The organism is Chitinivibrionales bacterium, from assembly GCA_014728215.1.
Lineage (GTDB): Bacteria > Fibrobacterota > Chitinivibrionia > Chitinivibrionales > WJKA01 > WJKA01.
Window position 1 is genome coordinate 57,672 of the sequence record WJLZ01000141.1, and the last position, 42,948, is coordinate 100,619.

The window sequence follows — 42,948 nt, forward strand, 5'->3', positions numbered from 1 at the left end:
AAACTCCGGGGCTTCTTTGATTGCGGTTCCCAGGATCTTTACCGACTTATGCATCAGTTTCAGACTTTTGGGATGGAGTTCAAGGGGTTCCTTGCCCACATCGGTCCAGCCCTTTGTTTTGAGATCATCGGGCGGGATTGCAACATTGTCCCAGTTATGGAAGAGTCTCCCCCACCTGCTTTTAAGGATCTGGTTGATCCGTTTGAGATGGGTCGGGAACCAGTAGAAATCGTGGTAGACCACACTGGCGATATATGACCAAGGGGCAAGGACTGTTTTGAGTGTCCATTCAAGGGGTTTTTTAAGCGGGCCCCAGTAGATTTTATGCTGCATTTTGCTTGCAAAGGTCATTTTTTTATAGGGCCCCACAAAATTCCACGGGTTATCCATCACTTTGCTGTCCCCGGCTATTTCGATCTCTTTGATATCGCCGCATCCCAGACCATGCTCGTGGGCCAAACGAATGAATTGAACATCCCTGAGGGGATCGAATCCCATGAGATGAGCGGCAACGGCGTCGATAGCGACCTGATCTTTTGACGCTAAAAGGATATTTTTAATAGAGGGCATCATGCACCGCGGCCCGGGGCCGTCACCGGCAAAAGTGCCATCCATGACCGCAAAGAGCCCTTTATGGATTTTCTGCTGGACCATGAGAAGATCAACCAGGGTTTCGTGGATCACCGGATGGGTCCAGTGGCGTTTTTCGTTCAGCAGACCGCCAAAGGCATTTTTCATCGCACCGGTCATGGTGGTGAATATATGGGTTTTGATCGTGGGAAGGTGGATTATATTTTCACCAATAAACCGTTTGGGAATCATAAACCCCTTGGGATAAACCTCGTTGAGGCAGAGGAACGTATCGGCAAGATCGCCAACCGCATCCCGGATATTGATCCATTCTTCGTTTTCGTACAGATGAATATTCCGGAGGCCATGGGCCTTCACAACGTTGATCTGCTTGTTTTCCCGCTCTCCAAGATGGGCATCGATAACAACAGTACGATTATGACATCCGTGAATCAGCGATGGATCGTAGCCGTCGCGTTTCATTGTCCGTATAACACCGTCAAGCTGCCAGGGTGTCGTGGAGCTTCCGGGGAAAAAGAAATGCCAGCTGATATTAATTTTCAGTGCAGTATCGACACTTTTATCAATATGTTTCCGGTACCCCGCAAGGTTCATTACCCGATGATAATCATCAAGAACCGTCTCCGGAGAGGTCCGGACTATCGCAACTTTCGATTTGCTCATGGCGTAGCCTTTTGAAGAGATGAGGTGATGGAGTAATGGAGTAGTGGGATGCAGGAGATTCGGCCTTTTCAGGAGCCCCTTACTCCAATTCTCCAATTCTGTGTCCTCATGGAATATTCAGAGTGTATTTTATATTCATCTGTTATAATTGTATATAATATATAATAATTACGAAAAGCTTTATAATATCTTTTCTCTGTTATTAAATTGTTAATCCTCGGTTGCGATGCAAATAAATAAGAAATGTTCTTCAGGCCTGATTCGATTCATCAAATTCGGCATCGTTGGTGGAAGCGGAGTGATTGTTAATGCAGGAATACTGCGCATTCTTACCAAATGGGCAGAAATCGATTACAAGATTTCCGCTATTATTGCCATTGAAACAGCAATTATCAGCAATTTTCTTCTCAATTATTTCTGGACCTGGCAAGACCGTCGGCACAGCTCTCAGATAAGCTTTTTAAGTTCTTTCTGGAAATTCAATCTCTCCTGCGGCATGGTGGCTTTGGCAGTTAACTGGGGTATCCTTGTATTTTTTACCGAGTTTATAAATCTTTATTATGAAATTTCAAACCTTATCGGCATCGGATGCGGGACTGTGGCAAATTATTTATTGAGTCATTACTGGGCATTCGCACCACAGCCGGTGAAAAAAGAATAGTATGGCAAAAAAGAAACGTATTGAACCCCGGACTCCCAAAGCAGACCAACCGAAAAGTATTGTAAGGCAAAACGATTATCTGAAATACCTTCCCTTGCTGCTGATACCGCTGTTCATAATTTTTTATCACAAGCTATTGTTCGGCATGGCTTTTTTATGGGAAGACATTCTTTATCAGGGATATCCGAATGTTAATTTCGCCGTCTCCTCATTGAAGGAATTCCGGTTTCCTTTCTGGACCCCCTATATATTCGGCGGCATGCCCTTTGCCTCCGACCCGCAGACCATAATTCTCTACCCGCCGTCATGGCTGCTTTTCCTGGTTTCCATGATTTCGGAGCCGGGCGGGATTACCTACACCTGGTTTATTCTGCTGCATATTCTTCTTCTGGGCATCGGGACCTATCTGTTGTCGATTCACCTGGGTTTCCACCGTATGGCTTCGCTCTTTGTTGCGATCGCCTTTATGTTCTCGGGCTATGTTTCACTTCATATCATGCATACCTTTGTATACGTGATGGCCTGGTTTCCCTTTGTCTTTCTGTTTCTCGATAAAGCATTCAATTCGGGAAGCATTATCCATGTGCTTTTAGCCGGGCTTTTCTACGGAATATCCACCCTTGGCGGGTATCCGCAGTATTCCATGTGGTGTGCCTACTTTCTTTTGTTCTGGTCGCTGTTCAGGGCTTTTGAAAAGAGTCCCCGCAAATGGCAGGCCTATGCACAGCATCTGGTAATGTTTGGAATAACCGCAGGCCTTGGCCTGGCCATGGCCGCGATCCAGTACCTTCCGGCATTCGAACACATGGCAGCAAGCGTCCGTGAGACCATGACATTTGAACAATCGGTACAGGGATCTACCCCCTTTTCCTATTTACTGACACTTCTTTCACCGAAATTTTTCGGTCATGTTACCGGCGACCGTTCGGCGGGATCTCCATTCTGGGCCTTTGAGGGCCAGTCCCATTTTTTCTGGGAGACTTCGCTGTTCTGCGGCTTGGGCACCCTCTTTCTGGCCCTGCGTGCAGTAATTGACATTAAGATCAACAAACGGGTTCTCTTTCTGTCCATACTGGGATTTATCCTGATGCTCCTTGCCCTGGGCGAGCATACGCCGCTGTACCGGGTTGTGTTTACGATCGTTCCCGGATTCAATAAATTCAGAATACCCGGACGTTTTGCTTTTTTCTTTTCCTTCTGCCTGATCCTTCTTGCAGGAATCGGCATGAGCAAGCTTATCAAAAGGAATGAAAAAAAGGACCGGCAGTACCTGATCGCCGTATCGGTACTGGCAGGGGTTATCGCACTCTTCTCCTTTCTTTTCTTAGCCGGTGCATTCGACACAAGTTCACGGTATTTCGCGCACGAACAGGTGCTGTCGCAATCGAAAAATTCGGTGGCACTCACTCTCGGCATGACAGTGGTTGTGATGATTTTACTGGTCGGCATGATCAGAACCTCGCAACGGGGGCTTCTCGGATTCTTTCTTGCCATGCTGGTCTTTATCGAGCTTTACAACTACGGAAGCTCATTCGGTGGGGGCACAATGAATCCCAAGGCGTTCTATCGGCGGTTCAATCTGCGGCCGTTCAAGCAGGAGCTTACACAGGAGAAATTCCGTATCCAAAGCCGGCTGTACCGCGGCCCCGGTGAGGGCCAGATGATGCTTCCCCGCAATCTGGGCAATGTGGAAGAGATTCCGCTCACTGAAGGATACAACCAGCTCCGCCTGACCCGGTATAACGAGCTTCTATACAAGGTGGATATCGAACCCGGGCAGAAGCTTTTCAATATCAGATATCGGAAAATGCCCGACCAGTTCCAGTTCGAGCGCCTGAGCACTGCGCCACGATTCTATTTGTCGACATCCTACAAGGTCTGCTCTTCGATAGATGATGTTATCTCGTATATAAACTCGGATAATTTTGGGGTAGGCAAGGATATCGCCCTTGAGGAGGAGCCCGCCATTGCAATTACCCCCCGTGAAGATGCATCGGGGACCGTTCGCTTGATCGAGGAAAATCCCAACCGGATCGAACTGGAGGTAACGGCCGATCAGCCTATGCTTCTTTCGGCAAGCGAGGTATACTATCCTGCCTGGAAAGCCTCTATCGACGGAAAAAAAACAGAGCTCTATCCGGCCAACCTTCTGTTCCGAGCCATTGCCGTGCCCGAGGGAACACACCGGGTGGTTATGAAATATCAGTCTTCTGCTTTTACAAAAGGAATGCTGCTGTCACTTATATCTCTGCTTTTTATTTGTGTGGGTATTTTCGGGAAGAGATTTCTTCCGAAAAGGTTGTACGAGCCATGGATATTTTGATTTAATGTGATTCTATCAAATGCTTTCATATGTATCTTCCTGATTTCATAAGTGCATTTTCACGAAATCCATTTCACCAGCTTGATGATCCCTAATTTTACTTTTTTCCGGTGGGTGGTACCGACAGCGGTCTCAAGTTCTTTTTCGTGCTCGAGATACCAGTGGTAGGCGCGGGTCAGCATGTCGACATTGGAATCTTTGGCTTTCCATCCGAGCATATTCCGTGCCTTTGCGGTATCGAACCAGACATCGTGGCTGAGGATATAGTAGTGGTAATCGACAAAGGGGGAAATCCGGAGGAAATCGAGTACCTGGAGGACCGCGCGAGCGGGTTTTGTGGGCACGGAAACAATTTTTGTTTTCGTACCGGCATTTTTCACCAGGCCTTCAAGATCGCCCCGGAGGGTAGTGAATTCCTGGGCGCCAATATTGAAATCTTCACCCCGGCAGGATTTTTCGAGCGTCAAACAACAGGCTTCGGCCAAATCATAGGCGCTTACCAGTTGAAACCGGTTGTCACCTTTACCGAAAATATAAAAATTCTTTCCTTTTTTCACCCAGTCGAAAAGTATTTGCTGGATTCCGAGCCGGCCTTCATCGAGGATGGTCCGGGGGCGGATAATGGAAATATCCATGCGGTCTTTGAATGACTGACATATCCCTTCACCGGCAGCCTTGGATTTGCCGTAATTGCCGAAAGGATTGAGCGGCGCCGACTCATCGATAGGGATTTTGGTTGGAATGCCGTAGGCCGAACTCGATGAGATATAGACAAACTTTTTTGTTCCCCCTTTTTCGGCATGCTCGAGCATGTTTCTGGTGCCGTTGACATTAACGGACCAGAACCGTTTTCCCGACCGGGAAACAGGCACCAGCGCAGCATTATGAATCACCGCATCGGTACCCTCGACAGCCCGGGCAACAACAGCGGAATCGAGTATATCACCCTGAATGAACTCGACCTTTTTTTCCAGGTCGGAATCGTTAAGATCGGCAACATCAAGAATCCGGACATCATACCCGCGATCAAGCAGATGACGGGTTAAGTGAACCCCGAAAAATCCTGCGCCGCCGGTTACTAAAACTTTTTTCAAATATCCATCCCGTTTTTCCGGCACCACTCAATCGAGCGTTTCATGCCTTCACGAAGATCGATTTTGGGTTGATATCCCAGCTCCTTTTTGGCCTTTTCGATACTGCAGGCGATATTCTTGTTCATTTCGCCAACCACGTGAACCTCGGTCCAGTAGAGACCGGTGGCCTGGATAGCCAGATCGGAGATTTCGGCGATCAGGCAGGATATGCCGGGAACATGGCGAGGCTGGAAATTATCGACACCCAGCAGGTCGGCAACGGTGCGGTAGATTTCGATTGTCGGGTATGGACGCTCATCGGCGATCCAGTAGATCTGGCCGTTGGCTTTTTCGTTCTTTTCAGCAAGAACGATCCCCTGGACGATATTATCGACGTAGGACATGCTCCGAAGATTGGAGCCGTCACCGAAAACCAACGGATTGCCGGCCTTGATCATGTTGAAAAATCTGCTTTGGCGGGCCGGTTGATTGGGACCATAAAACCAGCATGGACGGATAATGACGGTCTCGATTTTGCCCTGCTGCTGAAAGCGGGTGACGATTTTTTCGGCATCGGCTTTGCTTCGGCCATAGGCCATATAGGGATTATAGGAAGTAGATTCGGTCATCTGGATTTTCTTGCCCCGGGTTGTTCCCGCAGGAGAGTTGCTGCTGATGAAAACAAACCGTTTGACTCCGGCATAGGATGCTGCGGTGATCATGTTTTCGGTACCACGGGTATTGATCTCGTGGAGTTCCCGGACAAACTTAGGATGAATCAAACCGGCGCAATGGATAACCGTATCGACTCCATTAGCCACATTCATGAGTGTCGTCGGATCGGTAAGATCGCCTTCCACAATCTCGGCACCGAGTTCTTTCAGATACGAGGTATCGGTACCTCTCAACACAAGACACCGGACATCCCGTGTCTCGACATCGAACTCATCACTGCCTTTAATTAAGGTTTCAACCAGGGTCGTTCCAAGCCATCCGGGGGCACCAGTTATAAGTGTTTTCATTATATATCTCTCCTTGTTAAATGTCGTATAATTCAGAAAATATATATTACAGCCACCATCGTAACCAACCAGCCGACTACCGCAATCTGAATCGGGAAATCGGTCAGGACCGCATCGGTGGGATCGGCCCCTTTCTCTTCGTTGTAAATAAGATGAAAATACCTGAATATACCGTACACCACAAAGGGCACTCCGGCGATCAGATATTCGGTGCCGAATTTCTCCTTTGCATAGCCTGAAAGAGCAAAAAGCGAATAGCACATGATCGCGCAGGTCGATACCACAATAATAACACTGTCAAGAAACTGCGGCTGATATTTCATGAGCGCTGTTTTGGGATTGTAGGTTTTTCTGTCGATATGCACCATTTCTCCCCGGCGTTTACCGAATACCAGAAAAAGCGCCAGAAAGAACGTCGACAAGGTTATCCAGGCGGTGGGGTCAACATTTGCAATAGCAGTACCGGCCCAGATCCTGAAAACGAATCCCAGCGCCACGCAGAGAGCGTCGATAATAATAAGTTTTTTGAAACCGAAGGAGTACGCAAAATTAAGGCCGAGATATATCAGGCTTATAACAAAGAACTGTTTATCAACCAGATACGCCAGGGGTATCGCAACCGCCAGCATGATCACTGCGGTAGCTACGGCAAAGGAGACACTCAGCTTTCCCGCTGCAATGGGGCGGTTCTTTTTCAGGGGATGGGCACGGTCTTTTTCCCTGTCGGCGATATCGTTGATCAAATAGACCGTGCTTGCAAAGATACTGAACACACCAAAGCCCGCCAGGAATTTCAGGCCCAGCCGTATGTTCATAAACTGATTTGTAAATATCAGTGGTGCCAGAACAAAGGAATTTTTGACCCATTGCCAGGGACGAAGGCTTATAATCAGATGCTTGAACATTGTCATTTATTTTGGACGATGACTTTTGTTGAAACCCACAACAATCAGCTAAAATGTTTTCGGAGAAGATCCCCGTCAAGTTCCGGATACACAGGATAGGATTTCAAAAGCGTTTCGACCCGGGATTGGGCTTCTTTTTTTGCTGAATCCTCGATAGTATACTTTGCCTTACTCAACTTTCCGGCATTTGGTCCGGAGTCAATCGTGGTGGCTTTTATATGAGAGAGGACAAGTTTGAGGATCGATGCGATTTCTTTCATCTGGTCTTCACCCATACCGAGAGTTGTCACTGCGGGGGTTCCGATACGAAGACCGCTTGTATACCAGGGCCCGTTTGGATCGTTAGGCAGTGAATTCCGGTTGAGTGTCATCCGACAATCTCTGACTGCACTTTCAGCCTGCCGTCCGGTAATATCAAAGGTAGTAACATCAACGAGGAAAAGATGGTTATCGGTACCGTCTGTAGCGATTTTCATACCTTCACTCCGGCATGCCTCGGCCATAATTGATGCATTTTCCACAATTTTGCGGGCATAATCTTTAAATTCAGGTCCGGCGGCTTCAACCAGCGCTACTGCTTTCGATGCCATGATATGCGGAAGCGGGCCACCGATCACCATGGGACATCCTTTATCGACATACTCGCCGAATTCTGCGGTGGAGAGGATAATTCCGCCCCGGGGGCCACGAAGAGTTTTGTGGGTTGTGGAAGTTACGATATGAGCATGATTGATCGGACTGAAATTGCCGGTAAACACGCCGCCCGCAACCAGGCCGGCGAAATGGGCCATATCGACCATAAAGACCGCGCCCACCGAATCGGCAATCTCACGCATTTTGGCAAAATCGATCTTCCGGGGATAGGCACTGTATCCCGCAAGAAGAATCAGCGGCTTAATCTCTTTTGCCATTCGGGCAATTTCATCATAATCGATCAAGCCGGTGTCTTTATTTACTCCATAAGTATAGGCATCGAACATCTGAGCAGAAACATTGTGGCGATAGCCATGGGTGAGATGGCCACCCGAATAGTAATCCATACCCAGAAGCCGTTGATTTCCCAATTCATGCCGGAGCTTTGTCCAGTCTTCCTGTGAAAGCTTGGCCACATTTTTTTCACCGATTTTCTCAAGTGCAGGGGTTTCCACCCGGGCACTCAGAATTGCCCAGTAGGCGATAAGATTGGCATCCGCACCGCTGTGAGGCTGCATATAGGCATGGTCGCATCCAAAAAGTTTACATGCCTGATCACAGGCAAAGGCTTCGATATCATCTACATTGCCGCAGCCTGAGTAAAACCGGTGCAGAGGAAAGCCTTCAGCATATTTATCGGTCAGAAGGTTTCCCATAGCGAGCTGGGTCGAAAGGGAACAGTAATTTTCACTGGCGATCAATTTCAGGTTATTTCGCTGATCGATTAGCTCCTGAACCGTCGACTGAGCCACCAGCGGGGCAACTTTGGCGACTTCGGTAAGATTGGCAAGATAGGCCAGAAAGCCGCTGTTAATCTTTTCTGTGGGAACCGACGACAAATACTCCTGAATAGCTTCATTAGACATGAACACAACTCCATCTTTTCTGGTACTAGGGAAACTAGCCCGAAATCGGGCAAAGTCGACTGGGTAATATAAATTATCCCATGTCCGGGGCGCGTATAAAGAGGGTGAATCAACCATTCATTTTCATGTCCACTTTTACCTTACTATACTATAATCATTTCAATATTTTTTACCGAACGACCGTATTTACCTTCTGGTGATCTATTATTTTTCATGCCTGATATTTTTTGAAATTAGGAACCACGGCAGGAGCAATGAAGCCGAAAAAGAGAATTTTACTGATAAACTGGCGGGATATCAATAATCCCGAAGCCGGCGGCGCCGAAATATATTATCACGAGATATTCAAGCGCCTGGCAACAGAACACGACTATTCGGTGACTGTCCTCAGCCATCTCTGGCTGGATGCATCGGCTACCGAAAAAATCGATGGGACCCGTGTTATCCGTATCGGATCAAGACTCCTTTTCAATTTTTCGGTAATTCCATGGGTACAAAAGCATCAGCAGGAATTCGATCTGATAATTGAAGATTTAAATAAGGCACCCTTTTTCACCCCTCTTTATACTAAAAAACCGCGCCTTCACCTGGTAATGCATTTTTTCGGCACAGCAATTTTTAAAGAGATCAATTTCCCGATGGCATCCTATATCTATCTCATGGAAAAGATGGTACCGGTATTCTATAAAAGAGAGCGATTTGTTGCGATCTCCAACAGCACGGGCCGGGAAGTTACGCAGTTTACCGGAAATCAGGACGCTGTCGATATTGTTGAGCCCGGAATCGACTGCGAAGCATTCTATCCGTCGCAAGAAAAGGCATCTACTCCCCTTTTAGTTTATGTGGGACGGATTAAAAAATACAAAAACATACAGTTTATCATTAATTGCCTTCCTGAAATCCGCAAAGACTTTCCATCAACCCACCTTATCGTTGCGGGTAGTGGTGATTATCAGGATGAATTAAAAAAGCTGACTCATGAATCGGGACTCGATGATGCTGTTGAGTTTGCCGGTTTTATCTCGGAAACCGAAAAACGGGATCTCCTGAGCAGGGCCACCCTGAAAATCAACCCCTCGGTCAAGGAGGGATGGGGTATTACCAATATTGAAGCAAACCTCTGCGGCACGATTTCGATATCGAGTAATGTACCGGGATTATGCGATTCGGTTAAAGACGGAACTACCGGGATTTTATTCCGGTATAATGACCGCAGGGATTTTGTCGGCAAGGTCAAAGAGATGCTCGAAGATTCGGATCGTCGCACACAAATGGAAAAAACAGCGGTATCCTATGCAAAAGAATTCAACTGGGATACTATTACACAACGAATGAACAGGGCCATAGAAAAGGTCATCTAGGTTCAAATGCGAAGAACACTTGTCATACTTTTCAAACTCACCGTTACTACCGGCATTATCGCCTTTGTCATCTCCAGACTTGGTTTCGAAAACATTGTAGAAACCATGACAATGGCCAAAGTTCGGTGGCTGCTTGCTGCTCTGGGTATTTTCGGTCTCAGCGGTTTACTTGGCGTATTACAGTGGAAAATGCTGCTTTCAACCAAGGGCATTCTCCTTAGCTATTGGCAGGCATGCAAACTCTATTTTATGGGCATGTTTTTTAACAATTTCATTTTCGGTTTTGCCGCAGGTGATGCAGTACGAATAGCTTATGTAAAGATGAGCAATCAGAGCGGTAAAGCGGGCGTCGCCGCAACCTTTTTAGACCGCTTTGCCGGACTTTTGGCCATGATGGGATTTGCCTTTGGCGGAAGCCTTTTTCTTCTTAATCGCGGACTTATTGAAGGCAAAGTGCTGACCACCGCTTTTCTGGCACTTTTTGCGACCTTTGCCGTCTTCTGTGGAATCCTGGGGTTTCTGATATCCCGTCGATTACAAAAACTGCTTTTTATTTTTATCGACAAATTTCCGGTTCCCAAAAAAGAGATTATCCGGAATCTTGTTTCGCAAACGATTATCGAATTCAAAGACAGAAAATCGATACTTCCTGTTGCAGGACTCTCACTGTTCATCCAGTTCATGCGTATCGGCGTTCATGTGCTGTGCGGCATATCACTGGGACTCGTGACTGCCACCAACTTTCATTATTTTTTCATTTTTGTTCCCATACTCGCAATTTTAATGATACTACCCCTGCCCTTCGGTATTAAAGAAAGTGTCGGCGGTGCACTTTTTGCCTTTGCCGGATTCAAAAGCGAGGCTGCCGTAGTGATGGAATTCCTGGCGTCACTGGTCGGCATTCTCGTCAGCTCGGTGGGCGGCGTGCTTTTTCTTACCCATAGCATTGTACCAAAAAGGAAACTTCAAAGCGATGAAATTATCAATAGTCGTTCCGCTCTACAATGAAGAAGACAGTCTTGTTCACTTGACTCAGGCTATCGAGCAGGCAATCAATCCGCTCGGCTATGAGTACGAAGTTATTTTTGTTGATGACGGCAGCACCGACCGTTCGCTCGAAATATGTAAAGAGCTTCACGATAAATACCCGGGTACTCTAAAGGTTCTCAGTTTCAACAGAAACTACGGAAAGTCGGCGGCACTCAGTGTCGGTATCGATAAGGCCGAGGGTGATGTTATCGTTACCATGGATGCCGACTTGCAGGATGATCCCTCGGCGATTCCGGAAATGCTTAATAAACTCGATGAAGGGTATGATGTTGTTTCGGGATGGAAAAAGAAACGCCATGATCCTCTGTCAAAGACATTGCCGTCGAAATTTTACAACTCCCTGACCGCACTTTTCTCCGGCGTCAAAATCCACGATTTCAATTGCGGATTCAAAGCTTACCGTGCTCCTGCGGCCAAGAGTCTGGAAATCTATGGCGACCGTCACCGCTACCTGCCGGTACTGGCACACTGGGACGGTTTCCGGGTGACCGAGATGGTCGTGACTCATCACCGGCGGAAATATGGAAAATCCAAATTCGGGCTTGGGCGGGCAACCGGGATGTTCGATCTGCTCACGCTTCTTTTCCTCCGGAAATATATGCGCAAGCCGCTCCATTTTTTCGGCCTTCTGGGCGTTCTTTTCGGCCTCGCCGGCGCCGCGGTCCTGAGCTATTTCGGTGTCCAGTGGATAATCACCGGAGCAATGCGGGTCAGACCGTTGGTAATTCTTTCACTAGGCGCAATAATCATGGGCATACAGTTCGTTTCCATAGGCCTGATTGGAGAAATGATCACCCATTCGGTACCCAAACACCGGTATTCGATCAGGGAGACGATTGAGTGAAGAAGGCCCGGGGGAAAAGAAGAAGATAAAAGCTAACGAGAAGGATTACGACATATGATTAAAAGTCTACAACCAGTATTTTGCTGAACCCTGAGCCTCGAATCCTGGACCATGAATTATGAAAATCTGCTATATCGGATCGGTATTTCCCCGTCACCACAAGGATTCTGAAGTTCCCTGGCTTCGGACAACGCTCAGGTTGCTTCGGGAACGGGGGTATGACATTACGGCCTATGTGCCTTCCTTCCGCGGGTTGCGCTCCCATACCATCGACGGTATTCCGGTGAAACGGTTCCGGTATTTTTTTGCTCCCTGGGAGACCTTGACTCATGATGAAGGTGCGCCGAATAAGATTCATAAATTCCATTATAAAATTATCACGATTTTTTATATTCTTTTTGGAACCCTCGGCCTGATCAGGCTTCACCTGAAAGAGCGTTTCGACATTCTCCACATTCACTGGCCCTTTCCCCATGGATTTTTCGGTGTGGGCGCACTCTTTTTCCGCCGGTCGAAAGTCATCCTTAATTTTCACGGAGCAAGCCTTCTTCTGATGCAGAAATACGGGTTTGTGAAATTCTTCCTTTCCTGGTTCATTAAAAAAGCCGATGCGGTAATTGTCAATTCATCTTTTACCAAGGGAAGAGTTACCTCACTGGTGGAACGGCAGGTGCATGTTGTTCCTTACGGAACGACTATAACACCCCATGCAACCGACCGGTCGGCAGTCGAGCCCCATCACATTCTCTCGGTAGGCCGTCTTATCGAACGCAAGGGCCTTCCTTACCTGATCCGGGCCATGCCTGAAATCGTTGCGAAGTGGCCCGATGCCCGGTGTACTATTGCCGGCGGCGGCCCTCTGCAGCAGGAACTTATTTCACTCGCCGAAACCGAAAAGGTCTCCTCTGCGGTGAACGTGCCGGGGAAAGTATCGCAGGAAGAGCTTGAGTCGCTTTTTGCCCGGTGCGGTGTTTTTGTTCTCCCCTCAATTGTGGACAGCCGGGGAGATACTGAAGGCCTTGGGGTCGTACTGATTGAAGCGCTCACCTATCGCAAACCGATCGTTGCCACCAATGTGGGCGGAATCCCTGATATTGTGAATAACGGTGTTACCGGGCTTTTAGTGCCCCAAAAGGCTCCTTCAACCCTGGCGCAGGCGATTTCATCGATTTTCGCCGATCCGGTAAAAGCCGCATTCATGGCCGATGCCGGGTTCGACTCTATTAATCGAAAGTTCTCCTGGACCGGAATAATCGATCAGCTTTCGGATATCTACTGCCGTGCCGCAGCATCAAAAGAATAGAATATTTGTAGACTTATGCCTGTTAATTCTGGTATATTATAATGCAGTAGTGTATAATCTATTGAAATATCAGTATCTTGGCACCATTATTTACAACCAAGCACGGGGAGGTTTGCATGGGTAAGAATCACCGGTTTTACTCGTTCATTTTCATGCTATTACTACTGGCGGTATCATCGCAGGGTTTTACCCTTATCAAGCAATCCGGACAGGTACTCCATTTCGCGAAGGGGGCCAGTGACTGGGTTGCTGCAGAAGATTCAAATGAATTTTCCTACGGTGATTCGATATTTATTGACAGTGCAGGCGAAGCGAAGCTTGTGCTGAGCAAATCGGCGACACTGCTTTTAAAGGGCACCACCAGAATATCCATTGAAGGCGCCGATCTTACTCCCATTATCGGCCTTGTTCAGGGGCAGGTTTTTCTTTCCCGGGAGCAGCCCTATGAACTTAATTCGGTTGTTGTGAATGCCCGGGGATGTACAATCCAGCCTATCGGTACAGCTGCTGCTGTCAAGTATACTCCTTCCGGCGAACCGACCGTGGCCTGTATCAAGGGGAGAATGCGCATGGAAGCCCCTTCCGGCGAAGCGATTCTGGTCGAACCGCGAAAATACGGGACTTTTGCCCCCAACGATGGTTCATTCAAACAGGGCGATCTCTCCGATAATGCGGTCGCATCCCTGGAAAGCTGGTCGGGTGTCACCGCCGAATCGGCCCCCATGCAGCAGGATGAACCATCAGCGAGTGATGCGAACGAACAGGAAGAAACCCTGGAATCCGAAACAATGCAAACCGCTCAGATGGCACAGGAGCCTGAAAAAGAAGAGCCCTCAGAAACAGGCGCAGAGGAACCTGAAGACGCACTCGAAGAAACCGGTTCCGACGATGCGGCAAGTGAGGAAAAACCGGCGCAAAAAGAAGCATCCGCTGCACCGGCCAGCGGATCAGCCCCGCCTCCCGGCAATGCAGCGGCAAACGCGCAGGCTGAGAAAAAGGAAGAGCCCGCCGGCGAAGAAAAAAAAGAGAGTGAAGAAGGAAAGGGCGCCGACAAAACCTCCTTCGGTTTTTCGGCAGGCCCCGTATCCGTGGGAGATGAAATGTGGACCCGGATCGCCTTCCTGGCAGATATTCCGATCTGGAAATTCGGCATCGGCCTGGATGTCGAACTCTTTATCAACTCGGAAGGTAAATTCGATCCCAAGGGATGGGAGTTCGATGAAGACACCTGGGCAAAATCGCTGTTGCGTAAAATCAGATATATCCGGTTCAACCACGAAAACGACCCGGTCTTTGCTAAATTCGGCGGGCTTGATAATGTCACGCTGGCCTATGGCTTTATCGTGGACCGGTTCAACAATACACTCCATTACCCCGACGACCGCCGGATCGGCCTCCAGTTCTATCTCAACGATCTCAGCCCGATCGGGATCAGTCTCCAGACCGTGGTTGCGGATTTCTATGATTTTAAAAACGACGGTGGTATCGTGGGCGGACGGTTTGCGGTCAAACCGCTGAAGCCTACCGAGATTCCCCTGCTCAAGGGCATCGATATCGGCGTGTTGTTTATGACCGACCGGAACCAGTATGCGCCTGCGAGAGAATGGGATTATAGCCTGAGTGGCCCCACATGGGACAGAGATCAGGATAATATTTTTGACAGCACATTCTGGCGTAATGAATTTGGGAATAAAAGTTATGTCATTTACGACAGCCTTCGTGCTGATAAGATGGAAGATAATAATTATGACACAATTATCGAGCATAAAGATAAATGGGCCAGCAGAGCCGAAGATGCCTACTCCATGTTCGGTTTTGATGCCACCATGCCGATTATCTCCACTAAGCTGGTCAATTTTGCCGTGTATGGTCAGTACGGCATGAGTATCGACGATCACGAAGAGAGCAATGTCGACAACACCGCAACTGAGGGATGGGGTATCGGCGCACCAGGTGCGGCGCTGAATGTCGGCCCTCTGTCGGCCCGCCTAGAGTACCGTCATACCGCAGGAGATTTTACTCCCGGCTATTTTGGTCCCTATTATTTTGATGAGCGGATCGAGCGGGAAATCATCAACGATTCGATCAGGCGGATCACGGTGAGGGAAGACGATGTTATCGAGCAGAACCTCAATGGTATATACGGATCGCTGGGATTCAATATCGCCAATGCATTCACCATTACCGGCACCTACCAGTATCTTATCGGTGAAGCTGAAACCGAGGGGGCCGAAGATCCGCTGGATCACCGCTTCGAACTCAACGGCGGAATCGGCGACCTTGTAATCAGTAAAATACCGAAGCTCTACAAGGCCGAGGCATACCTTTACAAGACAAATATCGGACGAAATGTCAATCCGGTAACCGGAGAAACCGACGGTTTCTTAGCTCCCACACCATCGATGTACTACGGCTACAGGATGGGTTTTGAGATCATGCCCGGCGCCGGTATCATCTGGGATGCCCGGTACGGGTTTGAATACGGCAGCAACGGCGACATAGTTCAGAAGCCCAGCAATGTGAGCATTCAGGCGAGCATGGTCTTTTAAGGTCTGCGGAATTATACAATTTATGCCGGATGACCTTTTGTATCATCCGGCTTTTTTTTTATTTTTATTATCAGATCTTTTTATTCGACACGTATGCACTATCACCCATATCTCACCATACAATTGCATGAATAAAACCTCACTCATGACGCGGCGTATCCGCAGTGGAAAATCACCGAACAGATCAAAATTTCCACGCAAAGGAAGAATACGGCTTATTCTCGGCATTATCGCGGCAGCCGTCCTCCTCCGTGTTTTCCTCGGCGCAAAGTCCGGAAAATCCGAAACCACGCATGGAAAAAAAACTACCGAAATAAAGCAGGCATCGGTCCATACACAGACAGATAAAAAAAAGGGGAAACCATCACTCCCGGTCAAAAAGCGACGAGGCATGGTCGAATTTGACGATGTCAAGGCAGTGCTGAAAAAATATCCGCCCACCCGATTTTCCATCAACGACACCCTTCATTTCAAAAAAGAATCGTGGATAGTCCATTATTCACTCGACACACTTATTCAGGAATATGGAAAGAAGCTGTTTAAACGATACCATCCTCAATACGGTGCTGCCGTACTCATGGAGCCTTCAACAGGAAGAATAAAAGCGCTTCTCTCCTATACCCACGACAGTGCATCCTCTATCGGAACCGATCTGTATTGCAAAAGCATTTACCCGGCAGCATCCATTTTTAAAACAATTACTGTAGCCGCAGCACTGGAAAACAATCTCCTGACACCATCGAGCTGCATCAAACTCACCGGCCGGCGGTATACACTGTATAATTTTCAACTGGAAGAAGAGTTGAGTAACTACAAAAATATTTCCCTGACTAAGGCCTACGCCTATTCGATCAATCCGGTGTTTGGACGGATCGGTATTTATATTACCGGCTTTCAGGAACTTCAGGAGTATGCACACCGGTTCGGTTTCGGATCCTCGGTCCCCTTCGAACTCCCGGTCGAGAAATCGAAAGTCCTCCATTGTGACTCAACATTCTGTATCGCCGAACTGGCATCGGGATTCAATCAGAAAACTACGTTAAGCCCACTTTTGGGAGCACTCATTGCATCGGCCATTACCAACGACGGAAGGATGCCCTTTCCACGTCTGGTCGACAGCATTTCCGATTGCAGTACCGGGGAAATCAGATACAAACCTGCAAACTCGACCTGGCGAGAACCGGTAAAACCGTCAACAGCACAAACGATTCGTACCATGATGTCAAAGGTTACGCGCAATGGGACCGCGAGAAGATCTTTTCGGTATATGCGGAATTCATATCGTTTTAAAAACGTTGTTTACGGTGGTAAAACCGGCTCGGTTGATAAAGATGGCCTCGGTAAAGCCGACTGGTTTATCGGTTTTGCCAGCCATAACGATGATCCGCGGCAACGGGTCGCCGTGGGAGTTGTCACGGTTCACCATGCAAACTGGACAGTTCACTCAAGCTATCTCGGAGCGGAATTGATGCGACGGTATATCCGAAATATTCAGCTTGCCGATGAACGGCGGGAAAAGCTTGCGAAATTAAAAGAGCAGGATGAGGTTGAAGGTTAAACGTTGAACGTAAAAAAAGAGACAAAAGCTAACGAAAGCGATTACGACAAATGAAAGAAAAACCATACCCGATAACACTGTATCCTCTCTTACCGCACCCTGAACCCTTAGATCTGAGACAACGAGTGCGACAACGATTTGAGAGAGAAACCATCCACCCTGAATTAATGCAATTAACGGAAATATCATGACAAACACTTACCATTCTGCATTCATCGCCTTGATCGGGCGGCCAAACAGCGGGAAATCGACCCTGTTGAACACTATTCTCGGTGAACAGGTGTCGATTGTGACCTCATTGCCCCAGACCACCCGGAAGAACCTCAAGGGGATCTATACCGACAGCGAGATGCAGCTTGTATTTATTGATACACCGGGTATTCATGGAGGAAAATACAAACTTAACACTGCCATGATCGATGAAGCTGAACGGGCGCTTAAGGAGGGTGATGTTGATATTGTCTGCTATGTTGTGGACCTCATGAGAGAGTTTGGTGAAGAGGAAGAGAAGATTGCCGGATTGGTGAGTAATTTTACCAGCAAGCGAATTATAATTTTCAATAAAAAGGATCGGATTCCCGACCCTGAAGCAAAAACAAGGGAGTTTCTGGAGAAATTCCCATCCTTGCAAGAGCTTCCCTCGCTCATTGTTTCAGCCACTGCTCCGGAGACGGGAGACCGGTTCTTAGAAGCAATCAAACCCCTCGTCCCCGAAGGGCCGCAGTATTTTCCGGAGGAAGACATTACCGATGAAAACCTTCGGTTCTTTGCGGCCGAATATATCAGGCGCTGTATTATTCAAAACACACGGCAGGAGATTCCCCATGCTTGTTTTGTGGAAATCGAATCGTACAAGGAAAAAGAGCAGGGGCATTTCATTGAAGCGACCATTCATGTGGAAACCAAGGGGCAACGCGGCATCCTTGTTGGTAAAGGCGGCGCCGTGATCTCAAAAATCCGCTCCTATGCCGAAGCGGACCTCAGCAAGCTTACCGGGGTTCCCGCCTATATAAAGTGCCATATCAAAGTAACGCCGCACTGGCGCAATGACAAACGTTTTTTGCGCGAGCATGGCTATCCGGTTTCCTGAACTCAGGAATCGAGCGCCATATTTTGGAGCTTGTAATAGCTTTTAAGCACCTTGTTGAAGTAGCGGATTGAAAGCGGTTTTTTTCCGGCAAGGGTTTCTTCGATTGTTCCCGGCCCCTGATTATAGGCCAGAATTCCCAGTTTCAAACTTTTAAAATGGGCGATGACCCGGGTGAGATAGGCGATCCCGAGCACAATATTGATCTCGGGTTTGAAAAGGTCTTTTTTCTCCAGTGCTCCCATTCCCAGATCCTCTGCAACCTCCCGGGCAGTTGCAAGCTTGAGCTGCATCAATCCGAAAGCTCCGCTGAGTCTGCCGCTTCGATAACGGCCTAGAGCCCGGGGATCGAATACGCTTTCCACATTGATAACGGCCAATACCAGCAACGGATCGTAGCCGAAGCTTTTACTGTTCACATACACGAGGTCGACCAGCTGGGCATAAATACGGGGAGACAACCGTCCTTTAGTAAAACGATAGAGAGGTGTATAAATCCGTTCTTTTTCGGCCAGTTCTTCCTTAAGATAATCAAGAGTGAGATTTTCGATCTTAAGCAGCGAAATCTGTTGCTGATGACGGTGTATTCTGTTCCCGTTTCGAATGATGACGCCGGTTAATAGGGTAAGAATAATCACAAAAACAAACACAAAGAGCATGCTCAAGGGCTCGGCAATCCATAATTTATTGCCGTGAGCCACGATACCCAGTTTGAAATTTCGGTGATAATCTGATTTACTCACGGTTTTTTGTTGAGGTGTCGGGTAGAAGACCGAGTTGTTCCATGGGTTTGATTCTCTCGCGGAGTGTTTCTATCTCTTTTTCCGACTTTTTTTTCCAATGGGTCAATTCCCGTATTTCGATTTCCTGCTGATGAATTCTTTCATTCTGAAGATGAATAATAAATCCCAGAGAAATAAACCATCCTGCAATGATTATAAGGAGAAAGAGTGCAACAGGAAGGGATATACGCACGCCGGTTTTTTTAAACAGCATTTCGCTTCTCCGCCGCATCGATCCCAGAAAACCACCGGCGGCCAATGCATGAGCATCGGGATAAATTGAAAAAATATTTTTATAGGGAGCGAATGCTTTGGTGACGGTCTCATTTTTAAAAATAAACTGTAAAGCGCCGTTTTTACCCTGGATCATGTTGAGCAGATCTAAAAAGGCCGGGACGACCTGAGACCCAACATCGGTTACCTGTTCCATATCAACGACAATTTCCCGATTGCCGTCCTGAACAAGGCCCCCGATTTTTTCCCGCATATTGGGCACCTGTTCATTATGGAATGGACCCGAGAGAATAAGCCAGACGGCTTTTCCCTTGCTTTCGATAATAATATCAAGAGCCTCAGAGCGCATCAACAGCCTTTCGCTTCATACGTATCTTCGTGCATTCCATCTTCCCGATAAGGGACCACAGCGTGTTTTCCTCAAGATTTACAAGTGATGAAATAACCATTAAAACTCCGCACCCTCCGGGTTTTATGGTATCCGGAACCGGAGACGAACAGCACCAGACATCAACCGGTTTCTGTGTTGTAAAATCCAACCGTATGCCGGATTCGGCATCTTCGATTTTCCATTTTGACACATCAGAATAAGCGATGCGATAGCTTTTCATATTAATCGGTTTTTCACCATCTTTACACATATAGGCTTCATCGGTTAGAACGCCCGAAATCATGAGATTCAGTTCGATAGCCAGTCGAAAAGAATGAGAAAGAAGTGAATGACTGGAAAGCTGATAGACAAAAGAAAGAGCAGCGACATCCTTCTCAAAACCAAACACTTTTTCGATACTCAAAGGGAAATTCTTTTTCTTTTCCAGAGAGATCGACCCAGTCCTGACAAGAACAGTCTTTACTCCAGTGGCACTCTTTTTCACTTTGTAGTCGTAATGACTTTTATAAAAATCTCCCTGCTCTTTGTATCTCCCGTCAATAAAATCATTCATCCCTACATTCGTATCGAAAATATGATCAACAAATGATGTTTTCGAACGGGAAGAAGTTATAATTCGGGGAATGACATTCTTTTCGGGATTGAAAGCGGCGCAAAGATTCCGTTTCCGGTGACGATAGTCCAGTTCAAATACATGGCCGCCGTTTTTGTGATCGATGTATGCTTTCAGAGGCCTGTTGGACATGACAATAGTCTTGGAGCCATCTTTGAGCAAATCGCTGATCTTAATCTGTCCGCCCTGTATTTTATCCTTTTTATGCAATTCACTCTCGATTTCCATCATGGCGCCATAACTCCAGATTCTGTCGGAAGGACACATGAATCCGTTGTTTTCTGATGGAACATACCGGTTTATATCCTGAGCAAAGAAGAGTTTCTTTTTTAAAGGTTTTATCCACTGAGGGTTAGGCCGGGAATAAACATTTTCACAAACCTCCATCATTTTGCGTTGTATGATGCCTATCTGATCGAAGGTGTGGAGATAATTGAGAAAATACCGGATAGAATCCGGATCGTCGCGTTTAAAAACCAGACTGGGGGGAATATATTGAAGTCCCAGTGGAGGGTTGACCGAAAGGTACTCGCTGAAAAGGGTCAATTGATATTCGGCAAGAATACTTTCGAGGGCATCTGAAACCGAAATCAGCCATTCCAGACTTCCTTCTTCTTCAGCCAGGAGCGGAATCAGATAATCGATACACAGAAGCGGAATCGACAATTCGTTTGATATATCATTCTCAAAGGCCTCCCGGATCCACGAAGCGATATCCCGGGGCACGGATGAGCTTCGGAAAATAGTAACCGGAAACATGGGCATCGGGATGCCGGCCTGTTCGGTAATCCAGTATCCCAGGCGATTCTGTGCTTCTTCGGGAAATATTGCCTTTGAGAGCACCATATACTGAATCCCGACATTTTTAAATATGTCAATAAATGAAGGCTCCCAGTTTGAAAAGGAGGGAATAAAGCCCGCCGGACGTTCTTCGAGAAGCTCCTGACAGGTATCCAGACCGTGCCGGATATTTTCCTGGGATAATTTTCGGGGAGAAAAGCTGAGAAAAGGCTCGGTATAGCCGCAGGTAAGCCACTCGATTCTACCCTCCCGCTTAAGCTCTCTGAGCTGAACCAGAAACAGAGGGTCGATAAATTCGAGCACATACCCGGGAACAGCGATATTAAACCTGAGATTGTGATGATCTGTACTCAGTCTGATCAATCGCTTGATAAAATCGTTTATCGTTCGTTTCAGCTCATCTTTGGGAAGAAGAGCATTTTTAAAGGGGCGAAGGAGGAAAGCTACGGCATTTCTTTTCATAGTAAAAAATTATATCATTGCAATAATAATCTGTCCAATGGCATAATATACCTTCTTCCATGCACATTACCCTTGATGGAACCGGGAGAAGGCATTTATTTTCAAAGCCTTATTCTTCACTGTCTTCTTTAAAATACTGAGTATCAATGAATACTATGATGGTCATAACAATTTAAATTATGGAGGAAATAATGCCAAAAAAGTATGTGTATTCTTTTGGTAAGACCAAAACCGACGGCAAAGCTGAAATGAAAAACCTTCTTGGAGGAAAGGGCGCCAACCTGGCTGAAATGAGCCGATTGGGGATTCCTGTTCCTGCCGGTTTTACGATTACGACAGACTGCTGTAATGACTATTTTGCTGCAGGTGCAAAGTTCCCCGAAGGCCTGAAAGATCAGGTGATGAAGTCTTTGAAGAAGGTCGAAAAAGATATGGGTATGGGCTATGGCGATACTCAAAATCCGCTATTGCTCTCCTGCCGTTCGGGAGCACGTCAGTCGATGCCGGGTATGATGGATACTGTCTTGAACATCGGCCTGTGCACCGATACAATCCCCGGCCTTATTAATAAAACAGGCAACGAACGGTTTGTTTATGATTCCTATCGCCGTCTTATTACCATGTATTCCGATGTGGTTATGGAGAAGGCTGAAGGCATCGAACCGGAAGAAGGCAGAGGCATTCGTGTTCAACTCGAAGAGATACTCGATGAACTCAAGGAAGAAAAAAAGTACGCCAATGATATCGAATTGACGATTGAGGATCTGAAATTTCTCTGTGATGCCTATAAGAAAAAAGTGAAAAAAGTGTTGAAAAAGCCATTCCCCGACGATGCGGAAAAGCAGCTCTGGGGTGGTATTGGCGCTGTTTTCAAAAGCTGGAACGGAAAGCGTGCTGTCTCATACCGTCGTATTGAAAGCATTCCCGACGAGTGGGGAACTGCAACTAATGTCCAGGCAATGGTATTTGGTAATATGGGCGAAAATTCTGCAACCGGTGTCGCATTCACCCGTAACCCTGCCACCGGTGAAAATGCCTTCTATGGTGAATGGCTCGTGAACGCTCAGGGTGAAGACGTTGTTGCCGGTACCCGGACGCCGAATCCGCTTAACGAAAAAACCAAGAATGAGCAGAACGAGCATCTTTCGTCACTGGAAGAAGCCTATCCGAAACTTTACAAGGAACTCGACGCAATCCAGAGAAAACTCGAAAAGCATTATAAAGATATGCAGGACCTCGAGTTCACCATTCAGGAAGGCACGCTGTATCTGCTTCAGACCCGTGTTGGAAAGCGGACCGGAACTGCGGCGCTCAACATGGCGATGGACATGCTTAACGAAAAACTTATCGATGAAAAGACGGCAGTAACCCGCCTGAAACCTGCGCAGCTCGATGAACTGTTGCATCCCATTGTTGATCCGGCATCGGAAAAGAAAGCAAAAGCTATTGCCAAGGGTCTTCCTGCAGGACCCGGCGGCGCCTGTGGGCAAATCGTTTTTACTGCCGAAGAAGCTGTTGCATGGCATAAAAAAGGAAAAGTCGTTATTCTGGTTCGTGAAGAGACCTCACCGGAAGACGTTGAGGGAATGCGCGCCGCGGCGGGTATCCTGACCTCCCGGGGCGGTATGACCAGCCACGCAGCGCTTGTTGCCCGTGGATGGGGTAAATGCTGTATTGTCGGCGCAGGCATGATCAAACCTAATGTAAAGAGCAGAATTATGATCATTGATGGTGTCACTTATAAGGAAGGTGATTACATCACTCTCAATGGCACCAGAGGACTTGTTTATGAGGGCCGGATCGAAATGATGGATGCCTCGGAAAATCCTCGTTTTAAGCATTTCATGAAAATAGTCGACAAATATCGTACCCTCGGTGTCAGAACCAACGCGGATACCCCCGAAGATGCTCAGGTTGCCCGTGATTTTGGTGCTGAAGGGATCGGTCTGTTCCGTACCGAGCACATGTTTTATGGCGGCGGCAGTGATGAACCGCTTTTCCTTCTCCGTAAAATGATCCTCAGTGACAGCGATAAAGACCGTCGCAGCGCTCTTAAAGACCTGTTTAAATATGTAAAGCGCGATATCAAGAACACGATGAAAGTTATGGACGGACTGCCCGTAACTATCCGTCTTCTTGATCCGCCGCTCCATGAGTTCGTGCCTCAGGGCGAAGCCAAAGTAAGTGAACTGGCCAAGAGCCTTGGTATTAGTGCCGCTGAGGTTAAAAAGCGCGGTGAAGCTCTTCATGAAACTAACCCGATGATGGGACACCGGGGTGTTCGTATCGGTATTACCTATCCGGAAGTGACCGAAATGCAGGTTCGCGCAATTCTTGAAGCAGCCGGTGAGCTGAAAAAGAATAATGCAAAAGCCATGCCAGAAATCATGATCCCGGTCACCTGTGATGTCAATGAACTGAATGCTCAAAAAGCGATTGTCGATCGGGTACATAAAGAAGTCTGTAAAAAGCTGAATATCCGGAAAATCAACCATCTGGTTGGAACGATGATTGAAATTCCACGGGCAGCGCTTCTTGCCGACAGGATGGCGGAAACAGCAGAATTCTTCTCTTTCGGTACCAACGATCTCACTCAGATGAGCTTTGGTTTCAGCCGTGACGATATCGGCGGATTTCTCCATGATTATCTCGATGAGAATATCCTCAAAGACGATCCGTTCCAGACTATCGATCAGGACGGCGTTGGTCAGCTTATCGAAATGGGTGTGAAAAAAGGACGGAGTACCCGTGAAAAACTCAAAGTCGGTATCTGCGGTGAGCAGGGCGGTGACCCGGCCTCGGTCAATTTCTGTTATAAGGTCGGTATGAACTACGTAAGCTGTTCACCCTATCGTGTTCCTATCGCACGACTGGCCGCAGCTCACGCTTCTATTGCTGCAGCTCCTGTTAAAAAGGCTGCAAAGAAAAAAGCAAAAAAGAGATAATCTCTTTTGTATAACTTTCAGAAAAAGCAAGGCAGTCATGCCTTGCTTTTTCTTATTAAATCAGAAATTTTAAATCATACCATCCAATCTCTTTCCGGTTCCCCTCCGTATATTTCGTGGGGGAAATTTTAAAGTATGCTCCAAATAGATTTTCATGTTCACAGCCATTTCAGTCTCTGCGGGGTTCATTCAGTTCTGGAAATGCTCGAGCAAGGGAAAAAGCGGGGGCTGACGGCCATGGCCATTACCGATCATGGTCCCGCACTCAACAGCAGGATCCCTCCCCCGTTTTATGACCGCCTGTTTGATCCTGTACCGGGGATCATAATGCTGAAAGGAACTGAATCAAATCTTATCAGCCTTTCAGGTGAAATCGATTTTCCCGAGGAAAAGTTGCAGTATGTCGACATTGTACTGTGCGGTATCCATCATAAGCTCATGGAGCAGAATGATTCACGGGCCTACACCGATGCCATGATTGCAGCAATCAAGCGTAATCCACAAATCGATATAATCACCCATCCCGAAACACCAAACTATCCTCTTGATATCGAACGGCTTGCCCGAACAGCTGTCGAACATGGCGTTGCTCTTGAAATCAATAATTCAAAAATCCTCTGTAACCGCTTTGAACGATCGTCGATGGAAAAAAGTCTTTCTGTTTACAAACGCATGGGATGCAGAATAGCGGTATGCAGTGATGCTCACGCGATAAACGAAGTTGGTCTTGATGATTCGGTGCAGCCGCTCGTTGAAGCTGCGGGCTATCCCGACGAACTCATTGTTACCAAAAACGCTCAGGCCGGTTTAGCGTTTATCGAAGAGCGGCGAAAAAACAAGAAAAAGTATTAGAATGAAGTAACGGGGACATGCTTACAATACAATTCCGATTCCCACTCCCCACGAATCCTTGCCGATAGAAATATCGGCCGAGAAGGGATGAAGTCGCAGTCCGCCACCGCCGGTGAATATGTTGGTATTCATATTTTTCTCGCCGTCAAGATCGCCGGTATATATGACCCGCGGAGCACGGGCAAAGCCGAACCGGAGGTAGTAATTCTCCAGAAAATTAGCTTCAACGCCAACGCGAAGAGTAAATCTGGTCTGCGTTTCTTTGTCGAAAAGCCCGATAAAACCGAGATCGGCGGGAATACTGAGCTGGACATTGTTCTGAGAAATTGAAGGGTGATAAGCGATACCGACGGTAAGCCTTTTGTATTTGCTGGGAATCCATTCTTCGCTCTTTTTATATTCGTGAACATAATAGAGCGAATCGGTATAGTGTGTTATTTGATATCCATTATTGATTGTATCGACCAGGGTAGAATCAAGTTCTTCTACTTTGTTGCCAATATGTGGTTTTTGCCGTATCCAGGAGTAGCCAAGCAGGTCGTGAAAGGTCAGCCCGAAATCGAGCCGGTCGGCAATCCCTTTTTGCACAAAGCCCAGATCGAAGATGAGACGCTGGGCCCGGGTTTTTCCCCACTCGGTTTCATCACTGGCAGCTCCTCTGGTTACGGTCCAGGGAGAATCGATGGATGTTTTACGGTAGGTATACCTATAGAGCGAATCATGATCAAAAGTCTGCCATTCCAGACGCTCGTAGCGCAGATTTATACCGAAATCGACTGCCCCCTGATCGATACTCTTATCGAACATCCGCCCGGAATAATTAAAAACACCCTCATGGATCCGGCGCTGGTCATCCTGTTTGAGGTATCGGAAGAGAATCCCGATTGTACCCGGTTCACCGAGGTAGCAGCTTATTCCCGCAGGCACATTGTGGCTGGTAAACAAGGAATCCCTTGAATAACCGGTATTGACCATACAATGCCTGATTTTCTGTTGTTTATTGAATGCATTGGGAAGAGCCGGATTGATATGCGCGGTAGTAATCCCTCCGAATAAAGCACATCCCGCACCGGCAAGCGCCTCACTCCGGACATCGGCGGTAACAAACCGGGTCAGCATAACAAGGTCGGGGTCCCTGATTATACCGGTATCTTCCTGCGCAAAAAGCGCAGTACTTGCACAAGAAAGAAAAAACAGAACCATTGTACGCATAATTATCCTTTGTTTACCTATACCACCATTAGAAATTACTTCTTGTAATATAATAATTCGAATGGGCATGAGAAATAGATATAAAAAAAAATGATTCTTTGCACTCCCTCCGTTCCGGATAGTATACTAGTACATTAGATTGAGAATGAGTCTCAAACTCAAGGTTTTCCATGAGCACCAAAGCGATTACCACGGCAAAAAAACAGTTTACCGCATATCTGAAAGAAAAGGGATGCCTGTGCACGTCCCAGCGGAAATCCATTCTGGAAGAGATATTTAAAAATCACTCACATTTCAGCATTGAAGAGCTGACCGCAAATCTCCGCAAGAAAAAGACGCCGGTAAGCAGAGCCACGATCTATCGAACAATCGGCCACCTTGAAAACGGAGGATTTGTTCGCCGTATAAATCTCGATCAATCATACTCCTACTACGAATTTATTCCCGGAACGACTCATCACGAACACATGGTATGCGAAGAGTGCGGCACGGTTCTGGAAATTACCGATAAGGCCATGGAAGAGCGTATTTGCACGCTTGCTCAAAAAAAACATTTTCTCATGACCCGTCACCAATTACAGATATATGGTCTTTGCCCTCACTGTCAGAAAAAACACAAGGAGAAAATTGCACCATGAATACGCGGGCACATCGGAGGATACTTGCCGAATGCACACGCCTTCTCAGCCTCCATTCCATTCCGGTTACCGATTCGGTACACAGGATCATGGAATACTTCTTCTCAGCCGACCACCATGTCTCCCTTGCCGATATCGAGTGTTTTGCAGAAGAGGAAGGGCTTACCATTACAAAGCCGGATATCAAAAAGACTATCGATTTACTGGTAGAGTTCGGTTTTGCAACCAAACGGATATTTGCCGACGGTGTCGAGCGATACGAGCACTACCATATTGGTGAGCATCACGACCATTTATACTGCTTGAAATGTGGAAAGATAATCGAGTTTTATTCTTCCACTCTCGAGGAAGAGCAGGTTGAGGCAGCCAGGGAACATGGTTTCCATGCCTTTTCCCATAAAATGCAAATCAACGGTCTCTGTTCACAGTGTTTTGGCGAAGAATCACAGATACTTCCTCTCACTAGGGTCCAGAGCGGTGGGACATTCAGAATCATCGAAGTTTCACCATCCCACGGCAAGGGAGGAGGACACGGAATTGTCCGCCGGCTTCATGAACTGGGGCTGGTTCCCGGAACAGAGGGGCAGGTTATGCACAATGGTCGGGGGATGATTGTTATCAATATCGGTCAGAGCAGAATAGCCCTCAGACGGGGTCAAAGTCATAAAATAAAAGTGACCTTAACCAACTGACGGAGACATCAGCAATGAATGGCAGAACCAGAAAGAAACTCAGTTTATGCAAAGAAGGCGATAGTGCTCGTATCGCCGGTATCACCGGTTCGGGAGCCTTTAAAAAACGCCTTCTCGAGATGGGCATTGTCAAAGGGGCAAAGCTTACAATTATCAGATACGCCCCCCTGCGGGATCCTATGGCGATTGAAATCAAAGGTTCCCATTTGAGTTTGAGAGTATGTGAGGCGGAAAACATTGAAGTTGAAGATGTTTCTGAACTAAATTCTAAAGAATGATTTCGCCGATTTAGAGAGAGCACGTTGTATACGGCATGCACCGATGCACATACCGGGTGAATAGCGGAGATCAATGAAACAGTAAGGGATGCATTCTTGAAAGGGCAGACATGGAAGCAGTAAAACAGGAAATCGAGGAACTGATCGAGCAACGGAACTGGAATGCAATCCGTCAACGCATTGTAGGATGGGAGATCCCCGAAATAGCCGACCTTCTCAAGCAAATGGACAAAAAAGAGAAGGTACTGATTTTTCGTTCTCTTACCCGGGCAGTATCGGCTGAGCTCTTTTCCTATATGGAGCCTGAAGATCAGGATGCGTTGCTCAGAGAATTGACCGATGCAGAAACCCGTCAGATTCTCGCGAATCTCGAGCCCGACGACCGTACTGCGCTTCTTGAAGAACTTCCCGCAACTATCACACAGAAACTTCTGGGGCTTTTAAGTTACGAAGATTTAAAGGAAGCCCGGTTTTTAATGGGATATCCCGATGAGAGTGTCGGGCGTCTGATGACTCCCGATTATGTGGCTTTGAACCCGGAGTGGACAGTAGGAAAAGCTCTGGAGCATATCCGCGCCAAAGGCAAAGACAACGCCAATATCAACCGGCTCTATATCACCGATTCATCCGGCAAGCTTCTCGACGACATCCGCCTCCGGAGGCTTATCCTTGCCGATCCCGGCGACAAAATCAAGGAGGTGATGGACCATTCATTTATCAGCCTCTCGGCATTTGACGATCGGGAAAAGGCGGTATCGACATTACAGCGGTACGATATCATCGCTGCACCGGTCGTTGATTCGGAGGGAATACTGATCGGCATTGTTACGGTTGATGACGCAATGGATGTTGCCGAAGAGGAGGTCACCGAAGACATTCACAAGTCTGCCGCTGTTTCGCCGCTAAACATGAGCTATCATCGCGCAAGCCCGCTCGATCTCTACGTAAAAAGGGTCGGATGGCTGATCGCCCTGGTATTCATGAACCTTCTCTCGGCCGGAGTAATCGCAGCATTTGAAGAATCTCTGACGGGGGCGATAGGCTTGCTTTTCTTTATCCCGATTCTTCTGGCAAGCGGCGGGAATTCCGGTTCACAATCGGCGACACTTATTATCCGCGCCCTGGTAACCGGAGACGTGAATCCTTCCGAATGGTTTCAAACTCTTTTAAAAGAACTTCTTGTGGGCATTCTTCTTGGCATTACGCTCGGGATAATTGTCTGGTTTTTAGGCTTATTGCGAGGTGGAATGGGCATTGAAGGAATGAAAATCGGACTGGTGGTAAGTATCACCATGGTCAGCATTGTTGTCGTGGCCAACCTGGTTGGTATGGTCCTTCCGTTTCTGCTTAACAAATTAAAGCTGGATCCTGCAGTTGCAAGCAGTCCGCTTATCACTACTATTGCCGATGCTACCGGACTGCTCATTTACTTTTCGGTTGCCGAATGGATTTTAAAAATTTAGGAGATTCTAATAATTGTGTCAATTCGAACTCACAGAAATTTCTGGATATTTTTAGCCGCCATTACCCTGATCCGGGTTTTCTACGGTTCCTGGCTTGGTCTTGGTGATGATGAGGCTTATTACTGGGAATGGGGACGACATCTTGCCCTCAGCTATTTTGACCATCCACCACTCACCTCCTGGATCGGGCGGCTTACCTGTGAAATATTCGGCAATACCGAATTCGGCTTCCGATTTGGAGCTATGGCCTCGTCGACAATTTTTCTTATTATCCTCTACACGCTTTCACTTATGGTATTTACAAACCGCAGCATAGCCTTTACTACGGTGGTATTTGTCTCGGCTATTCCCCTTTTTGCAATCGGCGGGTTCATGATGGTCCCTGATGCTTTTCTTGCCCTTTTCTGGCTTCTGGCGATTTTTTTCTTCTGGAAAATCGTCAAGAATACAAAGGCTGCCGACTGGTATTTCCTTGGAGCGATCTTCGGTTTCGGTCTTCTCAGCAAATACAATATGGTCGTGTTACCTCTGTGTGTTCTGATGTTTCTGCTTATCTCAAAAGAACACCGGTTCTGGCTTAAACGCAAAGAACCCTGGCTTGCCTGCTGCATCGGCATTCTCATTTTTACACCGGTACTCTACTGGAACTGGAGCAGAGGATTCCCATCCTTTGCCTTTCACCTGATAGACCGCAATGCCGGCCGCTCGTGGTCGTGGCGTCCCTTTCAACTCTATTTATCGGGACAGTTGGGATATCTGTCTCCACTGGTGTTTATCGGAAGTCTCGTTGCGATGGGGGTTGGTTTATACCAGGGCATCAAACATAAAAAACTCGAAATGCTCTTCTTATCTTCTATGTCGATACCCTATGTGTTTTTCTTTTCACTGGCCTGCAGCATTTCACCAACCACAAAACCGCACTGGCCGGCTATGGGATATATCGCTTCCTTTTTGATCATGACAAAATTATTTCATGAGTATAAAACAAAAAACACTGTACGGCATAAAAAGACGATCACCGGATACGGATATACGGCCTTTGGACTCAGCCTTCTTTTCACGGTCCTTCTTCATGCCCAGGCGCTCTATCCTTTTGCTCAATCGCTTATGCCTGCGGTACGAATGATTGCACCGGATGCAAAAATAAAACCTAAGGAAGATGTTACCGGTGAATTATACGGATGGCCGAAGGCTGCTGAAGAGATAAGCAGACAGGTGGATCTTCTCCGGGAACAGACGGATAAACCGGTGTTTCTCTTTGCCCCCCGCTACAATATCGCCTCGCAAGTGGCTTTTTATACCAACGAGCATTATCAGGTAATCTCAATCAGTGGATCACCGGAGCAATTCGATCTCTGGGGTCGGGGAAGCCTTGAGGGCAAAGAAGGACATCATGGCCTTTTTATTGCCGACAACCGGTTTAATCACGATCCTGCCCGGCATTACCATTTCGAACGTATCGAAAAAGTTCCGGCTCTAACAGTTACCAGAGCAGGTTTTCCGGCACGAACGTTTTATCTTTACCGGTGCTTCAACTACCAGGGCAGGAAACAATAAGTTGAGGGGGAAAAAGACACCGAAAGAAAATTATTCGGAACGCTTTGAATTCAAAAAGATCCATTTATAACCGCCCACAATCACGACTACCATCAGAATCCCATCGATTGCCCCGAACAGGACATCTAAAGGAAAGTGAACGCCCATGTAGATACGGGAATAGCCCACCAGAGCTGCGAGGATAAAGGTGAGATAGTACCATCCACCAAATAAAAATGCACATAAAGTAGCAGCAGAAAAGGCGGTGTTGGTATGGCCAGAAGGAAATGAGCGGTATTTCCAGGGTTTTCCGACAACATGAATATCTTCGGGGGATATTTGATCATTATGAATTTGAAAGTAGAGAAGAGGCCGAGGACGGTCGATAAGTTTTTTTATCCGGTGATTGACCATTCCACTCCCCACTATGCCAACTACCGAAATAAAGAGTATCTGGGGAAGAAGCTTTCTGGGAATTTTCTTAACCACTAGAAAAGTCAGAACAGGAGCAACGACCCAGCCGTTGCCGAACTGGGTAATAAAAAGAAAAAAATAGTCAAAGAAGATAGTGTTATACTGGTTAATGAGAAGAAAAAGGGTGATATCGTATTCGATAATATTTTGAATCATGGTTTTTTGTGGTCAAAAAGTATTTTGTTTTCTATAGAGTAAGCAGTTCTGTAAAATAGGAAATTGTCGCAGGATATTAAAGGTATTCGTCAAAAAACAATGAAAAAAAAGCATCTTTATTTCCGGATGCTTTCGTATATCTGGCCTTATTCGAGCATGTTGGGCATTGCAGTTCTTCTCTCGATTTTTATTGTGGTATTCGAAAGCATCTCCGTCTGGGTCGTGCCGACCCTCCTTAGTTCACTTTTTACTCCGGAAAAAGCAGAAGTTGTTAAACCGGCATTCACCATTCAGAATCTCAACGAAATAATTAAGTACTGGGTTGCGCAGCTTATCGAAGCCGGTACACCGACCGCCAGGCTGGGAAGAGTCTGTATTATCTTCATTATTTCCTTCTCCATGAAAAACCTGTTCTTATATGTAAAATCACTTATCATGGCAATTTTAAATCTCAATGTGGTGCGGGACCTCAGAAATGAGCTCTACGGCCATGCGCTAATGCTTCCGGTGACCTATTACGATCAGAATCGGTCGGGGAAAATCCTGTCGATTATCCTCAATGATGTCGGCAACGTTAATGCAGCCATGACCAATACATTCAATAAGCTGATCACCGAACCATTCCGTCTGATCTCTTTTGTCACGATCCTCTGTATTATTAATTTCAAATTGACTATTATTACCTTTGTGGTCTATCCTCTGCTGGGTTTTATCATAGTTAAGATCGGCCAGTCGGTTCGCCGTAGAAGCAAGCGGGTTTTAGAGAATATTGAAGGGCTCTTATCGGTGCTTCACGAAACAGTCCGTGGGGTCCGAACCGTCAAAATGTTCAATATGAATGAAGTGGAGACAAGAAAATTCCGGGGGGAAAATCAGAACTATACCAAAAGCGCATTCCAATCATCCAAAATCAGATCACTCACCAGTCCACTCACCGAGATTTTCGGTCTCTTTCTGGCTGTTTCTCTGCTATGGTTCGGCGGCAACCAGGTTTATACAACCTCATTCATGACCGGTGAAGATTTTATTCGATTTGTAGTGTTTCTCCTGGTATCCTACCAACCGATTAAATCGATGGGCGGATTGAATAACACGATTCAGACCGGCCTTGCCGGTGCGGAAAGAGTTTTCCATATTTTAGATACCGAAACCGAACCCCTTGTTTCGTTCAAGCAGAGTCAAGTCCCGGCTTTCAACGACCAGATAGAGTACAGGCATGTAAATTTCACCTATCCCGAGACTGATGAACGGATTATTCAGGATGTCAGTTTCACGATCAAACGAGGGCATATTACCGCCCTGGTGGGATCCAGCGGATGTGGTAAATCGACCTTACTCGACCTTCTACCCCGTTTTTATGATATCGAATCGGGCGGTATCTTTATCGATGACAAGGATATCCGGGAATGCGACATTGTCGGCCTGCGTCACCTGTTCGGCATTGTGGCTCAGGAAACGGTCCTGTTTAACGACACGGTATTTAACAATATCGCCTACGGTGTGGCAAATCCGGGCAGAGAACAGGTAATCGCGGCGGCAAATGCTGCCAATGCCATGGAATTTATCCGGAAGCTTCCAAAAGAATTCGATACAGTCATTGGAGAAAACGGGATTATGCTGTCGGGCGGCCAGTGCCAGCGGATATCCATTGCTCGCGCACTGCTTAAAAATCCTCCTATTCTCATCCTCGATGAAGCGACATCTTCACTGGATACCGAATCGGAACGTCTAGTCCAGAACGCGATAAACAATCTCATGGAAAACAGGACCGCACTGGTCGTTGCTCACCGGCTTTCAACAATCCGTCACGCCGATCAGATTATCGTACTGGACAGCGGCAGGATTGTCGAAAAAGGTACGCACGAAGAACTAATACAGTTGAACAATCGATATAAGTATTTTTATGACATACAGTTTTCATCACCATAACAACGACAAACGACGGTACATTTATGCCAGATCCACGATTTCCAACACGTTCGATACCCACCCGGATCAACCCGATTGCCGTAATAACCGGTGCGTCAAGCGGCATTGGGAAAGCCTTTGCCTCCCGCCTGGCCAAGGATGGCTTCGACCTTGTCATTACCGGTCGCCAGAAAAAAAGACTCGAGACTCTTGCTGAAGAGTTAACTGTCAAATATAAAACCTCGGTGGAAATTCTCCTTGCGGAATTCTCCGATCCCCGAGACCGGGAACGGGTTGCCGACAGAATCAAGGAACTCGACAGACTTCATACCCTGGTCAATAATGCGGGTTTCGGCATTACCGGTAATTTTGCCGAAGTTCCCTATTCCACTCATGAAGAAATGATGCTGGTCCATTGTGTTACGCCGATGTGTCTTACCAGGGCGGCGCTCCCCGGCATGCTGAAACGCCGAATTGGTGTTATTATTAACGTGTCTTCAGTAGCAGCCTTTACTCCCAGTTCATCATGTGCAACCTACAATGCCACCAAGGCTTTCCTGAATTCTTTCAGTGAAGGACTTCATTTAGAAGTCAGAGACAAAGGTATCCAGGTGCAGGCATTGTGCCCCGGATGGACCAGAACCGAATTCCATACTCGCCGGGGAATTCCCCTCTCATCGCTCCCCTCCCAGCTCTGGGTATCTCCTGAATTTGTTGTCGATAAATCCATGGAAGCGCTGAAAAAGGGAAAGGTTGTTTACATACCGGGACTACGATATAAAATGATGGGAATGGCCTGTAAATATATGCCCCGGTGGCTCTATTACTCGGTCATGCCAAAATTGGCCAATATGCGGCGGAAATGGCAAAAGAAGGGTCAGAAAAAAAACAGTGAATGAGACCGGGAAATCTCAGGTGTCGTAGCCTAAACAACCAAGAATATTTTGAATATTATCGTAGTCCAGCACAATCTCTACTTTCACGGTGCCATCCTCTGAAAAGTTTTTGGAAAATTCAGCTGCGTCAGCTTCATCCTCAATGCATTGCAAAAGAGCATCATCGGAAGCATCCTGAATCGGAATATAGCTTCGAAGCGATTTTGCTATTCTTTTACAGGCCTCCCGCTTAGCCACTGCAAGTGAATTCATCAAATCGCCTTTTTTAGCCATACCCTTTCCCATGAGTTTCTGAAGATTAAGATCGAGTTTCTTTTTGGCGGGACCATCGTTCTGGACATAATCCCAGGTCTTGTCGGGATAGAGCACCACTGTCCGGCCGTCTTCAAGGGTAACATAAACATTCGCCCCCGCTAATGGCACAACCGCACAGAGTGATACAAAAGCAACACATGTCAGAATTTCACTCGTTTTCATGGCCCCCTCCTGTTTTATCTCATATACTCGGCCTTATTTCTTTTCGGCCTCTGCCTTTTTCTTGGCCTTTTCCAGTCTGGCTATCTCGAGCTGTTCATCGATACAATCACAAACCTTCTGGATCTTTTCCCGATTGTATTCGATATTTGCTTTTACTGCATTATCTTTCAGTACATTATGATGAACTTCTTTGGGATTATACTGAGATTTGACACATGCGGTAATTAATTTTGTTGAAACTTTGGGGTCTTTAAGGTGGGTTCTGAATTTTTTGATTATTTTATCCAGCGCCTGGCTCGTCGCGGATTTGGATGATTGGGTAACCGTCCCCCGCTTGGCCGTTGCCGTGGCATTAACCGACATCAGATTTATCTTGTGCACTTTCTTGAGCTGTCCCTTTTTTACAAAACTCCAAGTGTTATCTGTCCGAAGAAGAAGGATTCTGTTATCCTGCAGGGTCATTGAGACATCTTCGGAAATATCGGGAGTGCCCAGTTCCTTGAATGCCCAGGTGCTGTCGTTATACAGCGTAACATCCCTGCCGTCATCGAGCGTAAGTGTCATATCCTGCGCATACAGAACAGCAGTAACCATTATCAAAGCGCTTAAAGTACAATAAAAATACTTGTGCATACCCGACTCCTCTCCTTAAAAGTGCTGGAATATCCTTATATACAAATATAAATATCGGTTCTGTGATATGAAAGGCGGGGGTATTTCCATTGGTTTTGGGTTAAAAAATTAAAAAATTTCCCTATCGGCGTTCGAGTTCTTAGCTGCAAAAAATGCCATATTGTATATTATCACCTCATTTTTGGGAAATGTGTTATATAATTGTAGTTTCAGGGAAATTTTGTAATGCACGAATATCGAACTCACACCTGTGGTGAATTGAACAAGTCGAATGTTAGAGAAACAGTAGTTTTATCCGGATGGATCCATAACCGCCGCGACCATGGTGGAGTTTTATTTATCGACCTTCGGGATCATTACGGTCTAACACAAATCGTTATCTACCCCGATGCGGGATTTCAGTATGAGATCGGTCATCTTCATAAAGAGACGGTGATTAAAATTACCGGTGAAGTCATGGCCAGAACCGATGAAAACATCAATCCCAAAATGGCGACGGGAGAAATTGAAGTAAAGGTATCATCCTACGAAGTATTAGGCCTCTGCACACAACTTCCATTCAGCATATTTCCCGAAGAGCAGGCGCCTGAAGAACTCCGGTTGAAGTACCGATTTTTAGATTTACGCAAACCCGGTCTCCACGAGAATATCATTCTCCGCTCCAAAATCATATCAAGCCTTCGGCGAAGAATGATTGAGCACGGGTTTAATGAGTTCCAGACCCCTATTCTCACGAGTTCTTCTCCTGAAGGCGCCCGGGATTACCTGGTACCATCACGGATACATCCAGGCAGATTTTATGCTCTTCCCCAGGCGCCGCAGCAGTTCAAACAGCTTCTGATGATTGCAGGTTTCGACAAGTATTTTCAGATCGCTCCCTGTTTTCGGGATGAAGATGCCCGGGCCGACCGTTCACCCGGTGAGTTTTATCAGCTCGATCTTGAAATGTCTTTTGTCACGCAGGAAGATATCTTTGCGGTGGTTGAGGATGTTCTTTCCGGTGTGTTCACCGAGCATTCATCGCGCGAGAGTACCAAACCGCCTTTTCCCCGGATTCCCTATAAAGAAGCGATGCTGAAATACGGCTCCGATAAACCCGATCTTCGGATACCCTTTGAGGCCTGTGATGTTTCCGATATATTCGGCGAATCGGATTTTAATGCTTTTAAAAATGCCGTTGCTGAAGGCGGTGTAGTCCGTGCACTTCCGGTGCCGGCAATAGCAGACCGCCCACGAAGCTTTTTCGATCGCATGGTTGAGTATGCTCTTTCGATCGGCTCCAAAGGGTTGGCCTATCTGGTGTGGACCGACGAGAAAATCAAGGGACCAATAGCAAAATTCCTTTCCGAAGAAAAGGTGGCGCAGCTTACCGAACGCTGCAATGTAAAACTCGGTGATGTCGTTTTCTTTATTTGTGAAAAGGAAGCTGAAGCATGCCGTTTGATCGGCGACATCCGGGTAAAAATCGCCCACGAACTCGATATTATCGATAAAGATATTTATAAATTCTGCTGGATTGTCGATTTTCCCATGTTCGAGTGGGACAATGACACCAACAGTGTTGCTTTCTCTCATAACCCCTTTTCAATGCCCCAGGGCGGAATGGATGCACTCGAAAACCGTGACCCCCTCACGATACTTGCTTATCAATATGATATTGTCTGCAATGGTGTGGAGCTCTCTTCGGGTGCAATCAGGAATCACCGTCCCGAAATAATGTATAAAGCCTTTGAAATAGCGGGATATGATAAGGCGATGGTTGATGAAAAATTCGGAGCCATGATCAATGCTTTTACCCATGGCGCCCCGCCCCATGGCGGCATAGCTCCGGGTATCGACCGTATTGTAATGCTTCTGGCACAGGAGCAGAATATCCGTGAAGTCATTGCCTTTCCGATGAACCAGAAAGCCCAGGATCTTATGATGAACGCTCCGGGCCGGGCCAGTGAAGAGCAATTGCGGGAACTACATATCAAACTGCTGCCGTCTGCAAAAGAAGAAGCCTGAGACTGGAAGCATAGCTGGATTATAAAGAATGGAACTGGTTTCGGGCCTCGTTGTAGAACGGGGCATAATAAACAAGAAACAATTTCGTATCTGTTAAAAGTAGTGAAAAAAAGCAGTTTGCCGGCAAATAATTTTTACGGCACGGTCTTTTATAGTTCAATTCCGGCAGCCATAGAGTAAACCTTCTTGATGGCTGTCCGAATCGGGCAATAGTTAAAAGAAACTTAAAAATTTTTAACAACATGAGGTTTGCATCAGATGTCTAAGAGCATTGGAAAATTGCGTAACATTGGTATCAGTGCGCATATCGACTCAGGGAAAACAACCCTGACGGAACGGATACTGTACTACTGTAAAAAGATTCATGCCATGCATGAGGTTCGTGGCACGGATGGGAAAGGTGCCACGATGGATTCCATGGAGCTTGAAAAAGAGCGGGGAATCACGATTGCATCTGCAGCAACGAGCGTGGACTGGAAAGATCACACAGTTTCCATTATCGATACGCCCGGCCATGTTGACTTTACCATTGAAGTGGAACGCGCGCTTCGGGTGCTTGATGGTGCCATATTGGTTTTATGCGCAGTGGGGGGTGTTCAATCCCAGACCATGACCGTCGACCGTCAGCTCAAACGATACAAGGTGCCGAGAATTGCCTTTGTAAACAAACTCGACCGCACCGGTTCCAATCCCTATCTTGTCCATAAGCAGCTCTGTGAAAAGCTGGGTCATCATGCCGTGCTTATGCAAATCCCGATGGTAGAACAGGAAAAGCTGATAGGCCTTATCGATCTTATCCGCATGAAAGCCCTCTATTTTGATGGCGATGACGGGAGCGTTATCAGGGAAGAACCGATTCCCCAACAGTTCCGTGAAAATGCCGACGAGTATCATGACATTCTGCTGAATGAGGTATCCCACTATTCGGATGAACTGGCTGAAGCCTATCTTGAGGATGCGGTCAACGAACAGCTCATTCATGAAGCCGTACGGATGGGTACACTCTCACTCAAGCTTCTTCCTGTTTTCATGGGTACTGCCTATAAAAACAAAGGCGTGCAACCATTGCTCGATGCCGTAACACGGTATCTTCCCTGTCCCACTGAAGTTACAAACTATGCTTTTGATATTAATAATGATGAAGAAAAAGAGGTTCCCCTTACACCGGACCCGTCAAAGCCGCTGGTAGCCCTGGCATTCAAGCTTGAGGACAGCCGTTTCGGACAGTTGACCTATGTCCGTCTTTATCAGGGAACGGTGAAAAAGGGAGGCGAGTTGTGTAATTCCCGAACCGGCAAAACATTCAAAGTGGGCCGCCTTATGCGCATGCATGCGGATACCAAGGAAGAAATCGACGAAGCCCGGTGTGGCGATATTGTCGCCTTATTTGGTATCGATTGTGCATCGGGTGACACATTTAACGGCGCAGGATGCCGCTATTCCATGGCCCATATGCATGTTCCCGAACCGGTGATTTCGATTTCCATCGAAGCGGCCGACAAAAAATCGGCTGACAATATGGCCAAGGCACTCAACAGGTTTACCAAAGAAGATCCCACGTTCCGGACATACCTCGATGAAGAATCGGGTCAGACCATTATCAGTGGTATGGGAGAGCTTCATCTCGATGTATATCTCGAACGGATGCGCAGAGAGTACGGCGTTTCACTCAATACCGGCATGCCGCAGGTAGCCTACCGTGAACGGATTAAAAAGAGTGTTCCTTTCGATTATACCCATAAGAAACAGACTGGTGGCGCCGGACAGTTTGCCCGGGTGGCCGGTACTCTTGAACCCGATCATGAGAAGGAATATGAATTTGTCGATGAAATCAAGGGCGGCGTTATCCCGGTGGAATTTATTCCATCCTGTGACAGCGGTTTCCAGAGCTGTCTGGAAAAAGGCACCCTTATCGGCTTTCCGATTGTTAACGTAAAGGTAACGATCAATGATGGTAAGTACCATCCGGTTGATTCATCACAGGTGGCGTTCAAGAGTGCTGCGATCGGCGGTTTCTGGCAGGCCTATCAGAAGGCGGGTCCGGAAATAATCGAGCCGATCATGCGGGTTTCGGTTGAGGGGCCTCCCGAATTCCAGGGTAATGTTATCGCAAGTATTACCCAACGGCGGGGTATTATCAGTTCTACCTCCGAAGACGAACGCATTTCACAGGTTGAAGGTGATGTGCCTTTGAGTGAAATGTTCGGCTATTCCACCGCCCTGCGGTCTCTGACGCAAGGTAAGAGTGAGTTTACCATGGAGTTTTCCCATTATGACCGGGTACCGGAACAGCTTGCGGAAAAATTGAAAAAAGAGTTTGAAAATAAAAGGCGCAAAATATCATCATAAAAAGAAACGTCATTCCGCAGGCGGCGAAAGTCTTCTTATCGTGAAAGGATTTTTATAATGTTACGTTCAGAGCTGATTTCAAAAAGTCCGGTGCGCATCTTGGAGAAATCTACCCACGGCGGACTGGCTGTGGGTAGCATCGGCGCTATCGTCGGACCCAAAGGAACAGGAAAAACAGCATGCCTTGTGCATATCGCTACCGACCAGTTGTTACAAAATAAACATGTCGTCCATGTATCGTTCAGCGATTCGGCCGACCACATAACCACCTGGTATGAAGATATTTATACCGAAGTTTCCCGGCGGACGAACCTGGAAAATGCACAGGAAGTGCATGATGAAATTGTCAAAAACCGTATTATCATGAATTTCACCCAAAGTGGACTTCATCTTCAGGAAATTGAAAAACGCCTGAAATCGATAATCGACAATGTCGATTTTCATGTCGATACGGTTGTCGTAGACTGCTATGATTTTGCAAAAGCCACCGATGATGAAATAGCTGAAATCAAAGGCTTTGCAAATAAACTGGGTCTTTCATTCTGGTTCGGTGTGGCAGGATCGCCCAAGGATCAGGAACCTTCCATTCTCCGGAATTTCAGGGAAGAGGATTTCGAATTGATAATCCGGCTCCAGCCTCAGAATGACTCGGTACATTTAATGCTCCTGAAGGATCATGACAACACCGATATTCATGACATGCATCTTGTGCTTGATCCGAAGACACTTTTGATATCTAAAGAATAAAGGAACCCATCAAAATGTGCCCCTGGTTCGAACAATTGTAAGGGGACTATATCACCACAATCCCAAAAAGAAGGACATCCGTCATGAACAAATCGGAACTCGAACAAACCCTGGTGCTTATCAAACCCGACGCTTTGAAAAATTCATTAACCGGCTATGTTCTTTCTCTTCTGTCGGAGTTTCATACCGGCCTCCGTTTTGCAGGAGTAAAAATAGTCCATGTAAATGAAATGCTTGCCAAAGAGCATTATACGGAACATAGGGGCAAACATTTCTATACTTCACTTATCGATTATATTACCGGCCGGATACATTATTCCGATGATCCCTGGAAACGGCGTGTCATCGCCCTTGTCTACCAGGGCCCCTCGGCGGTAACAAAAATCCGTGAGATTTGCGGACCTACCAATCCTCTGGCAGCTAGAGAAACAAAACCGGGATGTATCAGATCGCTGGGCACGATCGTTCCCATGAAAGACAAAGAGGGAAATGTAAAAGACGAATACATGGAAAATCTCATTCATGCATCCGCTTCAAGAGAAGAAGCCGAACGTGAGATCAAACTCTGGTTCAGACCCAACGATATACCTCCATTGATGCATGCCTATCCGACCGAAGAGAGTAAAGAGCATTATTATTATAAAGAAGGACGTCTTTATACTGTTCATGAATCCGAATCCGCCTGTCTTGTTGCGCCGGGTGACCCGGTATGGAAATCCGATCTGGATGCACTCCGCAGGCTTACTAAGGGAGAAACTCCTCCGCAGCCGCTCGAAGCGGTTGCCGCAAAATATCTTATTAATCAGGGTACAGAATAAAATCGAATACCATTCGGCTCATGAATAATGAATACCCTCTGAAATCGGATTGAAATACTAAAAAGGCGGAGTATAAAAGCTCCGCCTTTGTTTTTTAGACGATTCAAATCCCATAAACGAACACAAAAGAGCGGGTTACCGGTATAAATAATGCCCCTCGATAAACGTCATCCTAAAAAGAGCCTGCGGCTCTTTAAATCCCCTCTCTGCGTAACGCAGGGGAAAGGGGATGATATATTTTCAATTATTGAAGTTGATAATTATTGAGCGAATTAGTGTGTTAAATGCATGAACTCTCTTTAGCGGCAAACATACTGGATATTATTTCCGAAAAGGCACCGTCAAAAGCAGCGATTCGGAAGGTAAATGTCACGGTCGGCCCTCTGGCGGGAATCTGGACAGAGTCGCTTCAGTTCGGTTTCGACGAACTCGCCCGGGAACAGGGTTTTAAAAACGCCCGCCTCTGTATCACTAAAACCGAAGCCAGACTCCGCTGCACCGCATGCAATAACGAATACAGTGCTGATGGTTTAATGGAGGTTTGTCCCTCGTGTGGGTCCCTCGAACGAACCGTTTTGTCGGGCGCCGAATTTACTGTCGATTCAATAGAAATGGAGGAATGATCCATGTGCGACACCTGTGGATGCACATCACCGTCGGATATGCATACTCATGACCATACTCACGAACATACCCATTCTCACAAACACGTTGACGTTGGGTTGGATGTTCTTAATAAGAATAATGAATTTGCCCTCCGAAACCGCAGCTATTTTGAGGAGAAAGGACTGTTCGTTTTAAATCTGATCAGTTCTCCGGGAGCCGGTAAAACATCCTTGATCGAATCACTGGCAAATCATTTTGGCGACAGGCTTGCGGTCATTGAAGGCGATCTTCAGACCCGCAGAGATTCGGAACGGGTGATTCGGGCCGGAAGCCGGGCCTATCAGATCGAAACGCAGGGTGCATGTCATCTTGACGCACACAGCATTGCGCATGCTCTGGATCATCTCGAGCTTGAGGGATGTGAAATTC

Annotated in this window: 36 protein-coding genes (1 of these 36 cut by a window edge); 24 read left to right on the forward strand and 12 right to left on the reverse strand. The window is 46.9% G+C overall.

Translation table 11 applies throughout. The features are described from left to right. On the reverse strand, window positions 1–1,254 hold the 5' portion of the coding sequence (locus tag GF401_12020) for a DUF362 domain-containing protein (GenBank protein ID MBD3345779.1). 51 nt of this gene lie to the left of the window's left edge; only the first 1,254 of its 1,305 coding nucleotides appear in the window; the start codon lies at window positions 1,252–1,254; the stop codon falls past the left edge of the window. A gap of 226 nt (window positions 1,255–1,480) precedes the next feature. Between GF401_12020 and GF401_12025 the strand changes: the two genes are divergently transcribed. Both GF401_12025 and GF401_12030 read left to right on the forward strand, forming a co-directional pair. Continuing rightward, on the forward strand, window positions 1,481–1,915 hold the full coding sequence (locus GF401_12025; protein MBD3345780.1) for a hypothetical protein: 435 nt from the start codon (window positions 1,481–1,483) through the stop codon (window positions 1,913–1,915). Window position 1,916: 1 nt separating this feature from the next. Continuing rightward, window positions 1,917–4,238 (forward strand): YfhO family protein, encoded by a 2,322-nt coding sequence (locus tag GF401_12030; GenBank protein MBD3345781.1) that lies wholly within the window; start codon window positions 1,917–1,919, stop codon window positions 4,236–4,238. A gap of 59 nt (window positions 4,239–4,297) precedes the next feature. Here GF401_12030 and GF401_12035 read toward each other — a convergent pair whose 3' ends face one another. Genes GF401_12035 through GF401_12050 form a run of 4 tightly spaced genes read right to left on the reverse strand, consistent with a single transcriptional unit; the run spans window position 4,298 to window position 8,797 of the window. After that, window positions 4,298–5,359: an NAD-dependent epimerase/dehydratase family protein gene (locus GF401_12035; protein ID MBD3345782.1), complete on the reverse strand. Its 1,062-nt coding sequence runs from the start codon at window positions 5,357–5,359 to the stop codon at window positions 4,298–4,300. Continuing rightward, complete coding sequence (locus GF401_12040; protein MBD3345783.1) at window positions 5,329–6,333, reverse strand: NAD-dependent epimerase/dehydratase family protein; 1,005 nt, start codon at window positions 6,331–6,333, stop codon at window positions 5,329–5,331. The genes GF401_12035 and GF401_12040 overlap by 31 nt, the downstream gene beginning before the upstream one ends. A gap of 32 nt (window positions 6,334–6,365) precedes the next feature. Beyond that, window positions 6,366–7,244: a decaprenyl-phosphate phosphoribosyltransferase gene (locus GF401_12045; GenBank protein MBD3345784.1), complete on the reverse strand. Its 879-nt coding sequence runs from the start codon at window positions 7,242–7,244 to the stop codon at window positions 6,366–6,368. A 38-nt stretch (window positions 7,245–7,282) separates the two neighbouring features. After that, entirely contained in the window at window positions 7,283–8,797 is a 1,515-nt protein-coding gene (locus GF401_12050) for a glycine hydroxymethyltransferase (protein ID MBD3345785.1), read from the reverse strand. A gap of 254 nt (window positions 8,798–9,051) precedes the next feature. On the opposite strand from GF401_12050, the gene GF401_12055 reads away from it, so the two are divergent. The 7 genes from GF401_12055 to GF401_12085 all read left to right on the forward strand — a co-directional run bounded on the left by GF401_12055 (window position 9,052) and on the right by GF401_12085 (window position 18,552). Next, window positions 9,052–10,158, forward strand: coding sequence for a glycosyltransferase (locus GF401_12055; protein MBD3345786.1), 1,107 nt, complete (start codon window positions 9,052–9,054; stop codon window positions 10,156–10,158). A gap of 6 nt (window positions 10,159–10,164) precedes the next feature. Next, window positions 10,165–11,166, forward strand: coding sequence for a hypothetical protein (locus tag GF401_12060; protein MBD3345787.1), 1,002 nt, complete (start codon window positions 10,165–10,167; stop codon window positions 11,164–11,166). Then, window positions 11,132–12,052 (forward strand): glycosyltransferase, encoded by a 921-nt coding sequence (locus GF401_12065; protein ID MBD3345788.1) that lies wholly within the window; start codon window positions 11,132–11,134, stop codon window positions 12,050–12,052. The genes GF401_12060 and GF401_12065 overlap by 35 nt, the downstream gene beginning before the upstream one ends. A gap of 118 nt (window positions 12,053–12,170) precedes the next feature. After that, window positions 12,171–13,355, forward strand: coding sequence for a glycosyltransferase (locus tag GF401_12070; GenBank protein ID MBD3345789.1), 1,185 nt, complete (start codon window positions 12,171–12,173; stop codon window positions 13,353–13,355). 116 nt (window positions 13,356–13,471) lie between these two features. Further along, window positions 13,472–15,904 (forward strand): hypothetical protein, encoded by a 2,433-nt coding sequence (locus GF401_12075; protein MBD3345790.1) that lies wholly within the window; start codon window positions 13,472–13,474, stop codon window positions 15,902–15,904. 22 nt (window positions 15,905–15,926) lie between these two features. Next, window positions 15,927–17,462 carry a hypothetical protein gene (locus GF401_12080; GenBank protein MBD3345791.1) on the forward strand — a complete coding sequence of 512 codons (1,536 nt, stop codon included), beginning with the start codon at window positions 15,927–15,929 and terminating at the stop codon, window positions 17,460–17,462. A 187-nt stretch (window positions 17,463–17,649) separates the two neighbouring features. Next, window positions 17,650–18,552, forward strand: coding sequence for a GTPase Era (locus GF401_12085; GenBank protein ID MBD3345792.1), 903 nt, complete (start codon window positions 17,650–17,652; stop codon window positions 18,550–18,552). Window positions 18,553–18,554: 2 nt separating this feature from the next. Here GF401_12085 and GF401_12090 read toward each other — a convergent pair whose 3' ends face one another. Genes GF401_12090 through GF401_12100 form a run of 3 tightly spaced genes read right to left on the reverse strand, consistent with a single transcriptional unit; the run spans window position 18,555 to window position 21,832 of the window. Beyond that, complete coding sequence (locus tag GF401_12090; GenBank protein ID MBD3345793.1) at window positions 18,555–19,292, reverse strand: transglycosylase SLT domain-containing protein; 738 nt, start codon at window positions 19,290–19,292, stop codon at window positions 18,555–18,557. After that, the gene (locus GF401_12095) at window positions 19,285–19,914 is read right to left on the reverse strand and encodes a hypothetical protein (protein ID MBD3345794.1); all 630 of its coding nucleotides are present in this window, start codon (window positions 19,912–19,914) and stop codon (window positions 19,285–19,287) included. Before GF401_12095 ends, GF401_12090 begins: the two co-directional genes overlap by 8 nt. Beyond that, on the reverse strand, window positions 19,904–21,832 hold the full coding sequence (locus GF401_12100; protein MBD3345795.1) for a DUF1926 domain-containing protein: 1,929 nt from the start codon (window positions 21,830–21,832) through the stop codon (window positions 19,904–19,906). The genes GF401_12095 and GF401_12100 overlap by 11 nt, the downstream gene beginning before the upstream one ends. Before the next feature lie 191 nt (window positions 21,833–22,023). Here GF401_12100 and GF401_12105 point away from each other — a divergent pair, with 191 nt between their 5' ends. Together GF401_12105 and GF401_12110 are read left to right on the forward strand one after the other, a co-directional pair. Then, complete coding sequence (locus tag GF401_12105; protein ID MBD3345796.1) at window positions 22,024–24,777, forward strand: pyruvate, phosphate dikinase; 2,754 nt, start codon at window positions 22,024–22,026, stop codon at window positions 24,775–24,777. A 135-nt stretch (window positions 24,778–24,912) separates the two neighbouring features. Continuing rightward, a complete protein-coding gene (locus GF401_12110) occupies window positions 24,913–25,629 on the forward strand; it encodes a PHP domain-containing protein (protein ID MBD3345797.1) in 717 nt (238 codons plus the stop codon). Window positions 25,630–25,650: 21 nt separating this feature from the next. Here GF401_12110 and GF401_12115 read toward each other — a convergent pair whose 3' ends face one another. After that, window positions 25,651–26,841, reverse strand: a complete 1,191-nt coding sequence (locus GF401_12115; GenBank protein MBD3345798.1) for a hypothetical protein — start codon at window positions 26,839–26,841, stop codon at window positions 25,651–25,653. Window positions 26,842–27,011: 170 nt separating this feature from the next. Between GF401_12115 and GF401_12120 the strand changes: the two genes are divergently transcribed. The 5 genes from GF401_12120 (at window position 27,012) to GF401_12140 (ending at window position 31,469) form a co-directional block, all read left to right on the forward strand. Further along, a complete protein-coding gene (locus GF401_12120; protein MBD3345799.1) occupies window positions 27,012–27,479 on the forward strand; it encodes a hypothetical protein in 468 nt (155 codons plus the stop codon). Next, a complete protein-coding gene (locus GF401_12125; protein MBD3345800.1) occupies window positions 27,476–28,171 on the forward strand; it encodes a hypothetical protein in 696 nt (231 codons plus the stop codon). The genes GF401_12120 and GF401_12125 overlap by 4 nt, the downstream gene beginning before the upstream one ends. 14 nt (window positions 28,172–28,185) lie before the next feature. Beyond that, window positions 28,186–28,449: a FeoA family protein gene (locus GF401_12130; GenBank protein ID MBD3345801.1), complete on the forward strand. Its 264-nt coding sequence runs from the start codon at window positions 28,186–28,188 to the stop codon at window positions 28,447–28,449. 110 nt (window positions 28,450–28,559) lie between these two features. After that, entirely contained in the window at window positions 28,560–29,912 is a 1,353-nt protein-coding gene (mgtE, locus tag GF401_12135) for a magnesium transporter (protein MBD3345802.1), read from the forward strand. A gap of 3 nt (window positions 29,913–29,915) precedes the next feature. Next, window positions 29,916–31,469, forward strand: a complete 1,554-nt coding sequence (locus GF401_12140) for a phospholipid carrier-dependent glycosyltransferase (protein ID MBD3345803.1) — start codon at window positions 29,916–29,918, stop codon at window positions 31,467–31,469. Between the two features lie 30 nt (window positions 31,470–31,499). Here the strand turns inward: GF401_12140 and GF401_12145 are convergent, their stop codons facing one another. Next, window positions 31,500–32,078, reverse strand: a complete 579-nt coding sequence (locus GF401_12145) for a phosphatase PAP2 family protein (protein ID MBD3345804.1) — start codon at window positions 32,076–32,078, stop codon at window positions 31,500–31,502. A 99-nt stretch (window positions 32,079–32,177) separates the two neighbouring features. Here GF401_12145 and GF401_12150 point away from each other — a divergent pair, with 99 nt between their 5' ends. Continuing rightward, a complete protein-coding gene (locus GF401_12150) occupies window positions 32,178–34,007 on the forward strand; it encodes an ATP-binding cassette domain-containing protein (protein ID MBD3345805.1) in 1,830 nt (609 codons plus the stop codon). Between the two features lie 23 nt (window positions 34,008–34,030). Next, window positions 34,031–34,885: an SDR family NAD(P)-dependent oxidoreductase gene (locus GF401_12155; protein ID MBD3345806.1), complete on the forward strand. Its 855-nt coding sequence runs from the start codon at window positions 34,031–34,033 to the stop codon at window positions 34,883–34,885. A 12-nt stretch (window positions 34,886–34,897) separates the two neighbouring features. Here GF401_12155 and GF401_12160 read toward each other — a convergent pair whose 3' ends face one another. Together GF401_12160 and GF401_12165 are read right to left on the reverse strand one after the other, a co-directional pair. Next, window positions 34,898–35,359 (reverse strand): DUF3157 family protein, encoded by a 462-nt coding sequence (locus GF401_12160; protein MBD3345807.1) that lies wholly within the window; start codon window positions 35,357–35,359, stop codon window positions 34,898–34,900. A gap of 33 nt (window positions 35,360–35,392) precedes the next feature. After that, window positions 35,393–35,992 carry a hypothetical protein gene (locus GF401_12165; GenBank protein ID MBD3345808.1) on the reverse strand — a complete coding sequence of 200 codons (600 nt, stop codon included), beginning with the start codon at window positions 35,990–35,992 and terminating at the stop codon, window positions 35,393–35,395. 225 nt (window positions 35,993–36,217) lie between these two features. Between GF401_12165 and aspS the strand changes: the two genes are divergently transcribed. From aspS to GF401_12195, 6 genes are all read left to right on the forward strand, one after another. After that, the gene (gene aspS / locus GF401_12170) at window positions 36,218–37,999 is read left to right on the forward strand and encodes an aspartate--tRNA ligase (protein MBD3345809.1); all 1,782 of its coding nucleotides are present in this window, start codon (window positions 36,218–36,220) and stop codon (window positions 37,997–37,999) included. Between the two features lie 258 nt (window positions 38,000–38,257). Further along, window positions 38,258–40,348, forward strand: coding sequence for an elongation factor G (locus GF401_12175; protein ID MBD3345810.1), 2,091 nt, complete (start codon window positions 38,258–38,260; stop codon window positions 40,346–40,348). 57 nt (window positions 40,349–40,405) lie between these two features. Next, a complete protein-coding gene (locus tag GF401_12180; protein MBD3345811.1) occupies window positions 40,406–41,095 on the forward strand; it encodes an AAA family ATPase in 690 nt (229 codons plus the stop codon). A gap of 83 nt (window positions 41,096–41,178) precedes the next feature. Continuing rightward, window positions 41,179–41,913 carry a hypothetical protein gene (locus GF401_12185; GenBank protein ID MBD3345812.1) on the forward strand — a complete coding sequence of 245 codons (735 nt, stop codon included), beginning with the start codon at window positions 41,179–41,181 and terminating at the stop codon, window positions 41,911–41,913. Window positions 41,914–42,197: 284 nt separating this feature from the next. Beyond that, entirely contained in the window at window positions 42,198–42,536 is a 339-nt protein-coding gene (locus GF401_12190; GenBank protein ID MBD3345813.1) for a hypothetical protein, read from the forward strand. Between the two features lie 3 nt (window positions 42,537–42,539). Next, window positions 42,540–42,948 (forward strand): hydrogenase nickel incorporation protein HypB (locus tag GF401_12195; protein ID MBD3345814.1); only part of this gene is annotated, 409 nt, incomplete at its 3' end.

What these genes read in the sequence shown, in the direction of transcription:
- GF401_12145 (MBD3345804.1), bottom strand. Translation starts at nt 32,078, where the DNA reads ATGATTCAAAATATTATCGAATACGATATCACCCTTTTTCTTCTCATT.
- GF401_12075 (MBD3345790.1), top strand. Translation starts at nt 13,472, where the DNA reads ATGGGTAAGAATCACCGGTTTTACTCGTTCATTTTCATGCTATTACTA.
- GF401_12185 (MBD3345812.1), top strand. Translation starts at nt 41,179, where the DNA reads ATGAACAAATCGGAACTCGAACAAACCCTGGTGCTTATCAAACCCGAC.
- GF401_12190 (MBD3345813.1), top strand. Translation starts at nt 42,198, where the DNA reads ATGCATGAACTCTCTTTAGCGGCAAACATACTGGATATTATTTCCGAA.
- GF401_12120 (MBD3345799.1), top strand. Translation starts at nt 27,012, where the DNA reads ATGAGCACCAAAGCGATTACCACGGCAAAAAAACAGTTTACCGCATAT.
- GF401_12025 (MBD3345780.1), top strand. Translation starts at nt 1,481, where the DNA reads ATGCAAATAAATAAGAAATGTTCTTCAGGCCTGATTCGATTCATCAAA.
- GF401_12105 (MBD3345796.1), top strand. Translation starts at nt 22,024, where the DNA reads ATGCCAAAAAAGTATGTGTATTCTTTTGGTAAGACCAAAACCGACGGC.
- GF401_12040 (MBD3345783.1), bottom strand. Translation starts at nt 6,333, where the DNA reads ATGAAAACACTTATAACTGGTGCCCCCGGATGGCTTGGAACGACCCTG.
- GF401_12050 (MBD3345785.1), bottom strand. Translation starts at nt 8,797, where the DNA reads ATGTCTAATGAAGCTATTCAGGAGTATTTGTCGTCGGTTCCCACAGAA.
- GF401_12175 (MBD3345810.1), top strand. Translation starts at nt 38,258, where the DNA reads ATGTCTAAGAGCATTGGAAAATTGCGTAACATTGGTATCAGTGCGCAT.
- GF401_12130 (MBD3345801.1), top strand. Translation starts at nt 28,186, where the DNA reads ATGAATGGCAGAACCAGAAAGAAACTCAGTTTATGCAAAGAAGGCGAT.
- GF401_12115 (MBD3345798.1), bottom strand. Translation starts at nt 26,841, where the DNA reads ATGCGTACAATGGTTCTGTTTTTTCTTTCTTGTGCAAGTACTGCGCTT.
- GF401_12060 (MBD3345787.1), top strand. Translation starts at nt 10,165, where the DNA reads ATGCGAAGAACACTTGTCATACTTTTCAAACTCACCGTTACTACCGGC.
- GF401_12085 (MBD3345792.1), top strand. Translation starts at nt 17,650, where the DNA reads ATGACAAACACTTACCATTCTGCATTCATCGCCTTGATCGGGCGGCCA.
- GF401_12110 (MBD3345797.1), top strand. Translation starts at nt 24,913, where the DNA reads ATGCTCCAAATAGATTTTCATGTTCACAGCCATTTCAGTCTCTGCGGG.
- GF401_12070 (MBD3345789.1), top strand. Translation starts at nt 12,171, where the DNA reads ATGAAAATCTGCTATATCGGATCGGTATTTCCCCGTCACCACAAGGAT.
- GF401_12155 (MBD3345806.1), top strand. Translation starts at nt 34,031, where the DNA reads ATGCCAGATCCACGATTTCCAACACGTTCGATACCCACCCGGATCAAC.
- GF401_12165 (MBD3345808.1), bottom strand. Translation starts at nt 35,992, where the DNA reads ATGCACAAGTATTTTTATTGTACTTTAAGCGCTTTGATAATGGTTACT.
- GF401_12055 (MBD3345786.1), top strand. Translation starts at nt 9,052, where the DNA reads ATGAAGCCGAAAAAGAGAATTTTACTGATAAACTGGCGGGATATCAAT.
- GF401_12065 (MBD3345788.1), top strand. Translation starts at nt 11,132, where the DNA reads ATGAAATTATCAATAGTCGTTCCGCTCTACAATGAAGAAGACAGTCTT.
- aspS (MBD3345809.1), top strand. Translation starts at nt 36,218, where the DNA reads ATGCACGAATATCGAACTCACACCTGTGGTGAATTGAACAAGTCGAAT.
- GF401_12030 (MBD3345781.1), top strand. Translation starts at nt 1,917, where the DNA reads ATGGCAAAAAAGAAACGTATTGAACCCCGGACTCCCAAAGCAGACCAA.
- GF401_12150 (MBD3345805.1), top strand. Translation starts at nt 32,178, where the DNA reads ATGAAAAAAAAGCATCTTTATTTCCGGATGCTTTCGTATATCTGGCCT.
- mgtE (MBD3345802.1), top strand. Translation starts at nt 28,560, where the DNA reads ATGGAAGCAGTAAAACAGGAAATCGAGGAACTGATCGAGCAACGGAAC.
- GF401_12080 (MBD3345791.1), top strand. Translation starts at nt 15,927, where the DNA reads ATGCCGGATGACCTTTTGTATCATCCGGCTTTTTTTTTATTTTTATTA.
- GF401_12160 (MBD3345807.1), bottom strand. Translation starts at nt 35,359, where the DNA reads ATGAAAACGAGTGAAATTCTGACATGTGTTGCTTTTGTATCACTCTGT.
- GF401_12095 (MBD3345794.1), bottom strand. Translation starts at nt 19,914, where the DNA reads ATGCGCTCTGAGGCTCTTGATATTATTATCGAAAGCAAGGGAAAAGCC.
- GF401_12180 (MBD3345811.1), top strand. Translation starts at nt 40,406, where the DNA reads ATGTTACGTTCAGAGCTGATTTCAAAAAGTCCGGTGCGCATCTTGGAG.
- GF401_12045 (MBD3345784.1), bottom strand. Translation starts at nt 7,244, where the DNA reads ATGACAATGTTCAAGCATCTGATTATAAGCCTTCGTCCCTGGCAATGG.
- GF401_12100 (MBD3345795.1), bottom strand. Translation starts at nt 21,832, where the DNA reads ATGAAAAGAAATGCCGTAGCTTTCCTCCTTCGCCCCTTTAAAAATGCT.
- GF401_12125 (MBD3345800.1), top strand. Translation starts at nt 27,476, where the DNA reads ATGAATACGCGGGCACATCGGAGGATACTTGCCGAATGCACACGCCTT.